General features: G+C 57.7%; 46 protein-coding genes and 1 pseudogene (2 of these 47 running past the window's edge). 17 read left to right on the forward strand and 30 right to left on the reverse strand.

Annotation, left to right across the window (positions count from 1 at the left end; translation table 11 throughout):
* The 3 genes from ACYQ6M_RS27485 to ACYQ6M_RS27495 form a co-directional block, all read right to left on the reverse strand.
* Window positions 1-378: the start of a PAS domain-containing protein gene (locus tag ACYQ6M_RS27485; protein WP_081713180.1), read on the reverse strand. It extends 801 nt beyond the left edge of the window; only the first 378 of its 1,179 coding nucleotides appear in the window; the start codon lies at window positions 376-378; its stop codon lies beyond the left edge, outside the window.
* Between the two features lie 163 nt (window positions 379-541).
* Window positions 542-883, reverse strand: coding sequence for an N-acetyltransferase family protein (locus ACYQ6M_RS27490; protein WP_460076814.1), 342 nt, complete (start codon window positions 881-883; stop codon window positions 542-544).
* Between the two features lie 845 nt (window positions 884-1,728).
* Window positions 1,729-2,106 (reverse strand): ArsR/SmtB family transcription factor, encoded by a 378-nt coding sequence (locus ACYQ6M_RS27495; protein WP_209171179.1) that lies wholly within the window; start codon window positions 2,104-2,106, stop codon window positions 1,729-1,731.
* A 49-nt stretch (window positions 2,107-2,155) separates the two neighbouring features.
* Between ACYQ6M_RS27495 and ACYQ6M_RS27500 the strand changes: the two genes are divergently transcribed.
* Complete coding sequence (locus ACYQ6M_RS27500) at window positions 2,156-2,602, forward strand: SRPBCC family protein (protein WP_055660716.1); 447 nt, start codon at window positions 2,156-2,158, stop codon at window positions 2,600-2,602.
* A 27-nt stretch (window positions 2,603-2,629) separates the two neighbouring features.
* Window positions 2,630-2,962, forward strand: a complete 333-nt coding sequence (locus ACYQ6M_RS27505; RefSeq protein WP_023001524.1) for a VOC family protein — start codon at window positions 2,630-2,632, stop codon at window positions 2,960-2,962.
* Between the two features lie 75 nt (window positions 2,963-3,037).
* Here the strand turns inward: ACYQ6M_RS27505 and ACYQ6M_RS27510 are convergent, their stop codons facing one another.
* Both ACYQ6M_RS27510 and ACYQ6M_RS27515 read right to left on the reverse strand, forming a co-directional pair.
* On the reverse strand, window positions 3,038-3,784 hold the full coding sequence (locus ACYQ6M_RS27510) for a LytR/AlgR family response regulator transcription factor (RefSeq protein WP_296596348.1): 747 nt from the start codon (window positions 3,782-3,784) through the stop codon (window positions 3,038-3,040).
* Complete coding sequence (locus ACYQ6M_RS27515) at window positions 3,772-4,914, reverse strand: sensor histidine kinase (protein ID WP_228873071.1); 1,143 nt, start codon at window positions 4,912-4,914, stop codon at window positions 3,772-3,774. The genes ACYQ6M_RS27510 and ACYQ6M_RS27515 overlap by 13 nt, the downstream gene beginning before the upstream one ends.
* A gap of 204 nt (window positions 4,915-5,118) precedes the next feature.
* Here ACYQ6M_RS27515 and ACYQ6M_RS27520 point away from each other — a divergent pair, with 204 nt between their 5' ends.
* Window positions 5,119-11,835: an autotransporter outer membrane beta-barrel domain-containing protein gene (locus ACYQ6M_RS27520; RefSeq protein ID WP_460076819.1), complete on the forward strand. Its 6,717-nt coding sequence runs from the start codon at window positions 5,119-5,121 to the stop codon at window positions 11,833-11,835.
* 38 nt (window positions 11,836-11,873) lie between these two features.
* Here the strand turns inward: ACYQ6M_RS27520 and ACYQ6M_RS27525 are convergent, their stop codons facing one another.
* The 11 genes from ACYQ6M_RS27525 to ACYQ6M_RS27575 all read right to left on the reverse strand — a co-directional run bounded on the left by ACYQ6M_RS27525 (window position 11,874) and on the right by ACYQ6M_RS27575 (window position 21,032).
* Entirely contained in the window at window positions 11,874-12,293 is a 420-nt protein-coding gene (locus ACYQ6M_RS27525; RefSeq protein ID WP_031269552.1) for a MarR family winged helix-turn-helix transcriptional regulator, read from the reverse strand.
* An 81-nt stretch (window positions 12,294-12,374) separates the two neighbouring features.
* Window positions 12,375-12,863 (reverse strand): nucleoside deaminase, encoded by a 489-nt coding sequence (locus ACYQ6M_RS27530; RefSeq protein ID WP_460076822.1) that lies wholly within the window; start codon window positions 12,861-12,863, stop codon window positions 12,375-12,377.
* Window positions 12,863-13,234 (reverse strand): DMT family transporter, encoded by a 372-nt coding sequence (locus ACYQ6M_RS27535; protein WP_055660707.1) that lies wholly within the window; start codon window positions 13,232-13,234, stop codon window positions 12,863-12,865. Before ACYQ6M_RS27535 ends, ACYQ6M_RS27530 begins: the two co-directional genes overlap by 1 nt.
* 59 nt (window positions 13,235-13,293) lie before the next feature.
* The gene (locus ACYQ6M_RS27540) at window positions 13,294-13,614 is read right to left on the reverse strand and encodes a DMT family transporter (protein ID WP_168687744.1); all 321 of its coding nucleotides are present in this window, start codon (window positions 13,612-13,614) and stop codon (window positions 13,294-13,296) included.
* Between the two features lie 64 nt (window positions 13,615-13,678).
* On the reverse strand, window positions 13,679-14,296 hold the full coding sequence (locus ACYQ6M_RS27545) for a DsbA family oxidoreductase (protein WP_460076825.1): 618 nt from the start codon (window positions 14,294-14,296) through the stop codon (window positions 13,679-13,681).
* A gap of 580 nt (window positions 14,297-14,876) precedes the next feature.
* Window positions 14,877-15,953 carry an ABC transporter ATP-binding protein gene (locus ACYQ6M_RS27550; protein WP_460076828.1) on the reverse strand — a complete coding sequence of 359 codons (1,077 nt, stop codon included), beginning with the start codon at window positions 15,951-15,953 and terminating at the stop codon, window positions 14,877-14,879.
* A complete protein-coding gene (locus tag ACYQ6M_RS27555) occupies window positions 15,950-16,765 on the reverse strand; it encodes a carbohydrate ABC transporter permease (protein ID WP_460076830.1) in 816 nt (271 codons plus the stop codon). Before ACYQ6M_RS27555 ends, ACYQ6M_RS27550 begins: the two co-directional genes overlap by 4 nt.
* Window positions 16,766-16,776: 11 nt before the next feature.
* Window positions 16,777-17,679 carry a carbohydrate ABC transporter permease gene (locus tag ACYQ6M_RS27560; protein ID WP_023001537.1) on the reverse strand — a complete coding sequence of 301 codons (903 nt, stop codon included), beginning with the start codon at window positions 17,677-17,679 and terminating at the stop codon, window positions 16,777-16,779.
* A 115-nt stretch (window positions 17,680-17,794) separates the two neighbouring features.
* On the reverse strand, window positions 17,795-19,003 hold the full coding sequence (locus ACYQ6M_RS27565) for an ABC transporter substrate-binding protein (RefSeq protein WP_460076833.1): 1,209 nt from the start codon (window positions 19,001-19,003) through the stop codon (window positions 17,795-17,797).
* A 47-nt stretch (window positions 19,004-19,050) separates the two neighbouring features.
* Window positions 19,051-19,983, reverse strand: a complete 933-nt coding sequence (locus ACYQ6M_RS27570) for a sugar phosphate isomerase/epimerase family protein (protein ID WP_460076835.1) — start codon at window positions 19,981-19,983, stop codon at window positions 19,051-19,053.
* 17 nt (window positions 19,984-20,000) lie between these two features.
* Window positions 20,001-21,032, reverse strand: coding sequence for a Gfo/Idh/MocA family protein (locus ACYQ6M_RS27575; RefSeq protein ID WP_460076838.1), 1,032 nt, complete (start codon window positions 21,030-21,032; stop codon window positions 20,001-20,003).
* A 140-nt stretch (window positions 21,033-21,172) separates the two neighbouring features.
* Between ACYQ6M_RS27575 and ACYQ6M_RS27580 the strand changes: the two genes are divergently transcribed.
* Window positions 21,173-22,192 (forward strand): LacI family DNA-binding transcriptional regulator, encoded by a 1,020-nt coding sequence (locus ACYQ6M_RS27580; RefSeq protein WP_228873057.1) that lies wholly within the window; start codon window positions 21,173-21,175, stop codon window positions 22,190-22,192.
* Between the two features lie 88 nt (window positions 22,193-22,280).
* Here the strand turns inward: ACYQ6M_RS27580 and ACYQ6M_RS27585 are convergent, their stop codons facing one another.
* The 3 genes from ACYQ6M_RS27585 to ACYQ6M_RS27595 all read right to left on the reverse strand — a co-directional run bounded on the left by ACYQ6M_RS27585 (window position 22,281) and on the right by ACYQ6M_RS27595 (window position 28,508).
* Window positions 22,281-23,666 (reverse strand): condensation domain-containing protein, encoded by a 1,386-nt coding sequence (locus ACYQ6M_RS27585; RefSeq protein ID WP_460076841.1) that lies wholly within the window; start codon window positions 23,664-23,666, stop codon window positions 22,281-22,283.
* 77 nt (window positions 23,667-23,743) lie between these two features.
* On the reverse strand, window positions 23,744-26,833 hold the full coding sequence (locus ACYQ6M_RS27590; protein WP_460076843.1) for an AMP-binding protein: 3,090 nt from the start codon (window positions 26,831-26,833) through the stop codon (window positions 23,744-23,746).
* A 16-nt stretch (window positions 26,834-26,849) separates the two neighbouring features.
* The gene (locus tag ACYQ6M_RS27595; RefSeq protein ID WP_460076845.1) at window positions 26,850-28,508 is read right to left on the reverse strand and encodes a condensation domain-containing protein; all 1,659 of its coding nucleotides are present in this window, start codon (window positions 28,506-28,508) and stop codon (window positions 26,850-26,852) included.
* A gap of 101 nt (window positions 28,509-28,609) precedes the next feature.
* Between ACYQ6M_RS27595 and ACYQ6M_RS27600 the strand changes: the two genes are divergently transcribed.
* The 5 genes from ACYQ6M_RS27600 (at window position 28,610) to ACYQ6M_RS27620 (ending at window position 34,206) form a co-directional block, all read left to right on the forward strand.
* A complete protein-coding gene (locus ACYQ6M_RS27600; RefSeq protein ID WP_460076979.1) occupies window positions 28,610-29,770 on the forward strand; it encodes an isochorismate synthase in 1,161 nt (386 codons plus the stop codon).
* 33 nt (window positions 29,771-29,803) lie between these two features.
* The gene (locus ACYQ6M_RS27605; protein WP_460076847.1) at window positions 29,804-31,438 is read left to right on the forward strand and encodes a (2,3-dihydroxybenzoyl)adenylate synthase; all 1,635 of its coding nucleotides are present in this window, start codon (window positions 29,804-29,806) and stop codon (window positions 31,436-31,438) included.
* A 9-nt stretch (window positions 31,439-31,447) separates the two neighbouring features.
* Window positions 31,448-32,314: an isochorismatase gene (locus ACYQ6M_RS27610; protein WP_460076849.1), complete on the forward strand. Its 867-nt coding sequence runs from the start codon at window positions 31,448-31,450 to the stop codon at window positions 32,312-32,314.
* A gap of 19 nt (window positions 32,315-32,333) precedes the next feature.
* Complete coding sequence (dhbA, locus tag ACYQ6M_RS27615) at window positions 32,334-33,089, forward strand: 2,3-dihydro-2,3-dihydroxybenzoate dehydrogenase (RefSeq protein WP_460076851.1); 756 nt, start codon at window positions 32,334-32,336, stop codon at window positions 33,087-33,089.
* A 73-nt stretch (window positions 33,090-33,162) separates the two neighbouring features.
* Window positions 33,163-34,206, forward strand: coding sequence for a methyltransferase (locus ACYQ6M_RS27620; protein ID WP_460076853.1), 1,044 nt, complete (start codon window positions 33,163-33,165; stop codon window positions 34,204-34,206).
* A 144-nt stretch (window positions 34,207-34,350) separates the two neighbouring features.
* On the opposite strand, the gene ACYQ6M_RS27625 is transcribed toward ACYQ6M_RS27620, so the two are convergent.
* Window positions 34,351-36,453, reverse strand: a complete 2,103-nt coding sequence (locus ACYQ6M_RS27625) for a TonB-dependent receptor (RefSeq protein WP_460076856.1) — start codon at window positions 36,451-36,453, stop codon at window positions 34,351-34,353.
* Between the two features lie 372 nt (window positions 36,454-36,825).
* On the opposite strand from ACYQ6M_RS27625, the gene ACYQ6M_RS27630 reads away from it, so the two are divergent.
* Complete coding sequence (locus ACYQ6M_RS27630; protein WP_228933149.1) at window positions 36,826-37,620, forward strand: IclR family transcriptional regulator; 795 nt, start codon at window positions 36,826-36,828, stop codon at window positions 37,618-37,620.
* Between the two features lie 1,993 nt (window positions 37,621-39,613).
* On the opposite strand, the gene ACYQ6M_RS27635 is transcribed toward ACYQ6M_RS27630, so the two are convergent.
* Window positions 39,614-40,795, reverse strand: coding sequence for a tyrosine-type recombinase/integrase (locus tag ACYQ6M_RS27635; protein WP_460076858.1), 1,182 nt, complete (start codon window positions 40,793-40,795; stop codon window positions 39,614-39,616).
* Between the two features lie 266 nt (window positions 40,796-41,061).
* On the opposite strand from ACYQ6M_RS27635, the gene ACYQ6M_RS27640 reads away from it, so the two are divergent.
* Window positions 41,062-42,213: an RHE_PE00001 family protein gene (locus tag ACYQ6M_RS27640; protein ID WP_460076861.1), complete on the forward strand. Its 1,152-nt coding sequence runs from the start codon at window positions 41,062-41,064 to the stop codon at window positions 42,211-42,213.
* Between the two features lie 66 nt (window positions 42,214-42,279).
* On the opposite strand, the gene ACYQ6M_RS27645 is transcribed toward ACYQ6M_RS27640, so the two are convergent.
* A complete protein-coding gene (locus ACYQ6M_RS27645) occupies window positions 42,280-42,522 on the reverse strand; it encodes a WGR domain-containing protein (protein WP_460076863.1) in 243 nt (80 codons plus the stop codon).
* A 387-nt stretch (window positions 42,523-42,909) separates the two neighbouring features.
* On the opposite strand from ACYQ6M_RS27645, the gene ACYQ6M_RS27650 reads away from it, so the two are divergent.
* The 5 genes and pseudogenes from ACYQ6M_RS27650 (at window position 42,910) to ACYQ6M_RS27670 (ending at window position 48,089) form a co-directional block, all read left to right on the forward strand.
* Complete coding sequence (locus ACYQ6M_RS27650) at window positions 42,910-43,317, forward strand: hypothetical protein (RefSeq protein ID WP_460076865.1); 408 nt, start codon at window positions 42,910-42,912, stop codon at window positions 43,315-43,317.
* Between the two features lie 829 nt (window positions 43,318-44,146).
* Window positions 44,147-45,256: an autotransporter outer membrane beta-barrel domain-containing protein gene (locus ACYQ6M_RS27655; RefSeq protein WP_460076980.1), complete on the forward strand. Its 1,110-nt coding sequence runs from the start codon at window positions 44,147-44,149 to the stop codon at window positions 45,254-45,256.
* Window positions 45,257-45,269: 13 nt separating this feature from the next.
* A complete protein-coding gene (locus ACYQ6M_RS27660) occupies window positions 45,270-45,581 on the forward strand; it encodes an integrase core domain-containing protein (RefSeq protein WP_460076867.1) in 312 nt (103 codons plus the stop codon).
* Between the two features lie 1,075 nt (window positions 45,582-46,656).
* Complete coding sequence (locus ACYQ6M_RS27665) at window positions 46,657-47,319, forward strand: hypothetical protein (RefSeq protein ID WP_460076869.1); 663 nt, start codon at window positions 46,657-46,659, stop codon at window positions 47,317-47,319.
* A 68-nt stretch (window positions 47,320-47,387) separates the two neighbouring features.
* Window positions 47,388-48,089, forward strand: a pseudogene (locus ACYQ6M_RS27670) (IS6 family transposase).
* Window positions 48,090-48,302: 213 nt separating this feature from the next.
* On the opposite strand, the gene ACYQ6M_RS27675 reads toward ACYQ6M_RS27670, so the two are convergent.
* The 6 genes from ACYQ6M_RS27675 to ACYQ6M_RS27700 all read right to left on the reverse strand — a co-directional run bounded on the left by ACYQ6M_RS27675 (window position 48,303) and on the right by ACYQ6M_RS27700 (window position 55,120).
* Entirely contained in the window at window positions 48,303-49,151 is an 849-nt protein-coding gene (locus ACYQ6M_RS27675; RefSeq protein ID WP_460076871.1) for a fumarylacetoacetate hydrolase family protein, read from the reverse strand.
* Between the two features lie 37 nt (window positions 49,152-49,188).
* Window positions 49,189-50,796: a GMC family oxidoreductase gene (locus ACYQ6M_RS27680; protein WP_460076872.1), complete on the reverse strand. Its 1,608-nt coding sequence runs from the start codon at window positions 50,794-50,796 to the stop codon at window positions 49,189-49,191.
* Between the two features lie 36 nt (window positions 50,797-50,832).
* Window positions 50,833-52,161 carry a TRAP transporter large permease gene (locus ACYQ6M_RS27685; RefSeq protein ID WP_460076874.1) on the reverse strand — a complete coding sequence of 443 codons (1,329 nt, stop codon included), beginning with the start codon at window positions 52,159-52,161 and terminating at the stop codon, window positions 50,833-50,835.
* Window positions 52,154-52,750 (reverse strand): TRAP transporter small permease subunit, encoded by a 597-nt coding sequence (locus ACYQ6M_RS27690; RefSeq protein WP_022999512.1) that lies wholly within the window; start codon window positions 52,748-52,750, stop codon window positions 52,154-52,156. The genes ACYQ6M_RS27685 and ACYQ6M_RS27690 overlap by 8 nt, the downstream gene beginning before the upstream one ends.
* A gap of 231 nt (window positions 52,751-52,981) precedes the next feature.
* On the reverse strand, window positions 52,982-53,998 hold the full coding sequence (locus ACYQ6M_RS27695) for a TRAP transporter substrate-binding protein (RefSeq protein ID WP_460076875.1): 1,017 nt from the start codon (window positions 53,996-53,998) through the stop codon (window positions 52,982-52,984).
* Between the two features lie 84 nt (window positions 53,999-54,082).
* Window positions 54,083-55,120: a C-terminal binding protein gene (locus ACYQ6M_RS27700; RefSeq protein ID WP_460076876.1), complete on the reverse strand. Its 1,038-nt coding sequence runs from the start codon at window positions 55,118-55,120 to the stop codon at window positions 54,083-54,085.
* Window positions 55,121-55,295: 175 nt separating this feature from the next.
* Here ACYQ6M_RS27700 and ACYQ6M_RS27705 point away from each other — a divergent pair, with 175 nt between their 5' ends.
* Window positions 55,296-56,003, forward strand: coding sequence for a GntR family transcriptional regulator (locus tag ACYQ6M_RS27705; protein ID WP_075283105.1), 708 nt, complete (start codon window positions 55,296-55,298; stop codon window positions 56,001-56,003).
* 106 nt (window positions 56,004-56,109) lie between these two features.
* Here ACYQ6M_RS27705 and ACYQ6M_RS27710 read toward each other — a convergent pair whose 3' ends face one another.
* Together ACYQ6M_RS27710 and ACYQ6M_RS27715 are read right to left on the reverse strand one after the other, a co-directional pair.
* Window positions 56,110-56,754: an NHL repeat-containing protein gene (locus tag ACYQ6M_RS27710; protein ID WP_460076879.1), complete on the reverse strand. Its 645-nt coding sequence runs from the start codon at window positions 56,752-56,754 to the stop codon at window positions 56,110-56,112.
* Between the two features lie 9 nt (window positions 56,755-56,763).
* Window positions 56,764-57,671, reverse strand: the 3' portion of a protein-coding gene (locus tag ACYQ6M_RS27715) for a helix-turn-helix domain-containing protein (RefSeq protein ID WP_460076881.1). 313 nt of this gene lie beyond the right edge of the window; only the last 908 of its 1,221 coding nucleotides appear in the window; its start codon lies off the right edge, out of view — the gene reads right to left on this strand; it ends in the stop codon at window positions 56,764-56,766.

Consider the following 57,671-nt stretch of genomic DNA (forward strand, 5'->3'; position numbering starts at 1 on the left):
CTTCATCAGCCCTATGATCAGAAACGCCGGTTTGCCGGAAATGCGAGAAGCCACCAGGTCGTAGGACTTGTGACCGCCATCCGTTTTCATGGTGACACGAGTGGTCTGCGACAGACCGTGTTCCACCGCATTGGAAATCACCTTGAGGAAGCGGGTTCTGTCACGCTGGATGTAGTATTGAAGCGCCCTTTGAATGGACAGCTTTGCAAGGCGATAACCTCTGACAGAGGTCGGATCCGACCTTTGCCAGCACAACTCTTCCGCAACCGGATCGTAGGCCCAGTAGGAAACACCCATCGCAGTCAGGATCGCGCTTGTTTCCGGATTGGGAACCAGCTGACGCATGGACCGAATAAGAATGTTGACTTCTGTAGACATGCTGCGTCTTCGTCATTAGCGCCAACTTGCACTCAAGTATTGAGCACGTCAAAGCTGAAAAAAGCCTGAATCCGCATTTATAAACCGGGTCTATTTAATCGAAAAAGTTCTGCACTCGTGAAGATTTAATCCAGTACGACCACGCTGTCAGTTCTACCCCCCTCTACCCTGCGTCAAGCTGCAGGACAAAGCGGATTTTCGACAAACATTCAGCGCCGTTTCTTCTGTAGAACTCAGTTGCCTGACGGTTCCAGTCCGGCGTCTGCCATTCAAGCCGAACGCACCCGGCAGAATGCGCTTCTTCACGCACCTTCAGGAACAGTATCTGGCCGACGCCCCTGCCGCGATATTCCTTCGCAACGAAAAGGCAGTCGAGATGCCCGTAGCGCGCTCCGGACCAGAGCGAATAGTCTGTCGTCAACGCGGCATATCCCGCGATCTGATCTGATTCAGCGACAAGGATCCGAACCGGTGGCTCCTCGACCTGAAGCAGTCGTTCCAACACGCACTTGTCGATAGTGGCTCTCCCGCCCTCATACTGCGCATGATCTTGGATCAACCGGAGAACTTGCGGGGTATCCTCCGGCCGCGCGGTCCGAACCATCATTGTCCGGCTCGCAGCAATCGCACGGCAATTCTGTAAGGGCATTTGGCAACGCAAGCCTGTTTTGAAACTGGGGGCATTTGAAGTTCCGCGTTCAATGTCGACCCGCAGATGTGGCGGAACCCCGTCTGGGAAGCAATCGGGTTCCAGGACTAAATACGTAAAAATCGTGCCATGATTTCCGGTTGCCCGAACCCTGGGAGGGTCACACCCCTTTCAAATAATACTTAAGTACTCCCACGAATTGAGAACGTTCCCAATCACCGGTAAAAAAGATGCAAGTTTCAAGTGCTCCCATCGCCCAAAACCAAGAACACCGCCCTTGAAGCTGCTTACGACAATAAAAACGGTGTGCCAAAAATGTCTTTAAACATAAGAATTCTTGAGCCATTGGAAACAAGCAGCTGCACAACGCTCGAAGACTTGCAGGAAAAAGGGTACTCACTCTCCAGTTATTGCAAGTCTTGCAATGACCTTAACTCTCTGGAAATTGATTATTGGATCCAGACGCTTGGAAGAGCGTTTCCGCTCTACCTCGTCAGCACCAAAATCAATCTGTTCGCGATTGACCAATGTCATCCCGAGACGAGGGTCTGCTGCCTTTCGAGAAGCGCGGAAAACGCCTAGACGCAATTTCTTCTTCCGGCGGCGGTCAATAGCACCGCCGGAGCGAGGTCAGCGTTTTACGAGAACACCGCTTGCAAGCGCTCACACCAAAAGAGCGCTTGCGCCTACCTGATACGTCATCACGTACCTTTCGTATCACCGTTGGTGGTTTCGGCTGCAGCGTGAGTTTCCTCGCTCTGTTCAACGCTCTTCTTGAGAGCACCCAGCATGCTGGCTGCATAAGCAGCGTAGGGACCGATCCAGCGCTCGTGAACTGCTTGAATTGGCAGTGCGTCCAGGTGGTTCCACCGTTCCCGCCCTCGGCGTTCGACCACCACCAGCCCTGCTTTTTCCAGAACCTTCAGATGCTGCATGACTGTGCAGCGGTCTATCTGCGGCAGCGCCTCGCAAAGGTGGCCGGTGGTTAGCGGACCCTTCTTCAAAAGGTCAAGCATGTGCCTGCGCGCCCTGTGGCCAAGCGCCTTGAAAAGCGCGTCATCCTGATCATCTGTTGACATGTTATGTTTTTATAACATAATAGCTCGCAAGGCAACAAGGAACAGGGCCATGGAACTGAAATTCACAGTCGGCGGGAGGATTTCTAAACCCGTCGCGGAGGTGTTTGAGGCTGTCGTCGACCCGGCACAGCTTTCGGAATTCTTCACGACCGGGGGAGCCCAAGGCCGCATTGAAGCGGGTGCGGAGGTGACTTGGGACTTTCATGACTTTCCCGGTGCATTCCCTGTTCTGGTGCAGGAGGTGGTGCCGAACGAAAAAGTCGTTCTGCAGTGGGAGGCAGGAGATGACGCCCGCACCTGGACGACCGTGACCATCACGTTTCAGGAGCTGGAAGACGGGCGCACCTATGTCCGCATCAACGAATTTGGCTGGCCCGGAACCGAAACAGGTCTGAAGTCCTGTCTCGGCAACTGCGAAGGCTGGACGGGCATGCTCTGCGCCATGAAGGTCTGGCTCGAAAACGGCATCAGGCTACGCGACGGATTTTACAAATAGGCAACACGCATCGAAAGGGAATTGGAAATGGAACCGGGCAAGAACATCGCGATCAAGGTGCCGCTGTATCGGTGGGACGAAACCGTAGCCTTCTACCGGGACAAGATCGGGTTGAAGGTGACGCGTGAACTGAAGGACAGCACCGGCTTCTCGTTTGGCCCCATGACATTGTGGATCGACCGCGTGCCGCATCAAAGCCAGACGGACGTCTGGATAGAACTGTTCGATGAGGATCCCACGAATGCCCTGGCGGCATTGGGATCTCCCAAACGCGATGAACTGGAGCCGCTGACAGATGTCACAGGCCATTGGACATGCGATCCGGCAGGAACCGTCATATTGCTTCGGAAAGGTTCCTGAACTGCTTGGCGTTCCTTGTCGGACGTTCCAAGATTGGCAACAGCGACCAGAGCCAGGACGCCAATCGCCGGTTTTTCAGCCTCCACTCAGCTGCAAAATAGAGCGCAATCTCTTTGATGCAGGGCGCCCAATTTCAACGACATTGTTCCCATTCGAGAAATGAATGCTGCTGCGTCCGCTAGCGTGCCAATTGACGCGCTGGATCTGTGCGCAGTTCACGATAGTGGAACGATCCAGCCGGTGAAAAGGCGGTGCTGGAAGCCTGGTTTCGAAAACGCGCAGGAGGCCATTGGCGAGGTGTTGCTGACCGTTTTCCAGATAGACGCGGGTATAGTCCCCTTCGGCCCGCAGAAAGGCGACTGCATCGTGGGACACCAGGATCGACGCTGAACTGGTCTTGAATTGAAGACGACCCTGCGCTGTGACCAAGGTTGGCGACACATTGTTATCCGGAGTGGACGGGACCCGCGGCAGTCTTTCTCGCAGACGACCAATCGCTGTTTCCAGCCGCTCCGGCTTGACCGGTTTCACAAGGAAATCGAGTGCGGCTACATCAAAGGCGTCGATCGCGTATAGATCGTATGCACTGACGACGATCACGAAGGTTTCGGGCGGCAGGTCCGTTGCAAGGTCAAGACCCTTGCCGTTGGTCAGTTCCACATCAAGGAAAACCGCATCCGGGCGGACCTCATGCATCACTTGCCGGGCAGACTCGAGGTCCCCCGCTTCACCACTCACAGCAATGTCGGGAAATTCGGCAAGCATTCGCCTGAGGCCGCGCCTGGCGGAAGGTTCGTCGTCAACCAGAACTACACGGAGCATGCCGGACCTTTAAGCAAGATGCGGGCAACGACCATGCCTTGCCCCTCACACAGGCTGAACTCGTGCATTTCCGGATAGTAGAGCTGCAGGCGTTTTCTGAGGTTGGCGTGACCGATCGATTTCCGTGTCGGGTCCGTTTCCGAAATCTTCCCTGAGTTAGTGACCGAAACCTCGACCTCATCCTTGCCGAGACGGCTGACAGAGACGTGAATGTCGATACGGTTCGACTGATGCTTTAACCCGTGCTTGACCGCATTTTCCACGAGCCCCTGCAGAATCATGTGGGGAACGATCATGTCCCTGACGGTTTCATCGACGCTGACGGTGCATTGTAGCTTGTCTTCAAACCGGATTTCCTGGATGCGCAGATAGGCGTTCATCGCCTCCACTTCTTCCGACAGCGGACAGAGGTCCCGACGCTGCTGGTTCAGGCAATAGCGCAGGTAACCTGCAATTTCCCTCACCATTTCAAGCGCGGTGTCGGGTCGCTCGTGAATTTCCGAAGCGACGGAATTGAGCGCATTGAACAGGAAGTGAGGCGCCAGTTGCAGCCGCAGCTGTTCCAGTTCGGAACGCATGGCCTCCGCAAGTGCCTCGCTGCGCCGCAACCGCGCGATCCGCGCCTCGTAATCGGACCTCAGGCAGAAATAGGCCAGCATCCAGCCCAGCAGAACCGAAGTGTAATAAACGACCGGCGTCAGAGGCGTGTTGAAGGGCAGGGCTTCAGGAAAAAGCAGGTCGCGCAGATACCAGGCTAGATACATCTGCAAGGTGCCACACACGAGCGAAAACGCCGCCGCCCCCAGGAACACCGGAATCGTGATCAGCCGCTGGACGTTCCGGAGAACATAGTGATGCGCTGCGCTCGTCAGCAGAAAGCCGACCAGGTCCATCGAAAGGGTCAACGTGAACGCAAGCCGGAAGTCGGAGAACGTCACCACTCGGGCGAAAAAGCCATAAACGGCTATGAACAACCAGCCGCCGATCTGAAGTTTCCAGAAGAGATGCTCGGTCTCTGGCTGCAGGCGCTCCTCGTGATGAGACTTACTGACGGCGTGCACGCGGACGTCTTCTTCTGGAGTGGAGACAGTCCTGCGTGTCGTCGCCGGAACGGCTTCATCTAAAAGCATGTTACAAGCAATCTCGTACTGGAAAGGTAACTTTCAATATAGGACCGCTCCTGCGGCACGGCCCACAATTTCATCGATGATTTCAGCTGGTTCATCGAATTTGCAGTGAAACCCGCTGCCCTGCAACCATAGTTATTCCTGACGAGGAAGAGCAAAAAGTTCCGTCTCAAAACTTTTCAAGCCAATTGTTTCAGGGATAAGAAAATGGGCCTCGGCCTTACAACCGAAGGAAAAGACCAGGTCTCCCATCCTTCGGTCAGAAAAAACATTCGCGTGAAATCGCTGCTGTTGTCCACCGCATCCGTTGCGAGCCTGTGCCTTTCATCCCCCGCCCTGGCGGATTCCCTGTGTGACGATTCCGGCGACCCGTGGGTTTGCACCTTCAATACCGGCACGGATGTCAGTTACGTCGATCTGACCGCAACAGGTGCATCCGCTGGCGCCCAGGCCCCTGGCATCACGATCCAGAATTACGCCCAGCAGAATATGGTTATCCCAACCAGCAAGGGCATCTATGCAAACTGGTATGTCGAGTCCAGAGGGTCGGCAGGCGAGGACTCCGGCGCAGCCGGAGCAGGCGGAACAGTTACAATCGTCAATCAGTCAAATATCGATATCAGCGTGTCGGAAGTCAGCCAATTTGCAATGGGCATCTTCGCCCAATCCAGCGGCGGCGAAGGCGATCAATCCAACGGAGATAACAATTCGAACGGCGGCGCAGGCGGCAACGGTGGCTCGGTGCAGGTTACCAACAACGGCCTTGCAAGCTATACCGCCATTGGTTACGCCAATTTCGGATTTGCTATTTTCGTTGCCGAAAGCAACGGCGGAACAGGAGGCAACCAGAACAACAGCGTCCTGTCCGACCAATATGGCGGCAAGGGCGGTGACGGCGGCAGCGTCACCGTCAACAACACCGCCCCGAGCAGCTTCACCGTCGGTTCGAGCAGCAACCGTTTTCAGGGGCTTGCAGAAGGCGGCGGATTCATCGCCAGATCCTTTGGCGGCAGAGGCGGCGATAACAACGGCAATGCCGGTGCTGGTGGAACAGTCACGATCAACAACGCCATGAACGGCGACATCTACTGGGATGTCACCACAGCTGGGGGCGACGGCCTGTTCGTTCTCTATGGGTTAAGCGAAGGCGGCGCCGGGACCGCCTCGACTGACAACAGCGACGACGGCGGCGATGGCGGCAACGGCGGCAACGTCTCGATCACCAACTCAGCCAGGCTCGTCCTCGATGTTACCGGCGGCAGCTACGAACCGAGCGCAGCAATCGGCGCAAAAAGCCTCGGCGGCAAGGGTGGCACCGGCCCCACCAAGGATCATAGCGGCGGCGATGGCGGTACGGCAGGATCCGTGTCGGTATCTCTTCAAGACGGAAAATCCATCGAGACAAGTGGCGCTAATGTGTATGGCGTGCTGGCACAGAGTATCGGCGGTGAAGGCGGAGACGGCGGCGACGGCACGGCTCTCGCCGGCACCGGTGGCGGCGGCGGTTTCGGCGGCGATGCCGGCGCGGTTTCCGTCACTGTCTCAGGCGATACCAGTATTGAGACAAGCGGCGCTTTTTCCGCAGCCATCGCGCTGCATTCCATCGGCGGCGGCGGCGGAACGGGGAGCGATTTTCAGAGTGTTCTCGGCGGTCAGAGCGGCAACGGCGGCAATGGCGGCGATGCCGGAAACGTCACCCTTTCGCTTGGTAATGCGACAGTCTCAACGGCAGCAGACCATGCCTTCGGTGTCGTCGCGCAGTCGATCGCAGGAAGTGGCGGAACCGGCGGGATCGATGCCTCTACCCTGGTCGGACTGGGCGGCGATGGCGCCGGTGGAGGCGCAGCCGGTACCGTAACAGTCAACTCAAGCGCGGACATCACGACCAACGGCTTCAACTCGCTCGGCATCATCGCCCAGTCGGTCGGCGGTGGCGGCGGTGCCGCGGGATCTTCCAGCGGGTTTGTCAGCGTTGGCGGCAGCGCTGCCGGATCGACAACGTCAAATGGCAGTTACGTCGGCGTTTCGAATACGCAGAAGGTCACGACCAAAGGCGACTCCTCTACCGGAATCCTTGCGCAATCGATTGGCGGTGGCGGTGGCTCGGGTGGCGATGCCACCGGCACTGTCGGCGTAGGCGGCCAGGGCTCAGCGGGCGGAAAGGGCGGAACGGTCGCCATTCCGAACATCGGAACCATCGTCACCTCCGGCGGCTATTCTCCTGGAGCCATCTTCCAGTCTGTTGGCGGCGGTGGCGGCAACGGCGGCAGCGTGCAAACCCTGTCGACCATCGCCTCCATCGGCGTCGGCGGTTCCGCCGACCTCGGTGGTGACGGCGGCGAGGTCTGCGTCGACAACACCGGCGGATGCGTTTACTCCGACCTTCCCTCACTTCTGGCTGCCACAAGCAACGGCAACGCGCACATCACCACAACCGGCGTATTCGCACCTGGGCTGATCGCCCAGTCCATCGGCGGCGGCGGCGGCAACGGCGGCAGCGTCAAGAATTTCAGCGTCCTTTCGTTCCTCGCCTTCCAGATGGGGGGCAGCGGCGGCGATGGCGGTGACGGGGGAACCGTTTCCCTGACCCAGAACCAGTTTTACGCCGCGACCTCCGGTGCACAGTCGACAGCTGTCCTCGCACAGTCCATCGGTGGTGGTGGGGGCACGGGCGGCAGCGCCAATTACTTTGACGCGACCGTCGGCTTCAACGCAGCCTTTGTCCTCGGCGGCAGCGGCGGCGACGGAGGCGACGGGGACGACGTCACAATCGATCTTTCAAGCGGCACCATCGCCACCGGACTTTCCGCGTCTTCCACCTCCAAATACGCCCCCAACAATGCCACCGGCATTCTGGCCCAGTCCATCGGTGGTGGTGGCGGCAATGGCGGCTCGACATCCGCCGGCGATTTTCTGGTTGCCGCTCCAACCGGCACCGGCGTTCCCCTCGCCTTCAACTATGTGGCAACCGTTGGTGGCAACGGCGGCAATGCGGGAGCCGGCGGCGACGTGACCGTCACCTATGATCAACCCTCCAGGCTCACGACAATCGGCGACGCCTCTCACGGGATCCTGGCCCAATCGGTTGGCGGCGGCGGCGGCAACGGCGGCGATGCGTCCGCGTTGACAGCCACGCTTGGCGACAAGGACACTGTGGAATCCACCGCTACCGTTGCTCTGGGGGGCGGCACCGGCAATGTCCTGAGCGACTTCAATATGGATTATGCGTTTACGACATCCGGTGGCGGCAATGGCGGGGAAGTCAACGTAACCTTGGGAACCTACGGCTCGTCTTCCAATTCAGGCAGCACCACCGCAACGAAACTCACGAGTCTGGCCCCGGAAAGCACGCTTTTCACTTTTGGTGACGGTGCCCATGGCGTTCTGGCCCAATCGATTGGCGGCGGTGGCGGTAACGGCGGGCTGGGCAACAGCAACGCCTATTCGCAAGGCGGTATCGCGTCGCTGGAAGCGAAGATTTCCCTGGGTGGCCAGGGTGGTTCGGGCGGAGACGGCTCCTCCGTCGAGATCCATAACTTTGCCGGCTACACGGTCCAGACGCAGGGATCGGGCTCCAAGGGTCTGGTCGGGCAGTCCATCGGTGGCGGTGGCGGCAATTCGCAGGGTGGCACCGTCTACCTTGGCGTTGGCGCCAGCAGCGTCTCCGGCAGCATGTCCCTGGGTGTTGGAGCCATTGGTGGAAGCGGCGGCAACGGCGGTACCATCTACGCCGAACAATACGGCCGCATCGAAACCTTCGGCGGCGACTCGGACGGTGTCGTGCTGCAATCCATCGGCGGCGGCGGCGGGATCGGCGGATCGCTCGGCAATGACGCGTCGTCTCACAAGGTTCTTGACGCCATTGGGGCCTTGAAGAAACAGATCAAGCGCCTGTCGGATGCGGGAGCTTCCTATTCGTTCACGGTCGATGTCGGTGGCGGCGGCGGGTCTGGCGGTGACGGCAATCAGGTCAAATATTACCATGATGGTCAGATCATCACGCAAGGTGCCTGGGCGGACGGGGTCGTGCTGCAATCAATTGGCGGCGGCGGCGGTCAGGGTGGCTCGTCCAGCGCCAGCGGCAGCGAAGTCAGTGCCTCCATCGAACTTGCCGTCGGCGGCAGGGGCGGCTCGGGCGGGGACGGCGGTGAAGTCGCCGTCTGGCTGGCAGACGGCAACAGCAATTTCATCAACACGGCCGGTTTTGCAGCCACCGGCATGACGATGCAGTCCATCGGTGGCGGTGGCGGCCAGGGTGGCGACGGCTCGGACAACCAGACCGGCACACTGGCAATCGGTGGCGACGGCGGCGGCACAGGTGGTGCAGGCGGCGATGGCGGCCAGGTTCACACCTATGACACCAGCGCGGTAACGATCACCACCAACGGTAATGATGCCACCGCCCTGGTTGCCCAGTCCATCGGCGGCGGCGGCGGCACCGGCGGGGTCGGCAGCAGCGCAGAGACAACCCGTGTCGACGGTAGCGAGCTGAGCGTCTCTGTTGGCGGTTCTGGCGGTGTGGCCGGCAATGGCGGCACAATCGATCTGGCAATGGACACGACGATTGCCACCTACGGCAACCGCTCTCATGGTGTTCTGCTCCAGTCCATCGGCGGCGGCGGTGGTTATGGCGTCACCGGTAGCGTAGAAGGCGGGCTTGATCTGGCAATCGGCGGCACGGGCGGTGCGGCAGGCAACGGTGACGCGGTGACGTTCCAGCTAACCGGAGGCGCCGGCATCCAGACCCGCGGCAACGGCGCTTTCGGCCTCGTGGCACAATCCATCGGTGGTGGCGGTGGATTGGCGGGCGATGCGACCGGCGGTTCCATGACCAACGCCACCGCGAACCTGACCTCCGGCGGCGCCAACGGCAATGGTGGCCAGATCACACTGGATATCGACGCGCCGATCACCGTCACGGGTGACGAGTCCATCGGTATTATCGCTCAGTCCATCGGCGGCGGCGGCGGTATATCCGGAACCGGCACCGGCGGCGTCGCTGGCCTCATGTCAACAGACAGCACGGGAACCGCGGGCGCTATCGATCTGGAAATCGCAAGTCAGGTCTATGCCTCCGGATCGCGTTCGTCGGGTGTCTTTGCGCAAAGCCAGGGCGCAGACGGCAACGGCACAATCGGGATCACGGTTGACGGACAAGGCAACGTCCAGGGGGGCACGGATACGGATGCCGCGGCCATCAGGGTCTCCAACGGGCTCAACAACACGCTGGTTCTGAACGACAATGCCATTGTCCAGTCAGGCGCATCGCGCAACGGCACCGACGACACCGGCTCCTATGCGGTCTGGTATTCCGGAACGGGCACGACGGCTGACGGGGCAATCCTCAATGTAACCGTCAACGACACTGCGTCTCTTTACGGGGATGTCGTCCTGACCAATGCCGACGGCGGCAGCGCCGGTACAGTCACCAACAACTCACCCAACACCCTTGCTGACGGCTATCTGTACGATGCAAATGTGGTCAACAACGGTCGCTTTGTATTGGGGCGCGCACGCGACCCCGGCAAGACAGTGATTACCGGCAACTTCAAGCAAAGCGCACAAGGGTTTCTGGTCGCGGACATCGACCTGAACAATTTCAATTCCGATTGGCTGGAAGTGCGCGGCGACGCGACGCTTGCAGGCACACTCGGTCTCAAGACCATCAGCCTTCTTCCGGACAGGAAGACGAAAGTTCTGTCGGTCGGCGGGTCTGTTACAGGCACCCTCACCCCGCAAGACTCTCTCATCTTCGATTACCTGTTCAGTCCGGAAGGCTCCGACTATTATTTCCAGGTAACCGGCGCCGACTTTACCCCCAACGGCAAGGTGAAACTCAACCGGGATCAGAAGGCCGTTGCGGAAAACCTGCAGAATATCTGGGATCGCGGCGGCAACAACATTTTCGGAACACTGTTCGGGGCCATTGCCGACGAGGTCGACAATCAATCCGGAAGCTATGCAGACACCCTGAACCAGCTTCTGCCGCGCACCGGGCTTGCTGCCGTCGTCGAACAGACCTTCGAAATGCTGTCCTTCGGCGACAGCCTGATGAGTTGTCCTGTCTTCGAAGGCGATGGCGCAGGCATAACCGAAGGCTCCTGTGACTGGGCACGCGCAACCGGCGGAACGGGCCACCGCTCAGCCATCGGCAATTCACCGAGCTATAACGCTAATGCGCTGACCTACCAGCTGGGAGGACAACGGGAAATAGCGCCCGGCTGGTTCATCGGTGGCGCTGCTGCATTTCAGCAAACATGGATTTCACAGGCCTCCGGAACCGTGAAAGGAGACGGCAAGGCGGGGTATCTCGGGGCAAGCCTGAAGCGGGAGATAGGGGCCTGGACCCTTTCGGCCGCTGCCGCTGGCAGTTACGGAGCCACCAGGTTCGACCGTAACCTGTCGATCTCCGATCTTTCCGAGACGATCTCCAGCTCTCCCGACGTGCTGGCTGGCTCCGTCAGAGCACGGATTGCCCGCACCTTCGCGGCAACCAACGTCTACGTTAAACCTTATGTCGACTTCGACGCTATCTACTCCAGGGTCGGCGACTACCGGGAAAGCGGTGATTACGGACTTGAATTCGACTCCACCGGCCACTGGAATTTTGCCGCAACGCCTTCTATCGAGATCGGAAGCCGCCTGCGCTACAAGGACGGCAAGGACCTGCGTGTATATGGAAAACTCGGCGTGTCGTTCCTGTCCAGTGACCAATGGGAAACAGATGCACGCTTCACCAATCGCGCCGGGGGAACCGGGTCGTTCAAGACGTCTCTCGAACATGAGGATCTGTTTGCCTCGATCGGGGCCGGCCTTCAGCTCACATCCATTGAAGGGGTCGACCTGCGCCTGGAATACAATGGCCGATTCTCCGAAAATCTGGCCACCAACAGCGGCTCTCTCAGGCTCAGCATTCCGTTTTAAGTTTGGCGTTGGTCGGCAACGCAACCGCAAATGGCCAATCAGACCACGTCTTCCGCATTTCCAAATCGTGCAAGCAGCAACTCGGCACCGCCGTGCTCCTTGAGGGCATTCTCCAGTGCGTTTTCGTAATCCGGTTGCGCGGTTTCAAAATGTGCACGTCCCTTGTCGGTGAGAACGGTGTAGACACCACGCTTGTCGTCCGGACAAAGATCACGAACCGTGAAGCCACCCCGCTCCAGACGCTCGACCATGCGTGAAACGGAACTCTGGTTCAGCTGCAGATGGGCGGCCAGTTCCTGCATGCGCAATTCGGAGGTGGGCGATTTGGAGAGGATCTCGAGTGCGCGATAATCCGACAGACCGAGGCCATGCCGGTCTTGCAGGACTTTTGCGAGGTCTGCTTCGACATTGGCGACCGCGTGGATCAGCCTGAGCCACGAACCACTGCTATTGGACATGATCAATCTGGACCTTCGAGTGTTCTGCGCTTGCGTCGAGCATTTGTATGCTCATGCAAGCGCAGAAACAAGTAACTGCCATTAGTCGGAAATGCGGCTCATCGCGGCAAAGTTCTGGAAAGGCCGCATAGCTTTGGGCACGGCCAGCTTGGCCACGCGAGGCGACTGCCAGGCCAACGGATCACTGGCAAACAGCCCATAGGAACCTCGATAATCAAAGCCGTGCCTTGCCACTTCATCACGATCGGCGGCAAAGAATACCTGCGAGAGACCTGCATAAAGCGCGCTCATGTAACACATCGCGCAAGGTTCGCCTGAGGCAAGCAGAATGGCCCCATGCAGATGTGGAGTTTTTAGCGTGCGGCAAGCGTCGCGGATCGCGTCGACTTCCGCATGCGCGGTCGGATCATGATGATCCCGAACGCGGTTGACACCGCGCCCGATTACTGAGCCATTTCCGTCAACGACAAGAGCGGTGAAGGGAATGCCGCCTTTGTGGACATGATCCACGGAGAAGGCCACGGCCTCCTCCATGAGCTGGTCAAGGCGTTCTGAACGATCCGTCCCCATCAGGCTGTCGCCGCAAGCTTCGGGCTGTCGGCCAGCTTCAGCCAGACGACACCTGCGATAATGACACCCAGCCAGACTGCCTGGATCAGCGTCAACGGCTGGTCGAGCAAGAAGCTACCGAAGACGGCAGCCCCGACCGAGCCGATCCCTGCCCATACGGCATAGCCGATCCCCACGTCGATGGTTCTCAGCGCGGCACTGAGGAAGTAAAGCGTGAGCAGGAAGAAAACGACGGCGGCAATCGACCAGCTCGGAATGGTGAAGGCCTGACTGCCGCCGACGCTGAGCGCATAGCCGATTTCGAACGCGCTGGCGAGCATCAGCATGCCCCATGCACCGCCATTGCCCTGGGTTTTCTGGAGCGTATCCATGATTTGCTGTTCCTTTTGATCAGAAGAGAATTGGAAGAGATATTTTGTGTTTCAGGTGCTCAGGCAGCACCACTCAGGCGCAGGCCGACAACGCCGCCAATGACGAAGACAATGCCGAGGCCTTTCTTCCAGTTGAGCTGCTGACCAAAGAACAGCGCCCCCAGGACGACGATCCCGACACCTGAGACGGAGGTCCAGATTGCGTACCCGACACCGACATCGAAGGTGAGGAGCGCAAGGCTCAGGAAGAAGGTGGCGATAGCGCCGCTCACGAGGGTTGCGGCGGTCCACCCGAACCGTGTGAACCCTTTTGCATTTCCGGCACTTATTGCGACCGCGATCTCAAAGATCACGGCGATTCCGAGATAAACCCAACTCATTGCATGTTCCTTTCGTAGATTGAGAGTGTGTGAAGGCGGATGCCTTTAGACCTGGCCGCGTCGATTAACGGGAGCGGCCGCTACTGCCGGGGGCGCTTTCCAACCGGTCGATTGCCTGAAGCAACTCGTCCAGCGGGGGCACTCCCCGGAAAATCTGATCACCGACCACGATCGTGGGAACCGACGTGATCGCCATGTCTTCCCGAGCGTGGCGCAGTGCTTCACGGTGACGTTCGCGATAGGCCCCGCTGTCGAGAGCCTGCCGGGCTTCATCCGGGTCGATCCCCGCTTCCGCAGCCAATGCGACAAGAACCTCGGGATCGCCGATGTCGCGATCCTCCTGGAAGAAGGCGCGCAAGATCCGCATCGAATACGGATGATCCAACCCCTGATCCTGTGCCAGGGCCAGAAGCTCGAAAGCCTTGTTGGTGCGTGGCTGAGGCGAAATCGACGGCAGCTTGATTGGCACCTGAAGGCTTTCCGCAAGCGGATAAACCGACCGGTTCCAGATCGCCGGAAGGTAAGGATCCTCGGGCTTCAGCGTTGGCACCGGGTCGGGCCGCAATTCATGGGCCCGCCAGGATATCGGGATCTTCCTGTCACCGATCGCCGTCGTCACGACCTGTTCTGCGAGCAGGCAAAAGGGACAGACGTAGTCGGTGTAAACTGTAACGGCACTCATCAGGTAGGCTTTCATTTTATTTGTATGTGCATGCAATATAGTTAGAGCCTTGCGATCGTCAATATATTTGCATGCGCATGCATGTTTATTTTTGCCTTACGAGTGAAAAGGTCTCTTCTTGTTGCCGCTGCCAAAACCTCAAGGCGCGACCGTGCGGCACTGCCAAAAGGCCATGGTGAGACTGGCAACGCTTGAGAGGTTTCGCAGTCGCGGTGGTTCGCCTAACGTTGTTACAAAGGGATTTTGCTCAAAGGCTCAATCCGCGGGGCAAACAGCGCAACGGAAATGCCCGCAAGGCCAGAGCCCTGCGGCGGCGCCATCCCTCATTGGGAGCGCAAAAGGAATGGAAGAGCAATTTAGCCGGGTCATTAACGCTGCAACACTTCAGGTCAATGGGTGGCCCTGAAATAGCACCGATCGAACGTTTTATTTAAGTGATATAATTTCTATCAGAATGATCTGTTTAAATGATCATTTTCCCAGCCGCCGCAACATCGATTTTCACGACGGTCGCCAGCGGACAGGAGCCCCTTTGCCAGGAGTTTCCGATCCGCAGACACTCAATTGGGCGGCTGGGATATCACGCGTGCAGGAGGGCGTTGCCGGTTTCCCTGTCGAACAGGTGGATGTGTTCCGGTTTGATCGAAACGGAGACCGACCGAACGCCATCTTCGACACGAACCGGAGCAGTAATCAGGAGCCCGGGATCCGTGTCGGTGAGCACGTAGGAGACTGCCCCCGTTCTCTCAACGAGCGATACCGGAAGCGTCATTTCATTTCCGGAGTCCCCCTGCCCCACCATCAGGTGTTCCGGCCGCAGTCCGACCGTTACCTTTTGGCCGGGCAGTTGCAGTCCTTCAAATGCGATCTCCGGTGTCCCGGGAAGAGCAAGACCAACACTCTTGCCCCCCTCCGCTACGACGCCATCGACAAAATTCATCGCCGGGGAGCCGATAAAGCCCGCAACGAACTTGTTCACTGGCCTGTCGTAAAGGTCGAGTGGCGCGCCTTTCTGTTCAATTACTCCGCTTCGCATGACCACCACCTGATCGGCCATTGTCATCGCCTCGATCTGGTCGTGGGTCACATAGACGGACGTCGCACCGAGGCGATTGTGAAGTTGCCGGATTTCGGAGCGCATGTGCACCCGGAGCGCCGCATCCAGATTGGAAAGCGGTTCGTCGAACAGGAACGCCTTCGGGTTGCGGATGATGGCCCGGCCCATGGCAACGCGCTGGCGCTGCCCACCGGAGAGTTGCCGCGGATATCTGTCGAGAAGTTCGCCCAACCCGGTCACGCGGGCAATTTCCTCCACCGCCTTGTCGATTTCGGACTTGGGGCGTCTCCGGAGCCGCATGGAATAGGTCAGATTCTGCCGAACGGTCATGTGCGGATAAAGGGCATAGGACTGGAACACCATCGCCAAGTCCCGCTCGCGTGGAGCCTTATCATTGACCGCATCCCCCGCGATCCGCATCGTGCCGCTGGAGATTTTTTCCAGTCCGGCGATGGTGCGCAACAAGGTGGACTTGCCGCATCCCGAAGGCCCGACCAGAGCAACGAATTGTCCCTTGGGGATCTGCAGGCAGACGTCGCGGAGCGCGTGATAGGCGCCATAATATTTCTGGATGTTTTCCAGCTCGATCTGATAGCTCATTTGAGGGCTCCGGAGGTCAGGCCGCTGACGATCTGGCGTTGCAGCAACACAAATATGATGAGAACCGGCGTCACGTAGATCGCGGAGTAGGTCATCACACCGGACCAGTCGGACGTGTTGGGGCCCATGAAGGATTGCAGACCGACGGTCGCCGGCTGTAGCGCCCGCTGCGTGATCAGGGAGCGCGAATAGACATATTCCCCGAAGGACTGCAGGAAGATGAGCACCGACGTCACCAGAATACCGTTTCTTGCAAGCGGGACGATGATTGACAGGAAGGCACCGATCCGCGAGTTGCCGTCGACCAGCGCGGCTTCTTCCAGTTCCCTTGGAACCTGCAGAAAGGTTGCGCGGCACAGCACGATATAGAGCGGCAGAACCTTCGCCGCCTGCGCCAGTATCACCGATGTTCTTGGCACCTCGTTGAGGCCAACCTGGTTGAAGGCAACGAAAATCGGCGTGATCATCAGGGAGGATGGCAAGACCTGCATCATCAGAACGATGAAGAGCACCACGTCCATCCAGCGGTTGCGGATGCGAGAGAGAACATAGGCACAGCCCGTGCCGCAAATGGCGACGATAATCGTCACCCCCGAGGCAATCAGAAGCGAGTTCCAGAGGTAGACGTCCATCTTCAGGCGCGTCCAGACTTCGCCAACCATCCATTGCGGATTTTCCGGCCAGAACGTCGGTGGATTGGCAAAGATTTCCGTGCCGCTTTTCAGGGCCGTGATGTACATCCAGTAAAGCGGGAAGAGATAGAAGCTCACCAGACAGATCGCGATCGCGGTCAGGCCATATTTTTTCATCATCGCTCGACGCCTCAAGCTAGCTGTTCGTGGCGCGTGGACCGCACGTAGACCGCGGCAACGAAAATCACGAACAGGATCATCAGAACCGAAATCACCGAACCGACGCCAATCTCGTAGTACTGAAACGACAATTGCCAGCTCCAGTACTGGAAGACATTGGAAGCATTCGACGGACCGCCCTGCGTGAGGGCTGCAAACAGGTCGAACTGCTGAAGGGTGAAAATGACACCCAGTGAGATCACCGCTCCGAGCTGGGCGCGCATCATTGGCAAGGTGATGGTGAAAAACCGTTGGATGGCATTCGCACCGTCCATTTCGGCGGCTTCGTAGATATCCTCCGGAATTCCCGCCAGTCCGACGGACAACAGGATCATGTTGAACGGAACACCCAGCCAGATGTTGGCGAGGATGACCGAATAAAGGGCCACGTTCGGGTCGGACAGCCAGAAGATACGCTCACCGGTCAGGCCGAGAGACAACAGGACATGGTTGAGAACGCCAAAATCCCCTGCAAGGATCCAGCTCCAGACAGCGCCGACAACAAGGGCCGGCATGATCCAGCCTGCCAGGAACAACCCGCGCAGCCAGGTGCTTCCCGGAAAATTCTGCTGAAAGAACATTGCCAGGGCAAAACCGATGGACAATTGCGCAGCGACCGAGATGCCGACGAATTTCACGGTGTTGAGGAAGATGCCCCAGGCCTCGGGACGTGACAGTACATCAACGTAATTGTCGAGACCGACATAGGGCCTGTCGAAGGATCCGAGTGAAAACAAGTCCACTTCCTGAAACGACATGACGAGGTTGTAAACGAGCGGAAAACCCGAAAACAGAACCAGGTACCCGAGTGCCAGCGTCACGAGGATCGTGTCGAAACCGGCCCCGTCCCGGAACGGTCTGGTAAAGTTGAGCATCCGTCTCCTCCTCCATGGCGGATGAAAAAGGGTGTGCGCTCCCGTCCGGTCGGACGGCTCGCGAGCACACACCCCAAGGCAGGGCGAACATCGCAAAACCCCGCCTGAACAGACCCTACTTCAGGACCTTGTCGATGCTGGTCTGCGCGGCAGCGAGAGCATCTTCAGGCGTTGCCTGACCGGTCAGTGTCGACTGGATTGCGGTCTGGATCGCCTTGCTGATGCGCGGCCACTGCGGATGAGGTCCGCGGTTGCGGGCATATTTCATCGATTCTTCGAAGACCGCATAGATTTCAGGATACTTGGGATCCTTCACCTCGACCTTGGAAGCCGGCAGGTAGCCGAATTCATTCCAGACGCGGTCCATGTTGTCATAGAGAAACTCCAGGAACAGGAAGGCTTCATCCGGATTGTCAGTGCTGGCCAGAATGACGTTGTCGCCCTCCCCCAGCGCCGAGGCACGGTCCGCTCCCTCGTCCGGTGCGGGCAGGAGCGCAGCCCTGAAATCGAACTTGGCTTCCGAGCTCATTCGGGGCAGCTCCCAGGGTCCCGAGATCGACATTGCGGCGGTCCCGGCATTGAAAGTACCGGTGCTGTCCCACTGACCGCGAATGAGCGTGTCCGGCGAGGCCAGTCCTTCGTCGAGGATTTTCTTCCAGAGTGAAAGCGCTCGGACCGCCCCGTCCGTGTCGACGTTGTCGTAATCCCCGCCGGTCATCTGCAGCCAGGGCAGAAACTGGAAAGTGCCCTCTTCGGTCGCAACCGCAGAAAAAGCGAGGCCGTAGATATTCTCTTCCGGCTTGGTCAGCGCCTTGGCGGCTTCGTAAAGCTCGTCCCAGGTGCGTGGCGGGTTGTCGGGGTCGAGCCCGGCCGCACGGTACATGTCGGCATTGTAGTAGAGAGCGATCGTGTTCGCCCCACGCGGAATGCCATAGATGCCGCCCTCGTAGCTGACCGATGACAGCGGTCCCGGGAAGATGTCGTCGGCATTCACGATATCGGACTGCTCGATATAGGGTTTCAAATCGAGCAACAGTCCGCGAGAAGCAAACAGCGCCACTTCCGGATTGTCGATATAAGTGATGTCGGGAGCATCGCCCGTCGCCACGCCGCGTGCGAGGTCATTGACCATGTCCTCGAACTGGACGGTCCGCACGTTGATCTTGATTTCGGGATGCTTGGCCATGAACTCGTCGGCCATGACGTAGTGATATTCGCCCGGGTCGTCGATGGTCCACAGATCCAGCTCGACCGGATCGGCAACGGCGGTTGAAGCCAGCGCGATCAGCCCGGATGTTGCCAATGCTATTGATTTCAAGTCCATGTTGGGTCTCCTCCCTGTATGCGACATGAATGACGGACGGCGTTGCCCTAGGTCAGTGAGGGATCGCCGCCTTCGTATTTGCCGGTTCCCGGTATGAAGGCACCGCCCCGGCTGGTTTTCAGATGGTTGAGCGCATGCACCTGGCCGGTCATTTCGAGCTCGTCGCGATAGACCGGGTCGTGCCAGCCCTCGATGTCGATGGAGCCTGAATACCCTGCAAGACGCAGCTCGCTGATGATGTCTGTCCAGTTGCTATCGCCAAAACCCGGCGTACGCATGAAGACGAACGGATGTTTTCCGAAGATGCCGTGTTCCCGGATGACATCATGGCGGACTGTGGCGTCCTTGCCGTGCACGTGAAAGATCTTGTCGGCCCACTTGCGGATCTGCGGCAACGGATCGATCAGATAGACAAGCTGGTGGCAAGGCTCCCATTCCAGGCCGAGATTGTCGTCCGTCGTTTCGTTGAACATCAGTTCCCAGGCATCCGGATTATGGGCGATGTTCCAATCGCCGGTCTGCCAGTTCCCGTCCATGGCGCAGTTTTCAAAGGCAATTTTCACGCCCTTGTCGGCGGCGCGCTTTGCAAGCTCGGACCAGACTTCCCTGTATTTGGGCAGGCTGTCTTCCAGGGGCTTGCCACGGATCCTGCCGGTAAAGCCGGCGACGCAAGTGGCGCCGAAGTGATGGGCGTTATCGATACAGTCCTTCCATCCCTGCAGGGTGTCCCGGTCCAGCGGCTGATCTTCCAGCGGGTTCCCGAACATGCCCAGGGTCGAGATGGTGATGTCCCGGTCGCCGATCGACTCGACACAGCGTTTGCCGAGCTCGGCCAGGTCCTGCCCGTTGGTCGTCTGCCAGAAGAACGGCTCGAAGCTTTCAAACCCGAGATCGGCGATTTCATCGATCCGCTTCGCAGCTTCTCCGCCCGTGGCGGCGATCATCGTTCCGATGCGAATGGATTTTGCAGGATTGCTCATGAATGAATGTCCTCGGGTCAGATATCTATCTCGACGAAGCGCTCTTCCTCGGCGCTCCGGATTGCAGCAAATGTCATGGCGAGTGAGCGGATGTTGTCGGCGGAATCCGTGAGAGCGGCCCTGCCGGTCTCACGCGCATCCAGGAAATCGGCAATGACGCCTGCATGGCCGGTGACCTCCAGCGATGCGGGCAATTCGGGCACCTCGACCTCTTCCAGCGGATAAAGAAAGCCTTCGGCCGATTTCACGATTTCGGCTCGGAAGCCTTCGTTGCCGTCCCACAAAAGAGTTCCGCGCGATCCGATGATCCGCCAGGAGGCTTCCCAGTCCGTGCGCGCACCTTCCGCACACCACGAACCGCGATAGGTCATGGTCACATTGTCATGGCAGTCGAAGATGGCGGCGGCACTGGCTCCGTGGCGGTACCAGGAATGGGACGGATTGCTCTCGTGACAGAAGACCCGGCGCGGTTCCAGCCCGGCAACGAAACGGGCCGCGTCGAAAGTGTGGATTGCCATGTCGTGCAACAGCACATGATCCATCTCCTCCCGAAACCCGCCGAAATGCGGTGCGATGAAGAAGTCGCAATGGACTTCCGCGATCCGCCCAATGCCACCCTGGTCCAGAAACTGTTTTGCACGCCGGATGCCGGGCAGAAACCGGCGGTTCTGAATCACGGCATGCAACCTGCCCTGATCCCGTCGCACGTCGAGCAGCGCTTTTGCCTCATCCAGGGAGTTCGCCATCGGTTTTTCGGAAAGCACATCGCAGCCGGCAGCAAAGCCCTGGGTCACCACCTCGTTGCGGGCGGATGGCACGACGATGTCGAACAGGAGGTCAGGCTTCAGCCTGGACAGCAGTTCCGTCAGATCGTTTCCGGCCTCTGCATTGCAGAAGCCGGAGGTCTGAGCACGTTTTTGCGCAAGGTCCGTGTCAAGGTCGACAAAGCCGACAATCTCGACCCGCTTGCCGGAAGAGTTGATGTCCTGAAGTGCACGTAGCCAGCCCTCGGACATGGCTCCGCACCCCACCATGACGGCGGTCTGCATGTGATTTCCTCCCATCGGGCGCGGTTGTGACCTTTCGTCTTTCCGGGCTCCGTAAACGTTTACGACGCTAGATTACGATGGAACTTTGTGTCAAGAAGTTTCGTAAACGTTTTCGGAAATCTTTTCAGGAGCCCCTGTCCTTGAACATAAAAGACCTCGCGCAACATCTTGGGATCTCTATCGGAACCGTTTCGCGAGCGCTGAACGACAAACCGGATGTAAACGCAAAGACCCGAGAGCGTGTGCTCAATGCCGCAGTTGAACTCGGCTACAGTGCGAACGCTTCGGGCCGTTCGCTGCGTCGTGGAACAACGCAGACAATCGCCTTCATGCTTGAAACCGGGCAGTCGGAACTCAGGAGCGGCGACAACTTCTTCATGCGCGTGATAGACGCCATGCAGGCCGAACTCGATGATCAGGGCTATGATCTCATCATCCTGCCTTGCCATTCCGCCAACGATCCGACGGAGTTTCTGAAACGCGTTATCGCGCGCGGCACGGCGGATGCCATTGTTGTAACCGCGACCATGAAGAATGATCCGCGGATCGAGTTCCTGCTCAAGTCACGGCTCCCGTTCCTGACACTCGGACGGTCACGCCTGGAAGACCAGCACCCCTGGATCGATCTCGATTTCGAAGGATATGTCGATCAGACAATCCGCAAGCTGGTGGCCCTCGGGCACAAACGCATTGCCATTACCGTGCCGCCGACCCGATCCAACATCGCCAGTGTGTTGCGCGAAGCCTATGAAACCGCAGTTGCCGAAACGGGGCTGGAATTCGATCCCGGTCTGATCTTCGAGTGTGAAGTCAGCGAGTCCGGCGGCAATCAGGTGACCCGCCAGATCCTGGAAATGCCCAACCGGGCGACAGCGCTGCTGCTGAACTACGAACTGATGGCCTTTGGCGTTTACTCGGCCCTTCAGGAAGCCGGGCTCTCACCGGGCAAGGACCTGTCGGTTGCAACACTCCGCAGAAGCAAGCTCCTTCGCTTCCTCAACCCGCCGGTAACGGCATTCGAGATCGATCTGGAGCAGCTCGGGCGAACAATCGCTCAGGAAGTTCTGCAAGTGCTGCGCGACAACAGCCACAAGACCAGGATTGTCTGGCCTGCCACAATGGCCATAACAGAGAGTTTCGCGCCCCCACCTGGCCGGTAGTCCAATTCGTATCCGACCGGCTTGCCACTTGTTTTTCAGCGGACGCTGCCCTCCCCTCCCAAAGGCAGTCAGTCTCGATGACGCGTCACTACATCGGAAATCGCTGTACAGCTGCGTCAAACAGAGCGGACGAGCAGGTCGTTCCAAGGACATCGCCGACCGGTCGTGTCAGCCATTCCGGCTGAAGTGCATCTGACAGGAATGACGGCAGTTTCTTTTCGTGTTCGCTGAAAGCCTGTTTGCTCATCATGCTGGGATCAGCGTCCAGGCACAGGGTCAGGTTGCTTGCGTCATCCTCTCCTCGGAAAGTGAGATTGAAGCCGTCAGCGGGGCCACTGCCAAGAATATGGCGGCGAGACCTGCAACCGGTGAAAGCCGGTGCATTGAAGGGCAGCACGTTGATCAGGGGAGAGAAGAAGTACCGGCTGCCTTCTGTCAGCCCCTGGTCTTGTGAAATCTGCTCGATACGGTAGCGGCTGTATCGCCTTTGGCGTTTCAGCTCAGCAGCCGAGCCTTTCAGAAAATCTGCCAGGGTGTCGGTTCTGTTCACCTCCATCCGGAACGGCAGAATGTTGACCAGCAGCGCCGGCAAATGCGCCCCCACACTGCCCCACCGGCTCATGAAAGGAAGCCAGAGTGTCAACGCATTCTCGGTCGGCATCTGCCGACCGGGCCGTTCGGGCAGAAGATAGAGACCGCAGAGCAGTGTCAGGAGATCCGGCCAGCCAATTTCAACCGCCGCAGCGGTTGCCTGCAGGTTTCGCGTGAACTCCGGAAATAGGGAAACCTGAGCGTGATAGCCGGGGCCACCATAGTCCTCATCTCCCCGCTCCAGAACTTCGATGTCGGCGGCACTTGCGAAATAGTCCGACCAGAACGCCTTGTCTTCGTTCCACTGCCGGCTCTCCTGATATCGAGCCTCTTCAGACAGAAAACTTGCCAGCGGATGGAATGGCAGACCGGCATCGCCCTTGCCGCGATAATGATTGTACAGCTCGGCACAGCGCTGTTCGATCAGCGCCAGACCATAGCCATCGACGATGATATGGTGAGCGCGGATGTACCAGAGGTAGTTTCTCTCCCCGACGCGGTAAAGCGCATGTGCCGACAGTTTATCGTGCCGCAAATCCAGCTTTGCGGCCAGATCGGTTTCCATCCGCTTTCTGGCAACTTCTAGTGGCTCGGCTTCCTCGCGCAAGTCCACCTGTACAAGCGCGGGCAGAAACTCCGGATCACAAACCTGAACCGGCGCTCCACCATCCGGGCTCACCCGGAACCGGGCCGACAGGATCTCGGCCTCGCGGATGGTGCGTGTGATCGCCCTGGTCAGCGCAAGCTCGTCAATGTCGCCTTCAAGCTCAATGTAATGCGCGACCGTCGACACGGGCTGGTCGGGATGAAAGGTGAATTCTTCCCAGAAGTCGAGCTGTGGCAGCGTCAGCGGCATCTCACCGGTTGGACCGATGTCCGGCATGAACGAAACTCCTTTTTCGATGTCAATTGACGAAGGGATTATTCGCAAGGTTGGAAAATGGAACGTCTTGAGGCCAATCAAGGCAACTCTCGGGAAACGAGTTCCTCCACCTGGTTCGCGTTTCGGCACATGAGAAGTTGCTTTGGCGGCAAAGCGACGCCGAATTCGTCGGAGATGCGCTGAGCGATCGACTTGAGATGCGACGGTAAAAGCCCCATCGACAGGAAGTCTGTAGCCCCATTTACAGCTGACGGTGCTCCGCAGCCGACGACCTCCAGATAGATGTCGAGAAGCCGACGGTTTGCCGTGGATGTTTTCCTTTGCGGCACCGGTTGTCTGGAAGGGAAATCTGCAAACAATTGCCTCGCAGCCCTTCGATCCGGTTTTCCATTGGCAGACAGAGGAATGCTATCCACCTTTAAAAAGTACGCGGGAACGTGGGATTCCTGCAGGTGCTGTCTTGCAAAATTCCGAAGGTCCGCATCGGAAAGTCCACTTCCTGGAACCGGTTCATAAAGGGCGCCCAATTCGGTTTCCCCACGGCGTTCGTCTCCAAGATCCGTCAGTAGAACGCGGGCGACGTCAGGGTGTTTCACAAGTTCATTCTCGACGTCAGGCATGGAAATGCGGACGCCGCGCACCTTGACGTAGCCCTGAACGCGGCTGTCGAACAGGATCAGGCCGTCGCGCCTGTATCGCCCCCGGTCTCCAGACCGGAATGCGCGAACTGGCTCTCCGTGCTCATCCCGGATCATGACGAAGTCATGCTGCCGCAACTCGCCGTCTTCCAGATATCCGAGCGCCGTGTTCACACCCGAAGAATGGATACGGCCAACAACACCGACAGGGCAGTGCTCGCCTTTTTCGTTGAGCACGAAATACCGGTTTGCCGGCAGCGGGCGGCCGTAAGGTATGTTGCCTGTGTCTTCCGGACAGATCCTGTGCCAGATACTCCAGATCGTGGTTTCGGTCGGTCCGCCGATTGAACTCAGTCGGATAGCCGGGTTGCTGCGCCTTACTTCTGCGATCACCGCCGGTTTGAGGTAGTCACCGCCCTGGTTGATCAGGCGCAGCTTGGCAAGTTCCGGCTCTTGACGGCAGGAAAGCAACATCTCGAAGATTGTCGGAACCGACGACCAGATCGTTACGCCGTGCGCGTCAATCAGCTGGTTCCACCGAACGGCATCCTTCTCCTCGCCCTCAGCGGGTTGAACCAGCGTTCCGCCAGCGGTCAGACACCCGAAGACCTCGTAGACAGACATGTCGTGATGCAATGGACTGACTGAAATGAAGATGTCATCTGAAGTGATTTCCCACTCCGCATTGGTACTGCCGATGACGTTGTCGGTCGATCGGTTGGACAGCACGACGCATTTCGGTTTCCCGGTCGTGCCTGACGTATAAAGATAGTACGCGGCCTCCGGACTGGACGAGAGCTCCTGAAGCGGCGGCATGAAGTCAAATACGTCGCCGGACGGTTCTCCCTGCAGCAGCGTCTCGGCAGAAACGACGTCGTAGCCCTCGACCGGCTGCGTTCCGACGACAAGGTCTGGCTTGCAATTGTCGCAGAGAAATTTTCTGCGCTCTTCTGGGGCAGAAGCATCCACGGGAACCCAGGTTACCCCACGCAGCGCACAGGCCAGCGTCACCATCGTCTGTTCAGGAGAACGCGGCAGCGCAAGAACCGCAACATTTCCCTTTTGAAGGTTTCGGGCCGCGAGAGACGCCAGCACCTTGTGCACGCCCCTGCCGAGCTCTGCATAGGAGACTCGACGGGCACCGCAGACGAGCGCGTCGTTTTTCGGCGGTGCTGAAAACATGTTGTCGGCAATGCGCCTCAGGAACCCGCAGGCGGCATAAGTCTCCTCCCGCATGTTGAACCGATAGTGGTCGAAATCCAGCACGTTTCGCGCTTCGACCTGAAGCTCTTCGCATTCGCAGATGGCGGTCACGGCCCTGTCGATTGCTGCCAGAGTGTCGTCGACGACGGTGCGCTCGATAGCCTCAACGGCATGATCGATATCGATCACCAGGCCTCCGTCGGCCAACGCACCCAGGCGAATGTCCAATGCGACCTGCGGTGTCTGTGTCAGGCCGTCATGCAGGCGAACATGCGCATCGGACGAGAGCACTGGCCAGGACAGCCCGTTCGTGAGGACAACCGGCAAGGCGACACCACTTGCACCACCTCCGAGGTCCATCAGGAACCGGCTGATTTCGACGCCGGAAAACGACAGGTGATCCAGCCCCTCCAGAACGTCGTCCTGCAAAGCCTTTGCCCTGGCAACAAAATCGTCTGTTCCCTGCCCGTCCCAAGCGACGGCAAAGAACGTCGACCCGTTTTGGTAGCCCCCTTCCGTTCGCGGGGCCGCCGGCACGCCGACATGAAGGCTCCCTTCGCTCAACCAGTGCGACAGAACTTCCAGGATCACGGCCGAAAACACAGTATTGCGAAAGAGGCCCGCCTTTGCCCCCATGCGCGTGAGCTTGCGGAATCGCACTGCATCGATCGCCAAACCGGCCCGCGCATAGCGAGAGCTTCCGATGGTCTCCAGAGATTTCGCCCAGGGAAGCTTCGGCGCGCCTTCGTAAGACCCGAGCTTGGCCTTCCAGTAGTTTGCATCAGCCTCGTTCTGGCTCTTGATCGGCTGTATGGCAGAAGGAACTGGCAAGCTTGTCGCGGATTCGATCTGTCGATCCTCGAACAGTTCAACCATCAGCGCAGCTATGGAAAAACCGTCCAGGATCAGCGCATCGAACCGGAAGAAGATTGCACAGTCATCTCCGGTCTTGCCGGCCGTTTCGGGCAGCTGGAACGCGACGACCCGCCAGGGCGGTGCTGTCAGATCGAACAGCTCATGGGTAAACCCCTGCTTCAACTCGGCGATCTTTTGCTCAGCACTTTCCGGCGTCTGGTCGGACAGATCGATGCGGAGGAAATCGACCTGCGGCGTTGCCAGGACGTGCCTCGATTGGCTTTGGCCGTCGACAACCGTCCGCAGGCTGTCATATCGCTCCGCCAGATGGAGCAGCCGGCGCTCCAGAAGAGCGAGGTTGAAGCGACCGCGATACTCGCGAAACTCCTGCATCGCGACACCGCCGAGAGGCACATATTCGCTTCTGCCAAGGAGGTACGCGCGCTGCAGCAACGTCAGTTCGGATGTCATGATGTCTCCAGCGGATCTATTCGGCAGGTTGAGCTGCAAGCGAAATCCGGCTGCTTGGGCCAACCGCCTGCAGAAAAGCTCGTGCGATGCTGTCCGACGCCTTGCCGGAGCGATCGTTGATCAGGGATGCCAGGGTGGCCGTTGTGCTCGCAGGCCCAATGTCCTCCGGTGCAATGGCTGCAGACGGAATGTAACGATTGAGAAAGGTGACGAAGTCCGCAAGATCGCCCTCGCCCAGTCCGAAATCCCGGATAGGGAGATGCATGTCAGCGTCACTGCCAGTCACCCTGCCCGGCGCCAGCCGGTTCAACAGTTCCAGAAGCATGTCTTCGGTGTATGTGGCGGGCCGTCTTGCAGAGCCGCACGTCATGACGCTGCAAACTGCCAGTTCGCCAAGTGACCCCGGGTCGGCGGCAACTTTCCTCGCGAGCCGCTCATAGCTCTTGAACGCGGCATCGACCCAGGCTTCGGGCAGTGCATCATAGCGGATATCCCAGTTGACCAGGATACCACCGTCCAGTTCCGCAACTTGGGCATCCAGGGCAACTTGCGGCCCTTGTGACACGGCCCAGTTCATCGATCCGAAAACCTGGCAGACACGTTCGGAGAAGAGGCCTCCCCCCGGCAGACCGAGGCCGGAGGTAAACACGATGGGCGCAGACTGCAGGGACCGTTGATGGCGCGACAGATCACGCATCACGCTGACACCCGGATAGGCAGAATGGGCGAGCAGGTCCAGCATACTGCCGGCCAGAGATTTGCAAACCTCTTCGTAGGTCTCCCCGGGCCGTAGATCGACCGCCAGAATGAGGGTGTTGGAAAAGTCTCCGACAAGCCGCTCGACACCGGCGGTGTAAGGAGCACGCCAGAACATCGGCACGTTGAGACGAAAACGGCCGCTGCCGGTGGCCCCGCCTACAACGGCGGCGAACAACCCCAGCATCAACGCCGACACTGTCACGCGCAGCCGGCGCGCGGTTTCTTCCAGTGATCTGCGTTCAGCAGGCGACAGATAGGCGGCGAGCCTGCCGCTTTTGACCCTTTGGCCAGCGGCAACGACCGGCAGATCGGGAGCCGGCGGCATGTCATCCAGACGCTCTTGCCACCAGCGCTTGTCTTCCTGCTGACGCCTGTGCAAATCGGCATCATCGGCTTTGGCGTCCAGCCAGTCGAAAAAGCTGCTTTCCCCGGGTTCGGCCGGCAATGACGGCTTTTCGTAGTACCGGGCAAGGTCCTCCATGAGGAGGCAGAAACTCGGCGGATCGATCGCCGCCATATCCGTGTCGACATGCAAGCGGCTGGCACCATCGGGCAGCAGGCTAAGTCCGAATGCGGACGTCTCACCGCTGGCAAGGTCCAGCGATCGACTGGTCCAGCTTTCCCGCTTTTCCGCCAGTCGATGGGCGAGTGCTTGCGGCTTGAGACGGCTCAGGTCCTCGACCTCGAAAGACAGGCTTTCTTTTGGTTTTCCAATGACTTGCCGGCCATCCACCGTGATTTGCATGCGAAGCATGGCATGCGTCTCATAGAGTTTGCGAAGCGCGCCCTCCAGCCGGGGCGGATCGATGTTGCTGCCATCGAATTCCACATAAAGATGAGCTGATACATTTCCGAGGAAGCCCTTGGCTTCGCGCCCGGTCCAGTAAGCGGCCTGCATGGGTGTAAGATTTTTCATTGCGACTTTTGGTGTTGACAAAACATGAGTATCATACTCAAGTATTGAGGCAGGTCAACCATTCATATAGGAGATGCTCCATGGCAACCGGAGCGAGAGTGATGCGTCACGAAGACGTGGCCATCCAGCCTGATCCCAAGCGAAAATTTCTGTTCACTTCAGGCGGAAACGAACTGCATGCAGACGGAATTCGCGAGCGGATTGCCGTCCCGGCCCGGACCGGAAAAACTTCGGGCGACCTGTTTCAAGCCACGGTTGGCGCAGCCCTGGAACGCGCCCGCAATGCTGGCCAGGAAAACCCGATTGTCGTTGGTGCCATTCCGTTCGATCTCGGTGAGGTGTCCTGCCTCTACGTGCCTGAACGCCATGAATGGCGCACCTGCAAGGAGCCGAACGGAGGCGCCGTCTCCAAACGCATCATGCCGGAGCTGCTCGCGCAGCGGAGTTATCCGGATGAGGCCGGCTTCAAACGGGCCGTCCAACACGCCATCGTCAACTTCCAGCACAGTGATGTCCGCAAGGCCGTCCTTTCGGTCATACGGGAACTGCAATTTGCAGAGCCTGTCGATGTCGAGCGGCTCATGACAAGCCTGCGGGCCCAGAACACCGACGGCTATCAGTTCCAGGTGCCACTTCCGGATGGCAGCGAGCTGATCGGCGTCAGTCCGGAATTGCTCATTCGCAAGAACGGCCGCTCGTTCACGTCAAACCCGCTAGCGGGGTCGACCAGACGCCTGCCCGAACTCGCCGCCGACAGGGACGCCGGCACTGAATTGCTTCGCTCCGAAAAGGATCGCTACGAGCACAGGCTGGTCGTCGAGGACATTCACCGATTGCTGCAACCCTATTGCTCACAGATCGATGTGCCGGATCAGCCGTCGCTTCTTGGCACAGCGGCTTTGTGGCATTTGTCCACCAGGATCGAGGGACAGCTGAACGACCCGTCGATGACCGTGTTGCAGCTAGCATGCCTCCTGCATCCGACGCCTGCTGTCTGCGGATATCCAACAGAGCTGGCTCACCGTCTCATCCGGTTTGTCGAACCCTTCGAGCGCGGGCTTTTCACCGGAATTGTCGGCTGGTGCGATGCCCAGGGTAACGGCGAATGGGCCATCACCATCCGCTGCGGCATTGTTGAGCGTGACGTCGTGCGGCTTTTCGCAGGCGCCGGCATCGTTGAGGCCTCTCAACCGGACTGCGAATGGGCCGAAGTCCAGACCAAACTGGGCACCATGCTCAAGGCTTGCGGCCTCGCCGCCTGAGCCCCTGACCTTATCAAACAATCAGGTTTTCCAATGAACGTCGAATTTCAGCGCTGGCCAGAGGAACTGGCAGCGCATTACCGCTCCTGTGCCTACTGGATCGATCAGCCATTGACCCGAATTCTGGATCAACAAAGGCAAACACGTCCCGCCGCGCCGGCGATCGTGTGCGGCGAACGAACCCTTTCCTATGACGCACTCGACCGGCTGTCCTCCAATCTGGCTGCAAGATTGGCGGCAAAAGGGTTGGGCCCCGGTGACACCGCACTGGTGCAGCTGCCAAACCTCGCCGAGTTCTACATCGCCTTTTTTGCGTTGCTGAAGGCCGGCATTGCACCGGTCAACGCGCTCTACAGCCATCGACGTCACGAGATGACGGCCTATGCCCGGCAGATCGAACCGAAACTTCTGATCGCCAGCCGCCAACATGAGCTGTTCAGGGCGGACGACTTCATCGGCAGCCTGCAGGAAATGCAGGACGGTGCTCTCACTGTTCTTCTTATGGACGAAGCAGATGACGCCTCCAGCCTGTCACACTGGATCGAAAGTGCTCCGGACGGCGTTGCCCCCGATTACGGCCCGACACCCCCAGGCGAAGTCGCCTTCTTCCAACTGTCCGGCGGCAGCACGGGTACACCGAAGCTGATCCCACGCACGCACAACGACTACGACTACAGCGTCAGGGCCAGCGCGGAAATTTGCGACCTGACACCCGAAACGCGGTTTCTTTGCGCGTTGCCGGCCGGGCATAACTTTCCGCTCAGTTCACCGGGCGCACTCGGAGTGTTCCATGCCGGTGGCTGCGTCGTGCTCGCCCCCAATCCGGAACCTCTTGCCTGCTTCGAGCTTATTCGCAAACACAAGGTGACCATGGCCGGTCTTGTGCCTTCCGCCGTCAATCTCTGGCTTCAGGCAGCGCCTGATCATCGCAATGCGCTGGAGAGCCTGAAACTCCTGCAGGTGGGCGGCGCACATTTTCCCGAGTCCCATGCGCGTCTGGTCCCTCAGATACTTGGCTGCAGGCTGCAACAGGTCTTCGGAATGGCGGAAGGACTGGTGAATTACACCCGTCTGGATGATCCGGATGAGCTTGTCTTCACGACCCAGGGACGCCCGATCAGCCCTGACGACGAAATCAAGATTGTCGGAGAAGACGGGCAACCTGTTCCCGATGGCGAAACGGGCAGACTTGCGACGCGTGGTCCCTACACCTTCCGAGGCTACTTTCGAAGCCCGGAACACAATGCCGACGTCTTCGATGAGGACGGGTTCTACTATTCCGGTGACCTGGTGTGCCGCACCGGTGAAGGTTATCTGCGGGTCGTTGGACGGGTAAAGGACCAGATCAACCGGGGCGGGGAGAAGATAGCCGCGGAAGAAGTGGAAAGCCTGCTTCTGCTTCATCCTGATGTCCGTGAAGCGGCCCTTGTCGCCATCCAGGATCCGGCACTTGGCGAGAAAAGCTGCGCTGTCATTGTCTCGGACAACTCCTGCATCAAGCCGCTTGCTCTTCGCAGGCACCTGATGTCGCTCGGAGTTGCCGACTACAAGCTGCCTGACCGCTTCAGTTTTGCGGACGCCATTCCCCTTACAGCCTTCGGCAAACCCGACAAGAAGAAGCTGCGCACGGATCTCGCGCAGAAATTCACTCCCGCTCTGACACAGTAGAGGTTCCCAATGACCATCCCGACAATTTCCGACTACCCGATGCCGAAGGACTTTCCGGCGAACAAGACCGGCTGGAAACCGGATACCGCTCGTGCTGTCTTCCTGATCCACGACATGCAGGATTATTTCCTGCGGTATTACAACGCCGACGGCGAGCTGATGACGCAGTTGATCGCCAACCTGCAGCGTGTCCGCAACTGGGCCTACGCCAACAATGTCCCGGTCATCTACACGGCTCAGCCTCATGACCAGCCGCCGGAAGACCGAGCACTTCTGAACGACATGTGGGGTCCCGGCCTGACCGTGGCCGACCCGGCCCTGCAGCAGGTGGTCAAGGGACTGGAGCCAGGCGAAAACGACGTGGTTCTGACCAAATGGCGCTACAGCGCATTTCAACGATCCGACCTCAAGGCCCGCATGGCATCCCTTGGCCGCGATCAACTGATCGTCGGTGGCATCTACGCACATATCGGCTGCCTGATGACTGTTGCGGATGCGTTCATGAACGACATTCAGGCCTTCATGATTGGCGATGCAGTTGCCGATTTTTCCGAGGCCGAACACAAGATGGCCCTGAAATATGTCGCCACCCGCTGCGGTGCGGTCACAGATACGGCAAGCCTCACAGGTGCAGCCCAGAAGTCTGAGCCGATGCGTGACTGGCTGCACAGCCGCGTGTTGGAGCTCATCGAAGACGACGCCGATCTCGATCCGGAAGAAAACCTGATTTTCTATGGTCTCGATTCCATTCAGGTCATGAAACTTGCCAGTGAACTGAAGGAACGCGGCATTGTGGTCGGCTTTGACGAACTTGCGCGTGTCCCGACCCTGAACGGCTGGTGGGCGCTCATTGAAAGCAAGCGCCTTGCAGCCTGACACATCAGAGCGCTCCGACATGTCAACTCGGCAGTTCGCAGGCAAGCGCGTGTTCGTAACCGGTGCCGCAAGCGGCATCGGTCGGCGCATCGCCGAAAGGTTTTGTGACGAGGGTGCCACGGTCCTTGGTCTGGACAGACAGGCCGGCGATAACACCCTGCCATTTCGCATTCTCACAGCGGACCTTGCCGATGCCCGTCAGGTTGAAACGATCTCTAGCGGGCTCATGGCGGACCGATGGTACCCGGACATCCTGGTGAATGCCGCCGGTGTCCTGCGAACCGGGGCGGCGGAGGATCTGTCGCTAGAGGATTGGCAGGCCTGTATGAACGTCAACGTCAGCGGACCGTTCTACCTGCTGCGCCAATGGATACCGGTGTTCAAGGAACGGCAAAGCGGGGCGATCGTGAACATTGCCTCCAACGCGGCGCATGTGCCGCGCACGGGCATGACTGCCTATTGCGCGTCCAAGGCGGCGATGGCGAGCCTCAGCCATTGCATCGGGCTGGAACTCGCGCCCTTCGGCATCCGCTGCAACCTTGTCTCGCCGGGTTCGACCGATACACCGATGCTGCGCGAGATGGCGGGTGGAGCATCCGGCTACAGGCAGCTGGTCGCGGGCCAACCGGATCGGTTCAAACTCGGCATTCCACTGCAAAAGGTAGCCACGACGGACGATATTGCCGAGACGGTGCTGTTTCTTGCATCCGACAAGGCCGGGCACATCACGCTGCAGGACATCGTGGTCGATGGAGGCGCGACCCTGGGCGCCTGACAGCCAGCGCCCCTCCCCTGCCCTCCATTGAGCCGGACCCTCCGGCAAATTTTCATTTACAAGGATTGCAAAATTGACAGCACCAGCTCCCACACCTTCCGAACAACCGGCCCCCGTTCCGCCCTTCAAGCTGATGGCACAGATCACGGCATATCGTACGTCTCAATGTATTCGTGCTCTTGTCGAACTCGGGATACCCGCCCTTCTGGTCGAGCGGGCGAGATCGCTGGGAGAGCTTGCGGAAATCACAGGAACAAAGCCCCGTCTCCTGGAACGAGTGCTCAGGCACCTGGTCAATGAAGAGGTGATTTCCCTGGATGACCAGGGACATTACCTCCCCTCCCCTGTCACCCGCCACCTCGTGCCGGGGCATCCGCAGAGCCTGCGCAACTGGGTGGCCTGTGAACTCGACCCGTTGCTCTGGCGAAGCTGGGAAAACCTGCCCGAACAACTGCGAACCGGTACGACTGCCTTCGATCTGGCCCATGGCTCCGCGTTTTTCGATTGGCACGCACAGGATGAGGCCGCGCAAAAACGGTTCGACGACCAGATGAACGGGGCCTCAAAAGGCATCGGTGCTGTCGTCGTCGACAAACTGGCATTCGCACCAGGCACCAGAATCATGGATGTTGGCGGCGGAAACGGGTCGTTTCTGGCACAAATTCTGGACAGGAACGCGGAAACCACGGGAACTCTGTTCGAGCTTCCGCGCGGTGTCGAAGACCACGACCCGCTGTTCGAGCAGATGCGGTCAAACGGCCGGGCATCTACTCAAAACGGATCCTTCTTCGAGCATGTACCAGGTGGTGCCGATGTTTATCTGTTCAGCCGGGTCTTCCATGACTTTGACGATGAAGCTGCGATCACCATCCTGCAGAACACCAGCCAATCCCTGAGCGGAAAAGAGCGCCTTTACCTGATCGACATGATGACCAGCGACGCTGCTGCCGACGCCCGCGGATCGTCCCAGGATATCTTCATGATGACGCAGCTCGGCGGCAGGGAGCGGACGGCGGACGAATTTATCGAACTGTTGGCGAAGGCAGGTTTTGAGACTTCTTCCATAACACCGATGGCCAGCCCCGTCAGCATTCTGGAATTCAGGCTGGCAGGTTGAAGAAGCCACTCCCCTCCCCTCTCACGCGGAAAATCGGTTCGCGTCAGATAGATATTTAAACGGCTAAGTTTCTTAAGCAACCAATGTTCTGCCGGCGGCTGGGGAACCCCGTGCCGCCGGCAGAATTGTGTCGTGAAGCCTGATTTAGAACGTTGCCTTTGCGCCAATGCCGAACATGCGCGGTGCCGTCATGGTGGCAAAGGAAGCGACACCAGGCCGGTTCTCGAGATAGGTCGGAACACGCTCGTCGAAGATATTGTTCACGTAGCCATAAAGCTGGAAATGATCGTGAACCTGGTAGGTCGCCCGTGCATTCGCGATTGTATAGGGATCGACCTGGAAAGCCGGCGTGTTGAGATCGTCCGAATAGTACCCGTCGAAATGCTCGACATTTGCCGAGAGGGTCAGGTTTTCCAGCACACTCCAGTCCACACCAAAGCCCAGCATATAGCCCGGAGCCTTGCCGAATTCATTGCCTTCGACCGACGGCAGCGTGTCGAATTCGGAGATCTCGCTCTGAAGCACACCGGCATTGGCATTCACACGCAGATTGTCCAGGACCTGGTAGCTCATCGCCACTTCAAGACCATAAGCGTGGGCCCGTTCCGCGTTCAACGTGAGGAGCTGCGTCACGCTGCTGCCAGGCAACACCGTTTGGAAGTAACGCTGGGAGTCGTGATAGTCGGTGTAGAACAGGTTTGCGGACACAAACAGTTTGTCGTCCAGAAGATTGGCACGGCCAAAGATTTCATAGTTCCAGGACGTCTCCGCCTTGAACGGCAGGGCTTGTCCATTCAGGAAGTCGAAGGCAACACCACCTGGATTGAAACCCCGATTGACAAGGCCGCCCACGGTAACGTCCGGCGTGATGTTGTAGGCGAGCGCAATCTTCGGCAGAAGCGCGTTGAAGGTCTCGTCGTAATCGAAATCCACGGGCCTGGGCGCAACCGTCGACGACAGGCCGGTGCGCTTGATCCGGTCGCTCTCGAACCTCAAGCCGCCCGTCAGGGTCCAGGCATCGCTGATCCGGTAATCGATCTCGGTGAATACACCCAGATTGGTCTTGGAATCCTCGAAATCCGGCGAACCATTGAAGGGCAAGAGCAGGGTTTCGTCTGACTGTGTATGAGCTGCATAAAGGCCCGCAACACCACTGAAAGTGCTGTCTTGCGTTCCGAAGTTCACCAGGGTCTCGTTCGACCAGTTCTGCTGGTCGATGGTCGCATCGCCGTTGCCGACTGTTTCGACGCTCCGCTTCACTTCCAGATCGGTGTATTGGGTGACGTTGCTGACGACAATTCCGTTTTCGAACTCATAGGAAAGGTCGGCGATCCCGGTGTGTGAACGGGAATAGAAGCTCGGCACGTTTGCCTGGCTGTTTTCAAGCCGGTCGTAGGGCTGGACCGTCGCAGCTTCATATGTCGGCTGATTGTTCTGAGCGGTCGCATAGGTGAGCTTTGCCGTCAGACCCGGAATGGCGTCAGGCGTATAGAGCAACTTCGCCCGTCCATTAAAGGACATGATGTCGAGGTTGGTCTCGTCATCCGTGAAGCTTGAATTGATATAGTCGATGAACGTGTCACGGCCGTAGTAGTCCAGCGCGACACGGGCGGCGAGCTGGCTGCTCAGCGGTCCGCTCAGCATGCCCGACACACGGTGAGTGTTGTAGCTGCCGTATTCAGCCTGCAGCGCACCTTCCGGCGTGAACGTGGGATCCTTGGTCTTGACGATGATCGCACCGGCGATGCTGTTCGCACCTTGAGACGTTGTCTGTGGGCCCCGGAACACTTCGATCTGGTCCACATCCCAGATCGATGTCGCACCGAACACCGTTTCGAAATAGGTCTGGTAGTGTCCGTCAATGTTGATGGACGCCCGAGGAACGGTACCTGAATAAAACGCGACCGCGCCAGTGTTCGGCCCTTGCGTATCCTGCCCGCGGATAATGGGCGCAACGCCTGCCGTGCCGGGATAGTAGACGTTGGGAACGTCCTGAATGGCGCTCTGGACATTTTCCTCATCCGGCCGTGTTTCCAGATCTTCCCCCGTTATGATTTCAACCGAGCTGGCCGTCTCCTGAAGGCTGCGCGAAATCTTCTCGCCGCTCACGAGGATCGTATCGAGGACAGTTACGTCTGCAGCAGTTCCGGTTCCTGCATCTTGAGCCCATGCGATGCTGGTAACCATCTGTGAAACGGTGAGCACGGCGGTGCTGCCAAGCATCGTCGCAATACGAGTCGGTTTCATCTCTTGATCCTGATGAGTTTATGACTGCGCGAGCTGGAAAAGCCTTGCCCACGAGCAGTTGGGGAGAGGCGACCCTGTCACCGGTTGCGGCTCATGCTTGCCCCAGCCGCCGGTGACCGGATCAACTGAATTTCACTATACAGAATTCATTACACATTTCAACATGAGTATAAAACTCATAAATAAATGTGGCGAACCGGCAACACCTTCTGTCAACAAACTGAATTTCAACGGAAAATCTGCTGCATTCACGATTGAACTTGCAACGGTTGCCAAATACCCTGTCGGTGAGATGGGAGGGGTGTGCGTTGTCGAAATTTTCAGATTGGTTGCACGACGAATCCAGGCATCAGTCGATTAAGGTGCCAGGCAATGAGTGAAGACGCAGATGGTGAAATGACCGGACAATCACCCAAACGCTCCGGTAACATTCAATCCGTTTCCATTGCCACGCGATTCTTGAACATCCTGGCCAATGGGTCCGAAGCCATGGCACTTGGCGTCATCGCCAAACAGGCCGGCACCGGCAGCCCGACCGCACACCGATACCTTCAAAGCCTGGTGAAGGAGGGGCTCGTCATGCAAGACCCCCAGACTGGGCACTACGATCTTGGCCCAACCGCGCTGAGTATCGGCATTGGCGCCTTGAAACGTGTAAACCCTGTAGAGATCGCCGCAAGGCACACGAAGCAACTCGCCAGTGGCTACGCAGCAAGTGCGGGCATCGCCATCTGGACCGAGCGTGGCCCAACAGTCGTGCGCTGGTATCGCAGCGCACTTTTTTCGATCAGTTCCGTCGGGCTTGGTGACGTCCTTCCGGTCGACAATTCCGCGTGCGGTCTAGTCTTCCAGGCATTCCTTCCCGAAAGCCAGATCAACGTTGCCAGGAAATTGCAGCCACCTCATTTCCGGGGCAAACCACCCTCGCGCAAGATCCTCGAAACCGTTCGCGCCGAGTGCTGGGCCGAACTGACCGACCACCTGCTGCCAGGTATTACGGGGCAGGCCGTGCCGGTGTTTGATGCACAGCAGGAGATTGCCTGTGTCATGACGACGGTCACAAATCTCGGCCTCATGCACAAGCCCGAGGATAGAAAGGCTCTGTTTGACTGCGCCCGGCAAGCTGCTCGTGAAACTGGTGGCCTGGATGCGTTCACGGGTTTGTAAACCCCCTCCCCTCTCCGGGGATTTGCGATACAGTAGGCTCGCAAAGGCTTTTGGCCAGTTCGGCTCCAATCAAAAGGTCGGCGATCATCTAAAGGCCCACCAGGCACTCGTTGCCCAATCGGCCAGAAAAATCTTCGAGAGTGAAGACAGGCCCTGACATCTAGTGCCCAGCCCTCACAGGTCGCCCGCCCATTTTTTTGCTGCGCATTTTAACCACAAGGACCGCAGGACTTTTTCGCCTGAAACCCTCGCATTACAAACCACGTTCATCTCAGGACAATCGGCAAAATTGGCGTCAGGCTCTTCGCGCCTCTACGAACACTCAGCACGGCACCAGTCAAATATAGCAATTGCTATAATTTCTAGCGGAGCGACTTTTAACACTGAAGGGTCATGCCTCACACCCGGAAAAATCAACTGATATAGCAATTGCTATATTCACAACGTTTTGCCCATGGCAGCGTCTGAAATGTTTGCGAACGTTATGAGCCGTCGGTGACTGTGAACCTGAAACCTCCGAAATTTCTGAACAGGCAACACATTGCCGATGGCCATCTAAATCCCCCAGGCCTTGGACCCTCCGAAGAAAGTCCTTTCACAGAGACACCGTTCGGTTTCCGGCGAGCATTCTCAGAACCAGAACATCGCGCCACCCAATGCAAGACCAAAAGAGATCAGAAAACACCTCAAGCCGGACAAGGCATCGGACGAAAAGTTGGCCCTTGGCATAACGAGCGCCGGTAGGCGTGGACTGTCTCGATATTCCCTTTTTGAAGCGCGTCAGGACAAAAATAGAGCGGGCAGGGAGGTGACACCGAACGATGAAAGTAACGAGACATCTGGTTAGAGACACACGCCACCGCTTCTCACAATGCGTCCAGCTGAAACGACCGGAACATCTGCTCCTCCAGCGCCACCCGTCTAACGCTCCATCCACCAATGAGTGCTCCGCAACACCTCCCGCAAACCATGTGACAATAAAGAGCTCAACCATTCGCCAGTTTCAATTCAAGGCTGAACGACGAACCGCCTGTATGGCAACAACCGGACTCCGGATCAGAGATCATTAGTCCAACGAAAACTACGCGGCGCTTGAAGAAAACTTCTTCAAGCTAAGAAACGCATCGCACTAGGGGAGGGCGCTATACCCACAGAACGAACCCTTCTGCGCTAAAGGCCGTTTCGCGCAACTAGCAAATCCCAAAAAGCAATCAATTAGCCGAGCCTGTCCGCGAGCTCTCCGGCATCGCACTACTAAGTATTTTCAGACCGGAAACCAATGAACCGGCAACACAAGCATGGACCAAGCCGACGGCTCCCTTGTTGGCTCAATATAGCTCAACCCGTGTTGGTGAAACCCACTGTGGCTATGCGACCAAACTTTAGTTTCCTGCTTGCTTCCCCAATCAGCCTTCCCCCATCCGAACGAAATCTTGAAGAGAATGGACCAAATCAAGAGAGGAGTAAGTTGCCACGTATTTAGGAGCTGCCAGATACATGTCCTGCAAACGCTAGCTGCTGAATTTGTGCAACCGGCCTGACAGGAACAGGACGACCTGTTTTCAGAAAGATGATTGCAGACTTGATGGCATCCACCTGACCGCCGGCCCTGCGAACAGAATTCAAACGACAACCAAGAGAGGCATTACGTGCAATGGCGCACACCAATCATTACGCTCAATGATCATGCCTCGCTGAACAACATTGGGAAATTGCGCGGCAGTCCCGTGCAATGCAAAACGCCAGCCTCAGGAACGACCTCGCAGCAAACAGAGCCTGCCGAAGTCTGCACAACACGAAATGGATGCATCTTGGCCATGACAACAACCTCTCGTCGCTTGTGTGCCGCAAGGGAATATGAGAGTTTATTAACTGTTTTTTAAGGAGTTCAACTCGACTGATGGATCAGCTAATGATTGAGGAGAAATGATCCGGACGGGCCACTTTCAAGACCTGCCCGGATCTCCCTCATGAGCTTCCCTCGCGTTGAACATCACCCCAACAATCTGGCCGACCGCCGTCTGCTGCGCCCGGCATCGCTGTAATAGCTGGACGCCTGGGCGAGAGACCTGTGCCGGGACTGCAGCATGGCATCCTGGATCGGAATGTCCCTGTTGGCCGCTTCTGTCAGAAAGCCTGAGCGCAAGCCATGCGCGGAAAAGTCCTGCGGGTCCAGTCCGGCAAGTGCACAGCGTTTCTTGACGATGGCATTCACCGATTGCGGGGTGAGGCCGCGGGTTTTCAGGTTGCCCCACTGATCGATCGCGCGGAAGACGGCCCCTTCCTGAATCTGGGCCGCTTCCAGCCAGGTTTTCAGCGCGTCGACACTCCGTCCGATCAGTAGAACCGAATTGTCGTCCGAAGATTCTTCCGTCTTGGTGCGCCCCAGTCGCAGGCTGGCGGCAGGCAGGAGGTCGCTATCCGGATCACTCGGGTCCAGAGGCAAAAAGTCCTCCCAGGTGATCTGACCAAACCGCATTCCGGATAACTCGGAGCGCCGGCGGCCACCGGAGGCAAACCCGACCAGCAGCAAGGCCCTGTCTCGAATGTCCATCAGGCTTGGTGCGGCGTAGTCCGTGCCGTCACATGTCGCGAGTAGCAGCTCCAGACAATCGGCCGTGATCGCCTTGCGGCTTTTCCTCGCGCGCGGCCGATCGGCGACACGAACAGCCAGACGCATGGCGGAGCGCACTTCCGCCGCGGAGAAGTCTCCCGTCAGACCCCGCCAGCGATGCAAGGTCGACCAGGAGGCCAACCGCCGCTGCACAGACGCCGGTGCATGCGGGGACCGTTGGCCCGCTGTATTTTTCGCGCTGCGGAGCAATCCTTGCGCCTCAAGTTGCCTCGCAATGTCTTCCGGCATCCCGTGACCGGGATCCGACATCTTCTTGTCCGGATCCCACAGGTGATGGGCGATGTACTTGAGAATGAGCGGCGCCGGTGCGGGCCAGGGCAGGGGGCTTCCGGTTGCCGCCAGGCACCAGCCTTCCAGATAGGAAAAGTCGGAGGTCAATGCCCTCAGCGAATTCTCGCCCATGCCTTCCCTGGCAAGGTGGCGCAGGGTGTCGATGTCCTCATCGGTCAAAAGCCGGGCCAGCTGCTCTGCCCGGTCTGACCCGGCGATGGCTGGCAGAATGGCGGACAACGTGTCGAGGGTTTCTATCTTGTCGCGCATTGCCTGATCCGCAGCCTCGTTCCGTGCAGCCTCCTTCCGTGCGGGCTGCGACGAGTGACAGGAAGCGGGGAGGGGGCTTTCGGGCATGGCTGACAGGCTTTTGCGGGTCGGGACAGGGGCCAATGTTTAGCATGAGGTCGCTGAAAAGTCTAACCATCGATAAGCTTTAATTATCATTGCTTATGATCCTGAGTTGACAGATATCCATGTAATGATACTTTTTTGCTTGTTGATTATCGTTAATGAAATATTATCAGCCGATGTCAATGGTTTACGATCTCCACAAGTCCCTGAAATCACTGGATTGGCTCGATCTGGCCGACCCGCTCGATCGCGCCAGCCGGTCACTGACCCGAGCCGACGAGAGATTGCGCCGGACACCCGCGCTGGAAGACGGTGTGCGCAGCCGGTCCCACCTGTTTGAGACCTGTGCCTCCATGGCCCTCGATGGAGACCTTGTTCATCTGGAGGACCTTGTCCTGCACGACGCCGGCACCGACAGACGCGCGCCCACCCACGAATTGACACGGGCCGCCAGGTTCCTGGCGCTCCGCAGACGGGTCGACCGGCACCCCCCGGACAGTATCTTGAGTCGGGACGGTCTTCTGACACTTGTAGGCCGGCCGACAGATGACGCCGAGTTCGAGACAACGACAATCAGAAACTCGGGGGAGGGGAGGAGACCTGCCGCCTCAACCTCGGCCCAACAGGACATTACCGATACGGAAAAAAATCTCTTTGCCGAAATCGACGCCGTACTTGAACGCTCCAGACAGCTGGCACAGGGAACCGTCCCGGAAAGACCTGTCTCGTCCCGCCAATCCGGAGACATACTTTCCGTACACTTCTCTCGGTTTTCGGAACGGGGTGACCGTCTGGACGACTGGCTCACTGTCAAAACGGAAGCTGAAGCCCTGAAATTACCGCCCGTTCTGGCGGCGGCAATTTTGCTTGATGCATGGCAGGTGCTGCAGCCACTGGACGGATGGCCGGAACTTGGCCGCCTGCTGTCGGCTGTCTTCCTGAAAACACAGGTGACCACGTCTCATTTGCCAAGCCTGTCAGCGGGATTGCGAAAGTCGCCCTTTCGCTGGCGCCGCAAGGACACGTTCCAGGTGCGCATCGCCGGCTTCCTGTCCGGTTTCGAAAAAGCCGCCCAGGAAACCATGGATCAGCTGGACCGGCTATCGATTGCCCAGGAGCAATTGGCTCGCCATTGCCAGTCTTGCCGAAGCCACTCCAGGCTGCCGGAGTTTGCCCGGATGTTTCTGTCCCGGCCCCTGGTGACCATTCCCATGGCCCGCCAGGACCTCGGCGTCACCGCCGCTGCCGTCGACCGCATGATCCGCCAACTCGGCCCCGCGCTCCCCCGCGAGCTTACAGGCCGAGACAGATACAGGGCCTGGGGTATCCTGTGACGTCTGATTGAGTGATCTTCCCCAGGAAGATCCCATGGAACAGGGATCAGGCACAACGCCACAGCCTCATTCCGGGCGATACCCGCGCTTATGCTTTAGTGCCGCCAGCTTCTGCTGATGCGCCACAGCCGATGACACATCCGCAAACAGATCAAGCCGCGTTCGACCCCAGGTGCCCAGGCGTCCCCATGTCCGGCGAACGGCAAATCCGCCGAACAGGGTGGGCTCGACCGACAGGTGGTAGAACCGGTTCATGTTCCGGCCGGGGTCCACGCGTTTGAGGAGAAGGAGATCGTCATCTGGTTCCATGACCGCAGTGTCGAAGATCTCCGAACAGCGGTCCAATGAATGATTGGAATCGATGCGAAGGAACGGATTCAAATAGATGATGTGTGGCTGGGAGGAACAGTGCCAAAGGCGGAGGCTTCTCAGCCAGATTCGGACGGCGTCCAACATGCTTTTATCTGGCCAAGGGTGACACCGCGACACCTGAGACGAGCTCACAAAAACCCGACAACGTTGCTCGAAACAACCTCTTTCAACCAAGAAGTGCACTTAAGAGCTTGTCAAAAATTACCGAGGTGTTAACTATAGCCGCGCAACCAGAAAGAGGCGTCTGGTTGCGCATATAATAAATTCAGAGGCGAAGCCTCTGATCAGGGAGACAACGCGGTGCGCGTTGGTTAGGGCATTCAAGTGAGGGAAGAAGATACTCTTTCCACGCGTGTAAAAGGTTACTCTGCAAATCGGGGAAGCATCGACCCAAAGGAATGGGCTGATTACGGTCGCGCAGGGGAAACCGCGAACGCGAATGATATCACTCAAGAGCGAACGAGCATCAAACTCCGGCTGGCGGACGGTTCGGAAACCGATTGCCGCGCCGGCATTCATTTGGCGCGTGAAGCGCATCTTCGACCGATCTTTCGCGATATTCCGTTTTCAGAAGCTAAAGCCCGGGCGATCTTCGACAAGGCGATAGTCGAACCGGAGCGCTTCGGGCTGATCTATGCCGTGCCGGGGCGGACGAACCGCTCGCCGAAGACGGGCTTCTCGGCTTTGCCTCGGTGCAGGCGAGGGAGCATTTTCTGGGGCAAGGCACGCTGATCGCGACGGTGTAGGCGCTGAACATTTCTCAAAAACTCACCGGCACGCTGCTCGGCGGCAAGGTGGCACTGCGCCTCGTACAGGCGGTGCGCCACTAGGCCGAGACGCGCAGCTGCGCCCATCTGATGGTGCATGTCACCAACGGCGAGAACGCGAAGGACGCGGATAAGTTCTTCCGGCGGTGCGGGATGGTGACGTTTGGGGGGAATTATGCCGTGCAAGTGGTGTGATTAACTTTAGCATCGCGCCTAAAAGCCAATCCGTAGAGTTGTTTACTGAGCTTCGTGTCGAAAAGGTGTCTAATGACTAATTTTATTGTTTTGTCAGTGCTAGCGATGATTTTTATTTCAATAGTATTTTTTGCCTCGTTCCTAGCCAATCTTGGAAATACCTTTAGACAGAAAAAAGAAGATAATATCATATATCGTTTTATTTCATTTGCCCCAGGCAAGATGATTACTCTTGTTGGAGCTAAGGTCACTTACTTTCGATTATGCGTCGTCAGTCTTGTGGTGTTCCTAATTACTGTATTCGGTTATTACTTTTCTTTTTCTTACTTCTATTAGGATTTCTATTAGAAATTCACCTTTTGTTGATCCTATATCTAGGGAATAAAGATGGCGAACGAAAAAAATCTCAAACTCCGCACGGGAGGAATCTCTCTCGAGTTGCCTTTTTGGGTGGTGGGCAAGGCGGCTTAATTGAAAATGCTAATAACAAAACCTGGGCATTATAGTTGTCGCACACCGTTCCATTATCGACAGTCGAGAAGATGATTGAAAGCGGTGAAATAAGTGAGCTGGATTTTAATATTAATGCTTACGAGTCGATGTCGAAAGGAGGAGACTTATTTCGGGTCTGTCGCAAAAATTTACGGTCCAGCCTTTACGGCGCTGTTATCTCGCAAAGTGCTTCGGGCGCACGTACCGCTATTGATGACCTGTCGGGCGAAATCCACGCGTCTCTTTCGGCGGTTGTGATCGAGGATGCACGGCTCCTGCGCAATGCTGCCTATGACCGAAGCCGTTCCGTCAGGACCCAAATGGGCGCGGTAGACCTGGAGCCGGGTGGTACCACAGCGCACACCGCCACCTATGGGGACAGCTTTTCCGCTGCGGACAACGCCCTCTGGATGACCGCGATCGGCGGTTTCGGGGACTGGTCCTCGACCGGAAACACAGCGAGTCTTTCCAGCTCAAGCGGTGGCTTCCTGGCTGGGGCCGACGGTGTTCTGGGCGAAACCGTGCATCTCGGCCTGATGGGCGGATACCAGAGGGCAAATGTCGATGTGAAGGCGCGCTCGTCCACGTCGAAAGTGGACAGCTATCTATTCGGGGCCTACGGCTCCACCAACGTGAACGCGCTGGCCCTGCGTTTCGGTGGCTCCAATTCCTGGCATGGCATCGACACCGGCCGCGATGTCACCGTCGGCAATTTCTCCGACAGTCTGTCTGCGGACTATACCGGGCGAACCCTCCAGGCCTTCGCTGAAGCCGGGTACGAGATTGGTCTCGGTGCCTATTCGCTCGAGCCCTTTGCGGGGCTGGCCCATGTCAACCTGCACACGGACGGCTTCACCGAGAGCGGCGGCGCCGCCGCCCTGACGGTCAATGCCGCGACCTCTTCAGCTACATTCACGACCCTTGGCTTGCGTGCGGCTGGTGTTGTCAACTTCGACCAGACGGCGGTGAATTTTCATGGTGGCCTCGGCTGGCAGCACGCCTTCAGACCTTTGAACCCGTCGGTCCGAAATAGTTTTGCAGGTGGCGCGGACTTTACGGTTTGGGGCGCGCCTATCGCACGCAATGTCTTGACCGTCGATGCCGGGCTAGACATCGACCTCGCTGAAAACACCACGTTCGGTGTTGCCTATGGCGGCTATCTCTCCGGAGAGAGTGCGTTGCATGATTTAAAGGCTAACCTGACGTTCCGTTTCTAGGTCGGTCACCTTCTTGACGAAAGCGTTCGGGGACGCATGCCTCAACGACACACTCTTCACATCGCTCTCCGAATACCGATCTCAAATCACCTCGTGGAAGGGTGACCACAACCGAAACAGACACCACTCATCCCCGGACAATCTCGCGTCCTGCGAATGTGCACTGAAAATGACACTGCAAACACCGGCCGCAAATGGCCAAACATATCATCTAAAGGACTCCACGCTGATGTGGAAGAGAAACGGGTCTCGGGTCAAGCATCAAACTCCGGCTTGCGGTCGGCTCGGAAACCGATTGCCGCGCCAACATACACCTGGCGCGTGAGGCGCATCTCAGGACGATCTTTCGCGATTTTCGGTTTTCTGAATTCAAGGCACGAGCAATCTTTGACAAGGCCATGGTCGCACCGGAGCGTGTCGGGCTGATCGATGCTGTGCCGGGGGCGGACGTTCGCAGAAGGGCAATTACATCAGCATTGATTACTATTAGGCTTAAAGGCAGTCGGTTGACGAATAGTAAGTCTTCTAATTTTACTTTGTGGTGAGTAAACAATATGAGAAAAATTTTGGCAGAATATTATGATGAAAATAAAATTCTTATATTTGCCACGATACTTGGATGTTTGTATTATTTTTATAGAAAAATTACGGGAACAGACTCATGGTATACTGGTAAGGTTCTGATAGCAGTGCTTCTTTCATTTGTTTATTTATTTATCATCTTTGTTTTAAAGATGAAAAAGCATAGCACCTAATTATTCTTGAGAAAGCACCAATAAGTAGAACAAACTTCTAAAGCTCTAACACATCCTCGAAAAATCTGTTTGGTGGTAAAATGGCAAATCCAATTACAGAAATTCAAAGCATCCTCTAGGCGTTTTCCTTTCGCAAGGCCCCACAAAATAAACACCCCCACCCACTTACTACAACGAAACAATTACTTTTAGTTTTGAAGATTTGTATCCAGACCTTAGAGGCTACCTCGACTCCCTTTTTTCTGGGGCTGGCAACATATTAGCCGAAACTCCAGACGCGTCGTCCGTAACAAAATTTGTTGGTAAGGCGACAGGAAACCCTGGAATTGGCATTGGTGTTTATGAGCGCTCCACCGACGAAGATAGGTTAATTTTCAGAGGCATAGCAGCCGTTGGCGGCGGCAACCTGATCGCGACGGTGCACACGTTGAACATATCCCCAAAACTCACCGGCACGCTGCTTGGCGGCAAGGTCGCCCTCCTTCTCGTCCACGCGGTACGCCATTGGGCTAATACACTAGGTTGCGCCCATGTGACGATGCATGTCACGAATGGCAAGAATGCGGAAGATGCTGACCAGTTTTTCCGGCGCTGTGGGATGGTGACAATTGGAGGGAATTATTGTTGGTCACCATGAGCCAATTGATGAAAAGAGAAAATCAAAAGAAAAATAAGAGTGGCATAATGAAATATCTTAATCTGAAGATTATTCAATATTTCCTTTTATATTTGAAAGAATACTTTAAAATTCATATTTTCAAGTTTGTTTTATTATTCTTCTTCACTATCTTAGTAACAACATTTTTTTTAGATAAACCATCGAAGGCAAGCGAGAATTTAGCAAGTGAATTAGCGCAATTGCTGGAAAGTAATATATTTCGCTATGGCGACGAAGAATTACAAGTCAATGTCGACAGATGCCGAATCGAAATTATAAGCAACAATAACAATTGTTACTATCCAGAAAACACAGAAATAACAAAGAACGAAATTTGCCTGCACGAATTTGAATCAATCAAGGTGATAAAAAACAGCCATTCATCATCGATTAGCTTAAATCCGGGTAGAGAGACTAGAAAAAAGATTGAGAAACTCGACCTATTTTCTAAAGGAAAAGATGAAGACTTTGGAATTTTTTGCCCCTCTCAGGATAAGCTATTTACAAAAACAGCTAATTTCCAATGCAATGGCGGCAAATATTTTCTGGTTGATCCAGGAGGCGCTAATATTCGGTTGCACTTAGGAAGTGAAAAAATTGTGGAAGAAAAACTGAATTATTACCTAAATACCATTTGCAAAGGAGAATAAACTCATGTCAAGCAAGCGGTGCTGTCACCTTATTCCTTAGGCAACAATTTGTGTGTAGCTGCGAGAGCATGGACAGGACTGCTCCGACTTACAAAAACCATCGCTATCCGATTGAAATCATCTCGCGCGCGGTGTGGCTCTATTTACGTTTCAATCTGAGCTGCGCGATGTCGTAGAAATGTTGCTCGAACGGGGCGTTGTCATTTCTTATCAGACGATCTGTCTATGGTGCCTCAAGCACTGTACCGAGTATGTGCGTCTGCGCCGCAAAGCACCGGGAAAAGCAGATATCTGGCACCTCGTCGAAGTTGCGGTGCGCAATCATGGCTGGAAATGCTGGCTGTGGCGGGCGGCTGACCAGGACGGTTAGGTTCTCGATGAGATCGTTCAGACGCGCCGCAACACCAAAGCAGCCAAGCTGCCTTCTGATGCGACTTTTAAAGAAGCAAGGCCTGCCACCAAAGCGCATGATCCCCGACAAGCTGCGCTCCTACGGTGTGGCCAATCGCCAAGTCATGCCGACCGTCTAACATCGCTCACACAAAGGCTTGAACAATCAGGCCGAGAATTCCCATTTTCCGTTTCGAAAGCGGGAACGAACGCGGCAGGGTTTTCGGTCGACAAGGTCACTCCAGCAATTTGAGTCGATATTTTCCTCTGTGAGGAACCTCTTCGTCCCGTCACACGCCGTCCACTCAGCAGCACAAATTCGAGATCATCGACTTCGGGCCATGGCCGAGTGGAAAGCCGTGACTGAACGACTCGTTTGAAAAAAGCCGACGCAGCTTCCCGCGTCTATACTTCAAACAATGCGACAGCTCTGTAGGAGCGGCTTCATATTGATGATCAGTGGCTGGGAAGAACACCGCCAAAGGCGGAGGCTTCTCAGCCACATTCGGATGGCGTCCAACACGCTTTAATCTGGCCAAGGGTGACACCTCAACCGGATTGCCCCTGGCAAGACTTGATAGGCGGCCGGTCAATCAAGCCGACGGGGAGACAACGGTTTGTCGCTGTGTCCCAAGGCCGGAGATGCTTAGATCGACAACGTCACCAAGCTTGAGAAACTGCGGCGGATCGAGCCCAAGGCCTACGCCTTCCGGAGTTCCAGTGGCAATGACATCACCGGGCATCAGACGCATGAAATTGGACATGTAGGAGATGATTTTCGCCACGGTGAAAATCATGTCGTCGGTTGAGCTGTCCTGGCGCATCACTCCGTTCACCGAGAGCGTCAATCGAAGGTCCTGCGGATCCCGGATCTCGTCCCGTGTAACCAGCCAGGGACCAATCGGGCCAAAGTTTGGTGCGGATTTGCCTTTGATCCACTGGCCACCGCGCTCGATCTGATAGGACCGCTCACTGACGTCGTTGATGAGGCAATAGCCGGCAACCTTCTCCAGCGCGTCCTGCTCTGGAACGTATTGGCATTCGCTGCCGATCACGACACCCAATTCGACTTCCCAGTCGGTTTTTTCCGACCCCTTCGGCAAAATGATCGGATCGTTCGGACCGCTGATGCATGAGGTGGATTTGGAAAACAGCACCGGTTCGGAGGGATTTGGATTGCCTGTTTCCTTTGCGTGCCGGGCATAGTTCAGCCCGACTGCGTAGAAATTCCGGGCGCCCCCCACACAAGCACCAAGGCGCACGTCCGGATCGACGACAGGCAACTTTGCAGTGTCCAAGGCACCCAGGGCAGCAAGGGTGCTTTTTGTGAGCGTTTCGGGCGTCAGGTCGCTTATGTGCGCGGACAGGTCACGGATGCGGCCTTCGGCATCAACACAGCCAGGTTTTTCCTGGCCCAACGGGCCAAAGCGCAGAAACTTCATGTGAAATCCTCGTGGTTCTGTTTCTTGGGGAGATTTGTCAGGCGGAGAGCAGGATCATGTCTGCGGCCTTCTCGGCAATCATCACGACGGGTGATGCCGTGTTGCCGGAAACAATGCGCGGCATGATCGAAGCATCCACGACACGCAGTCCTTCAATGCCCCGCACCCGCAGTTCCGGGTCGACGACGGCTTTGTCATCGACACCCATCCTGCAGGTTCCGACAGGATGAAAAATGGTTGTCCCGATGTCGCCCGCAGCACGCATGAGCGCCTCATCGGACCGGACGTCGGGGCCGGGCAGAGCTTCCTCCGGCTCGTATTTTTTCAAGGAAGGCATGGACAGCAACGCGCGTGCATGACGCAGAGACCTGAGTGCAACCGTCCTGTCATGAGGAGCAGACAGATAGCGCGGTGTTATTTTCGGTGGGGTTTCCGGACTGTCGGAAGCGATGTGCACCGTGCCGCGGCTTTCCGGCCGGAGATTGCAGACCGAAACGGTGACGGCCGGATAGGGATGCAGAGGCTCGCCGAGCCGGTCAGTCGACAGGGGTTGAATGTGATACTCCAGATCGGGCGTCGCCACGTCCGGGCTGCTGCGGGTGAAAATGCCGAATTGGCTGGGCGCCATGGAAAGCGGGCCTGACCGCGACCACAGATATTGGGCAGCCATCGACACTTTGCCTGAGAGCGAATTGACGACCTGGTTCAAGGTCCGGGCATTGCGGACTCGAAATACCATGCGCAGTTGAAGGTGGTCCTGGAGGTTTTCACCGACGTCATCCAGGGCATGCACCACATCAATGCCGGCCTGCCTGAGGACCTCCGGCCGGCCAATGCCTGACAGTTCAAGCAGCGCGGGAGAATGAACGGCTCCCGCCGCAAGGAGGACTTCTTTTCCGGCCGTGGCTATAAGCTCCTGTCCTGCGCAACCGAAGGCAATGCCCGTGGCGCGGCGGCCGTCCAGAATGATCCGCTCGACTGTGGCACCGGTCAAAAGTCGCAGATTGCCGCGTTTCAGCGCCGGCCTCAGGAAGCCCCGTGCCGAACTCCAGCGGCGGCCGCCTTTCTGGTTGACCTCGAAATAACCTGCGCCTTCGTTGTCTCCTGCGTTGAAATCGGTCGTTCGGGGAATGCCCATTTCGCTTGCGGCACTCTGGAAATCATCCAGGAGGTCCCATCTCAACCGCTGCCGCGCGACCTTCCACTCTCCGCCCGCACCATGCAGCCTGCCATCCGCATCCGGTCTGTCCTCGGACCGCACGAAGTAGGGCAGCACGTCCTGCCAGCTCCAGCCGGTGTTTCCCATCTGCGCCCAGCCGTCGTAGTCGGCTGCCTGACCGCGCATGTAGATCATGCCGTTGATGGAGCTGCATCCGCCGAGGACCTTCCCCCGCGGGTAGGCGAGGGATCTGCCGTTCAGCCCCGGATCGGCTTCCGTGCGAAGCATCCAGTCCGTACGCGGATTGCCCATGCAGTAGAGATACCCGACCGGAACATGGATCCAGGGGTAGCTATCCTTGCCGCCCGCTTCCAGAAGCAGAACCCTGTTGGCCGGATCTGCCGAAAGGCGATTGGCAAGCACGCATCCGGCCGTTCCGGCTCCTATGATGATGTAGTCGTATTCGCCGTCTAACCTGCGTCTCATGAGGTCGTCTCGATTGCCATTCTTGAGGGAAGTGCGTCAGCGCAGTGCGAGGGCCGGGAACATCACCAAAAGCCCTACCGCAATGACCTGAAGAGCGATGAACGGAACCAGGGACCGGAAGATCTCTCCAAGGGAAATCTCGGGTGGTGTCACGCTCTTCAGATAGAATGCGGCTGGCCCGAAAGGTGGCGTCAGGAAAGACACCTGCATGTTCATGGCAAACAAGACGCCGAACCAGACGGGGTCATAGCCGAGTTCCTTGATGATGGGCACGAAGATCGGCATCGTCAGAAGTGCGATCCCGACCCAATCCAGAAACATTCCGAGTATGAAGAGGATGAGCATCATGAACAGGATGATGACTGTCGGATTGTCGGATATGCCCGTGATGAGCTGGGAGATGAAACGGATGCCGCCCATCAGGTTGTAGACGCCCACCAGGGCGCTGGCACCGATGCCGATCCACATGATCATGCCGACGGTTGCCAATGTGTGCATCGACGCATCCAGCAACATGGAGAAGGAAAACTCCCGCCGCAGGATGGTCGAAACGATCACGCCGGCGACCCCGATGGCCGAGGCTTCCGTCACCGAGGCGATGCCGCCATAGATTGAACCCAGGACCACGAACACCACCGCCATCGGCAAGACCAGGCCGCGCAGCAGGGGCAGATGTTCTGAAAGCGAGATCCGTTTTTCGGGCGGGGGAGGCGCGACCTTGGGATCGGTGTACGAACGGAACAGGATATAGGCGATATAAAGCCCCGCCAGCATGAAGCCCGGGACGAACGCTGCAGTGAACAGGTCTCCGACAGAGACGTTTGCTGTCAGGCCGTAGATGATGAGAACGATGGACGGAGGCACCATTGTGCCGAGCGCACCACCGGCGCAGACAACACCGATTGCCAGGCGGCGGTCATAGCCAAGTCTCAGCATCTGCGGCAAGGCGACGAGGCCCAGGAGCACGATTTCCCCGCCGATAATGCCGCTCATTGCAGCCAGGATAACAGCCACGAATATGGTCTGGACCGCCACGCCCCCACGCAGCCGTCCGCCGACGAGTTTCATCGCATCGAACAGATCCCTGGCAATGCCGGACCGGTCGAGGATCGCCGCCATCAGCACGAACATGGGCACTGAAATGAAGACGAAGGACGAGACAAAACTGTAGACGCGGCTGGTGATCAACGGAACGGCCATCGGTCCGAACCAGCCAACTGCAAAAAGAAGGGCAACCAGCAAGGTCACCATGGCAAGAGGCATGCCGGTCAGAAGAAGACCGACCAGTAGGGCGAACATCACCAATGTGCCCCAACCGATGCCGAGTGCCTTGAGGTTCAGACCGAAATCGAGAAGGTCAAGCATCGCTGTCTCCCCCTGTCCGGAGTGGCCGCCGAAGGTAATTCACCGTCAGGATTAGGAACTGGATGCTCATGGTGACCATCACCACGAGCAGGAAGATCTTCAGGAGGGCCGGTGCGGGTGAGTTCCAGGCGCTTCCGCTGGTTTCCAGGAAGAAGGACCCATCCGGGCGGAACATCGCTTTCTTGACCATGAGCCAGGATGCCCAGGCAAAGAACAGGCACGCCAGCAGACTGGCCATGGAAATCAGCACATCCAGAACCCTGCGTGCGCGCCGGCTGACCACGTCGTAAATCAGCACGACCCGGATGTGCGAATTGCGAGCGACACAGAAAAGACCACCGAAGATAAAGGTGACGGCACTGAGGAAGGTGGTTGTTTCATGCGCCCAGATAGTGGGCGAGTTGAAGACATATCGAAGGAATATTTCGACGACCAGCACCGCCATGGCGATGATGATTCCAACCGCGAACAATCGGGCAAGGCGGGTGATGGCCCAACCCAATCGGCCAGATTCAGGCAAATATTCCTGAGCCGGCACAAGAGGTTCGGCCTGATCCGGCACTGGGGCACGTTCTGGCGGCAGAGGCATGGACAGCCACTCCAGTCTGATAGAGGGGGATCAACCACAACGACGAGGGACGTTACCGTTCGTCCCCTGAAACCGGTCGGCAGGTGGCAGCGTGTCGGGGCCTGACGCGATTGCCCGGTTCCCGGACGCATTTGTCCAAGCCAACGCCCTCAAAGGGTTGCTTGCCGATTGTGGCTTATCAAAAGTTCGAAGGAGGAATTCGGGCGCTGAGGCAGCGCCCGAAAACATGTGTCACTTCAACATGCCCTGACTGTCGAGATAGGAGGTCAGGGTCTCATAGACGTTCTGGGCATTGTCGGAGCGCGCGGCCACCTTGGCCCACTGGTCCATCGCGATCCTGCGGAACTTCGCCCGTTCTTCTGCCGACCAGTTGTGAACGGTGATGTTCGGATCTGCGGTCGCTTCCGCATAGGTCTTCAGGTCGTTCATCGACAAGACGGCAACCGCATCCTGCGCAAAGTCACGAACGGAGACTGTCAGGATTTCCTGAAGATCAGAGGGAAGGGCGTTCCATTTGTCGAGGTTCATGGAAACTTCCACCAGAGGCATGGAATGGAACCCCGGATAGACCGGATGTTCGGCAACCTTGTGCAGGCCCTGCTGGTGGTTGGTTGAAAAGACGGTGGAATCCGCAGCGTCTATAACGCCCTTGTCGAGCGCTGTGTAAACCTCGGAATAGGGCAGGTTGACCGGAACCGCGCCGGCGGCCGCGAAGACTTCCTGAATGAGGCCTTCCGGGGCCCGTACCTTCAGGCCTTTCAGGTCATCGACCCCGTCCAGAGGACGTTTGGAAACGAAACCTTCAAGACCCGTGGTGGTGGCGCCGATGAAATGAAGACCATAGGGCTCCTCAAGTGCGTTCATCAGCTCATAGCCACCGCCGTAGTTGATGAAGCGGAACATTTCGTCGGGTGCCGCCCAGGCACCGATGGGGTTTGCAATCAGCCCGAACGCAGGATCCTTGCCGGAGAAATAGCTGACATCGGTGATGTGGCCGTCCAGAATGCCATTGCCGACTGCGTCCTGGGTTTCATTGTATTCGACAACCGAGCCAACCGGCAGAAGCTCGATCGACAACCGGCCGCCGGACATCAGTTTTACACGTTCCGTCCAGGCCTGCTGGATGGCGAAGTTCGGGTTTCCGGCCGGATCGACCGACTGGAATGTCAATTCGAAATCCTGTGCGACGACCGAGGTGCTGCTGAGCATGCACGCTGCGATGAACGTCTTGAAAAACGTCACTTTCATACTTTCCTCCCTGAATTGGACATGTTTGGTGATCCCATGTCCTCGGATCATGTTGCGGGTTGCTGGTCCCGCAGGAGCTTTGCGTCAGGCCGCCCCGCTGAAAGCTGGCGTGACCGGTGAATTGACGAGGTTGCGAAGGCGGCCCTCGCGCAGGAACTGCATGGCCGTTTCCACCGAAAGGCGCCGCGCGTCGGCGACGCTTTCCGGGCTGGACCAGGCCGCATGGGGCGTCACGAACAAGCGCTCGCCGACGATCGGATCGGTCCCATTGGCATAGGCAAGGGCGATTTCATCGGACTTGGAAGGCGGCTCGACCGGAAGCACGTCGATCCCGGCACCTGCGATCGTTTGCTGTCGCAAGGCGTCCAGAAGCGCGTTCACGTCGATGATCGCGCCGCGTGCCGTGTTGATCAGAATTGCGTGCGGCTGCATCATCGACAGTCGCTCGGCGTTGATCATGTTGCGGGTTTCCGCTGTCAGCGGACAATGCAGGCTGACGACATCGCTCTGGGACAGCAGCTCTTCGAGATGGTCGCACCGGTCCACACCTGCGGCGATCTCGGTACCGCGGGACACCAGCGGATCATATGCCAGAACGCGCATGCCGAAAGCCTTGGCCCGAAGCGCCGTGGCAATGCCGATCCGTCCGAGGCCGATCACGCCGAACGTCTTGCCGCGCAAGCGCGCCAGCAGCGGCGCCCGGGCATGGTCAAAGCCGTCTTGGGGCGATTGCATGAGGTTGCGGTGGTAGCTGGCGATACCGCGCCGCATGGTGAGCATCAGGGCAATGGCATGATCGGCAACTTCGCTGGTGCCGTAGTCCGGTGTATTGCACACCGGAATGCCTGCACTGGCGGCTGCCTGAAGGTCGATGTGGTCAAATCCGACACCGGCTCTCACAATGATCTTGCACCGATCCAGCTTTGAAATGAGCTGGGGTGAAACCGGCATTTCATGCCAAACCACCATTGCATCACACGACCGCAGAACCTCTTCAGGCAACTGCTCGGGAGAGCGCTCGCGGTAAATATCCCAGTCCACATCGTCACCCGCCGTGGCCCGTTCGATCAAGGCATCGTCTGGGTATTGGGCATCAGGGGTCAGGAGACGCAGGCGGGACATGAAATACCTCTTGAACTTCAAAGTGCATTTTGTGTTTGCATTGGCTCTTCTAGAATTCTAGAATTTACTCGAATGTCAAACAAATTTTTGAAACTATGAAAAAAGCAAGGTTTTTGGCGATTACAGGTCTGCTAGACCGTGGTGTAGTGAGCCAGGTGGATGCGAGGAGAAGAGAGTGTCGCTAACCCAGGAAGCCAGCGAGCGCATTCGCGATGCGATCGTGTCCGGTAAATTTGAATTCGGTGAGCGGCTCTCGGAAGAGCAAATCGCAAGAGCGCTCGGGATGAGCAAGGCACCGGTTCGAGCCGCCTTCATGGAATTGCGTGACATGGGTCTGGTGACCATTGTCCCACAGGCTGGAACCTACGTGTTTACGCCTTCGCGAAAAGACGTCGAGGAAATGAGCCAATTCCGGGCCATGCTAGAAAAGGAAGCTCTCCAGATGGCGCTGGAGCGGAACCGAAGTGGGCTGGTGCAACAGTTGTCCGCCGCCATTTCCCAGATGGACCACGCGATAGAAATTGGCGACCGGCTGCGCTACAGCACGGCCGACAGCGCGTTTCATCGGGTCATTCTTCAGATTGCCGGAAACAGGTATCTTGAAAAGGCCTATGATCTGACTGCAACTGCTCTGGCCGCGCTGAGAGCACGCCTTCAGTCAGGCGAAGGCGACTACTGGCACCGCTCCTACGCCGAGCACACCCGCATGCGCGACCTGATCGATCAAGGCGAATTCGACGCCGCTCACGCACTCCTGCAAGAGCATATCCTGATCATCAATCGATCCCTGGCCCTGCCGGATACCAACACCCAGGTCCGCCAGAAGGCACAGCTGCGCTCGGACCAGGAGTGTCAGGAATTGCTTCTTCAAAGTCAGGGATGACTGCCTTCGGTGAGTAGCCGCAATTTTTGCGGCTAAGCGCTTGCGACAAGCCCGGCGATAGTCGCGGCGCCATGACCTTAATAGCGAGGGTCTTTTGGGGAACAGATCATTCAGAATCTGACCCCGGCCGTCGGACGACCAACAGTTTTCCGGCACCTCCGCTGCCGCAGAAAAAGCGATCACCGCCATCGGATTCAAGTCCCGAGACGCCGGAACCCGATGGCATTTGCAAACGCTCCAGCACATCTCCAGTCGCGGCATTGATGTGCCGGATATCGCTTTCGCCGTCCTGCCAGGTGCCGTGCCAAAGCTCGCCATCCGCCCATGTGACGCCGGTGACGAAGCGATCCGATTCAATTGTACGATGAACCTTGCCGCTTTCCGGATCCACCTGGTGGATCTTGCGGCCCCGATGCTGTCCAACCCAAAGGAACCCCTCGGCCCAAGCCAGTCCCGAATGCCCGCCGTCACCGGGGGCCGGTATCGTGGCCAGCACTTCTCCGGTATTGGGGTCGATCTTGTTGATCGCATCATCGGCAATCTGGAACAGATGAGTTCCATCGAAGGCGGTACCGGCATCGGCGGCAGTCGCGATCGATCCCGTAATCTCTCCACTTTCCGGATCAAGCGCATTTAGCCTGTCTCCGGACGCGAACCAGACCCGCTCGCGACCAAAGCTGACCCCGGCAATGTCATCGATGCCGGGGAAGGGGCCGAACTCCCGGATGATCTCTGCTGTTCTGTGTTTCATGCGGCAATTCTAACCGGTGGCGATTGCAAGGGGGAGTAACAAACTTGTCGGGAATCCGGGAACACTCGATAGGATCCAGCGGCAGGCCCGCCCTCGTCCGAAGGATCGAACTTTCCCGGCAAGAGCAAGGTCTTCAAGCTTCCTTTGAACCGTGCGTGGACTTACACCGAGTGCCATCGCCAGCGCAGAACTCGACCAGGCCTCGCCGTCCGCGAGCAGCGCCAGCACCTCCGGGTGGTCGCTTTCCACCGGCGGCGCCAGCACGGCGACCTGGTGAGCGCCGTACAGCTTCAGAGCAAAACCCAGGCTCGTTGCCCTTACCGCGGCGACGGGTTTGATGACCTTGCGAAGGCGAGCAATCTCGACACGCAACCTCGCCCGGTGCGAATCGTCCACATGCTTTGCCCCGAAGGCGTGCATGAGAAGGTTTTCGCGCGAAACATCTTCCGGCCAGACCTCTGCCAACGCCCGGGCCAGAGCAAGCAGGACTGGACGGCGGTCGAGTGAGATCAACTTTTCCCCAAGCCTCACAGCATTTCGGCAGGTATCTACAATAAACGTATCGGAGGCGACCAGAGCCTCGACCCCGTCAAGCTGCAGCAAGTCTTGCCTGTCGCGAGAGACAAGACGGGCGGCCGGTGCCTCCAGCGCATGCCATGCCTTTTCAACCTCGGCCTTGAGGGAGGGAATACCGGCATCCCGGGCAGCACGCGCTGCCTGCTGGAGTGCGGCTCGTGCAGGCCCCGTCCGGATTTGCCGCATGGCAATGCCGGCTACCACAAGACCGTAGCCGGCTCGAGACGCAGGCGGCAAGACGTCGATGTCGATGCTGTCGAGTGTCCTCTGGGCATCTTCGAGCCGGCCGATGAGCAGAAGCTGGCGGGCTTCGAGATAGCCGGCATGTGCGGCATTCACCT

It is taken from the genome of Roseibium sp. ROS1 (assembly GCF_054658215.1).

What these genes read in the sequence shown, in the direction of transcription:
- ACYQ6M_RS27495 (WP_209171179.1), bottom strand. Translation starts at nt 2,106, where the DNA reads ATGTCAACAGATGATCAGGATGACGCGCTTTTCAAGGCGCTTGGCCAC.
- ACYQ6M_RS27500 (WP_055660716.1), top strand. Translation starts at nt 2,156, where the DNA reads ATGGAACTGAAATTCACAGTCGGCGGGAGGATTTCTAAACCCGTCGCG.
- ACYQ6M_RS27505 (WP_023001524.1), top strand. Translation starts at nt 2,630, where the DNA reads ATGGAACCGGGCAAGAACATCGCGATCAAGGTGCCGCTGTATCGGTGG.
- ACYQ6M_RS27510 (WP_296596348.1), bottom strand. Translation starts at nt 3,784, where the DNA reads ATGCTCCGTGTAGTTCTGGTTGACGACGAACCTTCCGCCAGGCGCGGC.
- ACYQ6M_RS27515 (WP_228873071.1), bottom strand. Translation starts at nt 4,914, where the DNA reads ATGCTTTTAGATGAAGCCGTTCCGGCGACGACACGCAGGACTGTCTCC.
- ACYQ6M_RS27520 (WP_460076819.1), top strand. Translation starts at nt 5,119, where the DNA reads ATGGGCCTCGGCCTTACAACCGAAGGAAAAGACCAGGTCTCCCATCCT.
- ACYQ6M_RS27525 (WP_031269552.1), bottom strand. Translation starts at nt 12,293, where the DNA reads ATGTCCAATAGCAGTGGTTCGTGGCTCAGGCTGATCCACGCGGTCGCC.
- ACYQ6M_RS27530 (WP_460076822.1), bottom strand. Translation starts at nt 12,863, where the DNA reads ATGGGGACGGATCGTTCAGAACGCCTTGACCAGCTCATGGAGGAGGCC.
- ACYQ6M_RS27535 (WP_055660707.1), bottom strand. Translation starts at nt 13,234, where the DNA reads ATGGATACGCTCCAGAAAACCCAGGGCAATGGCGGTGCATGGGGCATG.
- ACYQ6M_RS27540 (WP_168687744.1), bottom strand. Translation starts at nt 13,614, where the DNA reads ATGAGTTGGGTTTATCTCGGAATCGCCGTGATCTTTGAGATCGCGGTC.
- ACYQ6M_RS27545 (WP_460076825.1), bottom strand. Translation starts at nt 14,296, where the DNA reads ATGAGTGCCGTTACAGTTTACACCGACTACGTCTGTCCCTTTTGCCTG.
- ACYQ6M_RS27550 (WP_460076828.1), bottom strand. Translation starts at nt 15,953, where the DNA reads ATGAGCTATCAGATCGAGCTGGAAAACATCCAGAAATATTATGGCGCC.
- ACYQ6M_RS27555 (WP_460076830.1), bottom strand. Translation starts at nt 16,765, where the DNA reads ATGATGAAAAAATATGGCCTGACCGCGATCGCGATCTGTCTGGTGAGC.
- ACYQ6M_RS27560 (WP_023001537.1), bottom strand. Translation starts at nt 17,679, where the DNA reads ATGCTCAACTTTACCAGACCGTTCCGGGACGGGGCCGGTTTCGACACG.
- ACYQ6M_RS27565 (WP_460076833.1), bottom strand. Translation starts at nt 19,003, where the DNA reads ATGGACTTGAAATCAATAGCATTGGCAACATCCGGGCTGATCGCGCTG.
- ACYQ6M_RS27570 (WP_460076835.1), bottom strand. Translation starts at nt 19,983, where the DNA reads ATGAGCAATCCTGCAAAATCCATTCGCATCGGAACGATGATCGCCGCC.
- ACYQ6M_RS27575 (WP_460076838.1), bottom strand. Translation starts at nt 21,032, where the DNA reads ATGCAGACCGCCGTCATGGTGGGGTGCGGAGCCATGTCCGAGGGCTGG.
- ACYQ6M_RS27585 (WP_460076841.1), bottom strand. Translation starts at nt 23,666, where the DNA reads ATGCCGGACATCGGTCCAACCGGTGAGATGCCGCTGACGCTGCCACAG.
- ACYQ6M_RS27590 (WP_460076843.1), bottom strand. Translation starts at nt 26,833, where the DNA reads ATGACATCCGAACTGACGTTGCTGCAGCGCGCGTACCTCCTTGGCAGA.
- ACYQ6M_RS27595 (WP_460076845.1), bottom strand. Translation starts at nt 28,508, where the DNA reads ATGAAAAATCTTACACCCATGCAGGCCGCTTACTGGACCGGGCGCGAA.
- ACYQ6M_RS27600 (WP_460076979.1), top strand. Translation starts at nt 28,610, where the DNA reads ATGCGTCACGAAGACGTGGCCATCCAGCCTGATCCCAAGCGAAAATTT.
- ACYQ6M_RS27605 (WP_460076847.1), top strand. Translation starts at nt 29,804, where the DNA reads ATGAACGTCGAATTTCAGCGCTGGCCAGAGGAACTGGCAGCGCATTAC.
- ACYQ6M_RS27610 (WP_460076849.1), top strand. Translation starts at nt 31,448, where the DNA reads ATGACCATCCCGACAATTTCCGACTACCCGATGCCGAAGGACTTTCCG.
- dhbA (WP_460076851.1), top strand. Translation starts at nt 32,334, where the DNA reads ATGTCAACTCGGCAGTTCGCAGGCAAGCGCGTGTTCGTAACCGGTGCC.
- ACYQ6M_RS27625 (WP_460076856.1), bottom strand. Translation starts at nt 36,453, where the DNA reads ATGAAACCGACTCGTATTGCGACGATGCTTGGCAGCACCGCCGTGCTC.
- ACYQ6M_RS27630 (WP_228933149.1), top strand. Translation starts at nt 36,826, where the DNA reads ATGAGTGAAGACGCAGATGGTGAAATGACCGGACAATCACCCAAACGC.
- ACYQ6M_RS27635 (WP_460076858.1), bottom strand. Translation starts at nt 40,795, where the DNA reads ATGCGCGACAAGATAGAAACCCTCGACACGTTGTCCGCCATTCTGCCA.
- ACYQ6M_RS27640 (WP_460076861.1), top strand. Translation starts at nt 41,062, where the DNA reads ATGGTTTACGATCTCCACAAGTCCCTGAAATCACTGGATTGGCTCGAT.
- ACYQ6M_RS27645 (WP_460076863.1), bottom strand. Translation starts at nt 42,522, where the DNA reads ATGGAACCAGATGACGATCTCCTTCTCCTCAAACGCGTGGACCCCGGC.
- ACYQ6M_RS27655 (WP_460076980.1), top strand. Translation starts at nt 44,147, where the DNA reads ATGTCGAAAGGAGGAGACTTATTTCGGGTCTGTCGCAAAAATTTACGG.
- ACYQ6M_RS27665 (WP_460076869.1), top strand. Translation starts at nt 46,657, where the DNA reads ATGAAAAGAGAAAATCAAAAGAAAAATAAGAGTGGCATAATGAAATAT.
- ACYQ6M_RS27675 (WP_460076871.1), bottom strand. Translation starts at nt 49,151, where the DNA reads ATGAAGTTTCTGCGCTTTGGCCCGTTGGGCCAGGAAAAACCTGGCTGT.
- ACYQ6M_RS27680 (WP_460076872.1), bottom strand. Translation starts at nt 50,796, where the DNA reads ATGAGACGCAGGTTAGACGGCGAATACGACTACATCATCATAGGAGCC.
- ACYQ6M_RS27685 (WP_460076874.1), bottom strand. Translation starts at nt 52,161, where the DNA reads ATGCTTGACCTTCTCGATTTCGGTCTGAACCTCAAGGCACTCGGCATC.
- ACYQ6M_RS27690 (WP_022999512.1), bottom strand. Translation starts at nt 52,750, where the DNA reads ATGCCTCTGCCGCCAGAACGTGCCCCAGTGCCGGATCAGGCCGAACCT.
- ACYQ6M_RS27695 (WP_460076875.1), bottom strand. Translation starts at nt 53,998, where the DNA reads ATGAAAGTGACGTTTTTCAAGACGTTCATCGCAGCGTGCATGCTCAGC.
- ACYQ6M_RS27700 (WP_460076876.1), bottom strand. Translation starts at nt 55,120, where the DNA reads ATGTCCCGCCTGCGTCTCCTGACCCCTGATGCCCAATACCCAGACGAT.
- ACYQ6M_RS27710 (WP_460076879.1), bottom strand. Translation starts at nt 56,754, where the DNA reads ATGAAACACAGAACAGCAGAGATCATCCGGGAGTTCGGCCCCTTCCCC.